The organism is Ottowia sp. SB7-C50 (assembly GCF_033110285.1).
GTDB lineage: Bacteria > Pseudomonadota > Gammaproteobacteria > Burkholderiales > Burkholderiaceae_C > Ottowia.
In genome coordinates, this window is record NZ_CP136995.1 from 1,983,849 (window position 1) to 2,041,519 (window position 57,671).

43 protein-coding genes and 4 pseudogenes (2 of these 47 cut by a window edge) are annotated in these 57,671 nt (G+C 68.2%); 25 read left to right on the forward strand and 22 right to left on the reverse strand.

The features are described 5' to 3' along the window. The 14 genes from R0D99_RS09455 to R0D99_RS09520 all read left to right on the forward strand — a co-directional run. Positions 1-849, forward strand: the 3' portion of a protein-coding gene (locus tag R0D99_RS09455) for a thiolase family protein (RefSeq protein WP_317748007.1). Its footprint begins 399 nt before the window's first position; 849 of the gene's 1,248 nt are visible here — the last part of the coding sequence; its start codon lies beyond the left edge, outside the window; its stop codon occupies positions 847-849. 74 nt (positions 850-923) lie between these two features. Then, complete coding sequence (locus R0D99_RS09460; RefSeq protein WP_317748008.1) at positions 924-1,688, forward strand: SDR family NAD(P)-dependent oxidoreductase; 765 nt, start codon at positions 924-926, stop codon at positions 1,686-1,688. A gap of 156 nt (positions 1,689-1,844) precedes the next feature. Continuing rightward, positions 1,845-2,264, forward strand: coding sequence for an acyl-CoA thioesterase (locus R0D99_RS09465; RefSeq protein WP_317748010.1), 420 nt, complete (start codon positions 1,845-1,847; stop codon positions 2,262-2,264). Between the two features lie 98 nt (positions 2,265-2,362). Then, positions 2,363-3,238 (forward strand): tripartite tricarboxylate transporter substrate-binding protein, encoded by an 876-nt coding sequence (locus R0D99_RS09470; RefSeq protein ID WP_317748011.1) that lies wholly within the window; start codon positions 2,363-2,365, stop codon positions 3,236-3,238. Between the two features lie 46 nt (positions 3,239-3,284). Next, positions 3,285-4,424 (forward strand): ABC transporter substrate-binding protein, encoded by a 1,140-nt coding sequence (locus tag R0D99_RS09475; protein ID WP_317748012.1) that lies wholly within the window; start codon positions 3,285-3,287, stop codon positions 4,422-4,424. Positions 4,425-4,539: 115 nt separating this feature from the next. Further along, positions 4,540-6,213 carry an acyl-CoA dehydrogenase family protein gene (locus R0D99_RS09480; RefSeq protein ID WP_317748013.1) on the forward strand — a complete coding sequence of 558 codons (1,674 nt, stop codon included), beginning with the start codon at positions 4,540-4,542 and terminating at the stop codon, positions 6,211-6,213. A gap of 22 nt (positions 6,214-6,235) precedes the next feature. Further along, entirely contained in the window at positions 6,236-6,805 is a 570-nt protein-coding gene (locus tag R0D99_RS09485) for a DUF3237 domain-containing protein (protein WP_317748014.1), read from the forward strand. A gap of 22 nt (positions 6,806-6,827) precedes the next feature. Then, complete coding sequence (locus R0D99_RS09490; RefSeq protein ID WP_317748015.1) at positions 6,828-7,298, forward strand: MarR family winged helix-turn-helix transcriptional regulator; 471 nt, start codon at positions 6,828-6,830, stop codon at positions 7,296-7,298. A 165-nt stretch (positions 7,299-7,463) separates the two neighbouring features. Beyond that, positions 7,464-7,772 (forward strand): helix-turn-helix domain-containing protein, encoded by a 309-nt coding sequence (locus R0D99_RS09495; protein ID WP_317748016.1) that lies wholly within the window; start codon positions 7,464-7,466, stop codon positions 7,770-7,772. Positions 7,773-7,864: 92 nt separating this feature from the next. Further along, positions 7,865-8,209, forward strand: coding sequence for an FKBP-type peptidyl-prolyl cis-trans isomerase (locus R0D99_RS09500; RefSeq protein ID WP_317748017.1), 345 nt, complete (start codon positions 7,865-7,867; stop codon positions 8,207-8,209). A gap of 175 nt (positions 8,210-8,384) precedes the next feature. Next, positions 8,385-8,954 carry a nucleotide exchange factor GrpE gene (gene grpE / locus R0D99_RS09505; protein WP_317748018.1) on the forward strand — a complete coding sequence of 190 codons (570 nt, stop codon included), beginning with the start codon at positions 8,385-8,387 and terminating at the stop codon, positions 8,952-8,954. A 79-nt stretch (positions 8,955-9,033) separates the two neighbouring features. Continuing rightward, complete coding sequence (gene dnaK / locus R0D99_RS09510; RefSeq protein WP_317748019.1) at positions 9,034-10,965, forward strand: molecular chaperone DnaK; 1,932 nt, start codon at positions 9,034-9,036, stop codon at positions 10,963-10,965. A 107-nt stretch (positions 10,966-11,072) separates the two neighbouring features. Continuing rightward, positions 11,073-12,197 carry a molecular chaperone DnaJ gene (gene dnaJ, locus R0D99_RS09515; RefSeq protein WP_317748020.1) on the forward strand — a complete coding sequence of 375 codons (1,125 nt, stop codon included), beginning with the start codon at positions 11,073-11,075 and terminating at the stop codon, positions 12,195-12,197. A 289-nt stretch (positions 12,198-12,486) separates the two neighbouring features. Beyond that, positions 12,487-14,172 (forward strand): phosphoethanolamine--lipid A transferase, encoded by a 1,686-nt coding sequence (locus tag R0D99_RS09520; protein ID WP_317748021.1) that lies wholly within the window; start codon positions 12,487-12,489, stop codon positions 14,170-14,172. A 31-nt stretch (positions 14,173-14,203) separates the two neighbouring features. Here the strand turns inward: R0D99_RS09520 and R0D99_RS09525 are convergent, their stop codons facing one another. Both R0D99_RS09525 and R0D99_RS09530 read right to left on the reverse strand, forming a co-directional pair. Continuing rightward, the gene (locus tag R0D99_RS09525) at positions 14,204-14,680 is read right to left on the reverse strand and encodes a DUF1854 domain-containing protein (protein ID WP_317748022.1); all 477 of its coding nucleotides are present in this window, start codon (positions 14,678-14,680) and stop codon (positions 14,204-14,206) included. Then, the gene (locus R0D99_RS09530) at positions 14,677-16,968 is read right to left on the reverse strand and encodes an ABC transporter ATP-binding protein (protein ID WP_317751058.1); all 2,292 of its coding nucleotides are present in this window, start codon (positions 16,966-16,968) and stop codon (positions 14,677-14,679) included. Before R0D99_RS09530 ends, R0D99_RS09525 begins: the two co-directional genes overlap by 4 nt. 270 nt (positions 16,969-17,238) lie before the next feature. Between R0D99_RS09530 and cphA (R0D99_RS09535) the strand changes: the two are divergent. After that, positions 17,239-19,396 (forward strand): annotated as a pseudogene (gene cphA / locus R0D99_RS09535) (cyanophycin synthetase). Positions 19,397-19,448: 52 nt separating this feature from the next. Next, entirely contained in the window at positions 19,449-22,121 is a 2,673-nt protein-coding gene (cphA, locus tag R0D99_RS09540; RefSeq protein ID WP_317748023.1) for a cyanophycin synthetase, read from the forward strand. Positions 22,122-22,194: 73 nt separating this feature from the next. On the opposite strand, the gene R0D99_RS09545 is transcribed toward cphA (R0D99_RS09540), so the two are convergent. From R0D99_RS09545 to R0D99_RS09570, 6 genes are all read right to left on the reverse strand, one after another. Beyond that, entirely contained in the window at positions 22,195-23,163 is a 969-nt protein-coding gene (locus R0D99_RS09545; RefSeq protein ID WP_317748024.1) for a nitronate monooxygenase family protein, read from the reverse strand. A 97-nt stretch (positions 23,164-23,260) separates the two neighbouring features. After that, positions 23,261-25,048 carry an acyl-CoA dehydrogenase gene (locus tag R0D99_RS09550; protein ID WP_317748026.1) on the reverse strand — a complete coding sequence of 596 codons (1,788 nt, stop codon included), beginning with the start codon at positions 25,046-25,048 and terminating at the stop codon, positions 23,261-23,263. Positions 25,049-25,143: 95 nt separating this feature from the next. Further along, complete coding sequence (locus R0D99_RS09555) at positions 25,144-26,076, reverse strand: electron transfer flavoprotein subunit alpha/FixB family protein (protein ID WP_317748027.1); 933 nt, start codon at positions 26,074-26,076, stop codon at positions 25,144-25,146. Positions 26,077-26,198: 122 nt separating this feature from the next. Further along, positions 26,199-26,948: an electron transfer flavoprotein subunit beta/FixA family protein gene (locus R0D99_RS09560; RefSeq protein WP_317748028.1), complete on the reverse strand. Its 750-nt coding sequence runs from the start codon at positions 26,946-26,948 to the stop codon at positions 26,199-26,201. A 181-nt stretch (positions 26,949-27,129) separates the two neighbouring features. Next, entirely contained in the window at positions 27,130-27,945 is an 816-nt protein-coding gene (locus R0D99_RS09565; RefSeq protein WP_317748029.1) for an enoyl-CoA hydratase, read from the reverse strand. A 217-nt stretch (positions 27,946-28,162) separates the two neighbouring features. Then, positions 28,163-29,113: a histone deacetylase family protein gene (locus tag R0D99_RS09570; protein WP_317748030.1), complete on the reverse strand. Its 951-nt coding sequence runs from the start codon at positions 29,111-29,113 to the stop codon at positions 28,163-28,165. Between the two features lie 53 nt (positions 29,114-29,166). Here R0D99_RS09570 and R0D99_RS09575 point away from each other — a divergent pair, with 53 nt between their 5' ends. From R0D99_RS09575 to mltB, 5 genes are all read left to right on the forward strand, one after another. Further along, entirely contained in the window at positions 29,167-30,087 is a 921-nt protein-coding gene (locus R0D99_RS09575; RefSeq protein ID WP_317748031.1) for a MoxR family ATPase, read from the forward strand. Between the two features lie 132 nt (positions 30,088-30,219). Further along, positions 30,220-31,191, forward strand: a complete 972-nt coding sequence (locus tag R0D99_RS09580) for a DUF58 domain-containing protein (RefSeq protein ID WP_317748032.1) — start codon at positions 30,220-30,222, stop codon at positions 31,189-31,191. A 157-nt stretch (positions 31,192-31,348) separates the two neighbouring features. After that, a complete protein-coding gene (locus R0D99_RS09585; RefSeq protein ID WP_317748033.1) occupies positions 31,349-32,725 on the forward strand; it encodes a transglutaminaseTgpA domain-containing protein in 1,377 nt (458 codons plus the stop codon). Then, the gene (locus R0D99_RS09590; RefSeq protein ID WP_317748034.1) at positions 32,722-33,393 is read left to right on the forward strand and encodes a transglutaminase-like domain-containing protein; all 672 of its coding nucleotides are present in this window, start codon (positions 32,722-32,724) and stop codon (positions 33,391-33,393) included. Before R0D99_RS09585 ends, R0D99_RS09590 begins: the two co-directional genes overlap by 4 nt. Next, on the forward strand, positions 33,390-34,496 hold the full coding sequence (mltB, locus tag R0D99_RS09595) for a lytic murein transglycosylase B (protein WP_416365860.1): 1,107 nt from the start codon (positions 33,390-33,392) through the stop codon (positions 34,494-34,496). Before R0D99_RS09590 ends, mltB begins: the two co-directional genes overlap by 4 nt. A 44-nt stretch (positions 34,497-34,540) precedes the next feature. Here mltB and R0D99_RS09600 read toward each other — a convergent pair whose 3' ends face one another. The 5 genes from R0D99_RS09600 to R0D99_RS09615 form a co-directional block, all read right to left on the reverse strand. After that, a complete protein-coding gene (locus tag R0D99_RS09600; protein ID WP_317748035.1) occupies positions 34,541-35,500 on the reverse strand; it encodes an alpha-E domain-containing protein in 960 nt (319 codons plus the stop codon). A gap of 3 nt (positions 35,501-35,503) precedes the next feature. Further along, complete coding sequence (locus R0D99_RS09605) at positions 35,504-35,650, reverse strand: alpha-E domain-containing protein (protein ID WP_317748036.1); 147 nt, start codon at positions 35,648-35,650, stop codon at positions 35,504-35,506. Positions 35,651-35,653: 3 nt separating this feature from the next. Next, complete coding sequence (locus tag R0D99_RS17345) at positions 35,654-35,800, reverse strand: alpha-E domain-containing protein (protein WP_416365861.1); 147 nt, start codon at positions 35,798-35,800, stop codon at positions 35,654-35,656. Positions 35,801-35,847: 47 nt separating this feature from the next. Further along, positions 35,848-37,389, reverse strand: coding sequence for a circularly permuted type 2 ATP-grasp protein (locus R0D99_RS09610; protein WP_317751060.1), 1,542 nt, complete (start codon positions 37,387-37,389; stop codon positions 35,848-35,850). 102 nt (positions 37,390-37,491) lie between these two features. Continuing rightward, on the reverse strand, positions 37,492-39,969 hold the full coding sequence (locus R0D99_RS09615) for a DNA internalization-related competence protein ComEC/Rec2 (protein ID WP_317748037.1): 2,478 nt from the start codon (positions 39,967-39,969) through the stop codon (positions 37,492-37,494). A 175-nt stretch (positions 39,970-40,144) separates the two neighbouring features. Between R0D99_RS09615 and R0D99_RS09620 the strand changes: the two are divergent. From R0D99_RS09620 to R0D99_RS09635, 4 genes and pseudogenes are all read left to right on the forward strand, one after another. Next, positions 40,145-43,629, forward strand: a pseudogene (locus R0D99_RS09620) (DUF2126 domain-containing protein). 44 nt (positions 43,630-43,673) lie between these two features. Then, positions 43,674-46,292 (forward strand): circularly permuted type 2 ATP-grasp protein, encoded by a 2,619-nt coding sequence (locus tag R0D99_RS09625; protein ID WP_317748038.1) that lies wholly within the window; start codon positions 43,674-43,676, stop codon positions 46,290-46,292. Between the two features lie 4 nt (positions 46,293-46,296). Continuing rightward, positions 46,297-47,229, forward strand: coding sequence for a transglutaminase family protein (locus R0D99_RS09630; RefSeq protein ID WP_317748039.1), 933 nt, complete (start codon positions 46,297-46,299; stop codon positions 47,227-47,229). A 20-nt stretch (positions 47,230-47,249) separates the two neighbouring features. After that, positions 47,250-47,705 (forward strand): RidA family protein, encoded by a 456-nt coding sequence (locus R0D99_RS09635; protein ID WP_317748040.1) that lies wholly within the window; start codon positions 47,250-47,252, stop codon positions 47,703-47,705. Between the two features lie 47 nt (positions 47,706-47,752). Here the strand turns inward: R0D99_RS09635 and R0D99_RS09640 are convergent, their stop codons facing one another. The 9 genes and pseudogenes from R0D99_RS09640 to R0D99_RS09680 all read right to left on the reverse strand — a co-directional run. After that, the gene (locus R0D99_RS09640; protein WP_317748041.1) at positions 47,753-49,105 is read right to left on the reverse strand and encodes an MFS transporter; all 1,353 of its coding nucleotides are present in this window, start codon (positions 49,103-49,105) and stop codon (positions 47,753-47,755) included. A gap of 309 nt (positions 49,106-49,414) precedes the next feature. After that, complete coding sequence (gene rmuC, locus R0D99_RS09645; RefSeq protein WP_317748042.1) at positions 49,415-50,959, reverse strand: DNA recombination protein RmuC; 1,545 nt, start codon at positions 50,957-50,959, stop codon at positions 49,415-49,417. Positions 50,960-51,028: 69 nt separating this feature from the next. Continuing rightward, positions 51,029-52,025 (reverse strand): annotated as a pseudogene (locus R0D99_RS09650) (2-hydroxyacid dehydrogenase). A gap of 27 nt (positions 52,026-52,052) precedes the next feature. Beyond that, positions 52,053-52,562: an RES family NAD+ phosphorylase gene (locus R0D99_RS09655; protein ID WP_317748043.1), complete on the reverse strand. Its 510-nt coding sequence runs from the start codon at positions 52,560-52,562 to the stop codon at positions 52,053-52,055. A 282-nt stretch (positions 52,563-52,844) separates the two neighbouring features. Next, positions 52,845-53,342, reverse strand: coding sequence for an antitoxin Xre-like helix-turn-helix domain-containing protein (locus tag R0D99_RS09660; protein WP_317748044.1), 498 nt, complete (start codon positions 53,340-53,342; stop codon positions 52,845-52,847). Positions 53,343-53,682: 340 nt separating this feature from the next. Continuing rightward, positions 53,683-54,888 (reverse strand): FAD-dependent monooxygenase, encoded by a 1,206-nt coding sequence (locus tag R0D99_RS09665; RefSeq protein WP_317748045.1) that lies wholly within the window; start codon positions 54,886-54,888, stop codon positions 53,683-53,685. 130 nt (positions 54,889-55,018) lie between these two features. Further along, positions 55,019-55,642, reverse strand: coding sequence for a LysE/ArgO family amino acid transporter (locus R0D99_RS09670; protein ID WP_317748046.1), 624 nt, complete (start codon positions 55,640-55,642; stop codon positions 55,019-55,021). Between the two features lie 102 nt (positions 55,643-55,744). Next, positions 55,745-56,131: a hypothetical protein gene (locus tag R0D99_RS09675; protein WP_317748047.1), complete on the reverse strand. Its 387-nt coding sequence runs from the start codon at positions 56,129-56,131 to the stop codon at positions 55,745-55,747. Between the two features lie 32 nt (positions 56,132-56,163). Next, positions 56,164-57,671, reverse strand: a pseudogene (locus R0D99_RS09680) (aconitate hydratase); it runs 1,407 nt beyond the window's last position.

Sequence of the window (57,671 nt, forward strand, 5' to 3'; positions counted from 1 at the left end):
GCCGCCTTTGACCATCGCACCGGCTTCAAGCTGGGCGCGCCGGTCGGCTTCAAGGACTACATGTGGGAGGCGCTGAAAGACCCCGCCGCCGGCATCAACATGATCCAGACCGCCGAGAACCTAGCGAAGAAGTACGGCATAACGCGCGAGCAGGTCGATGAGTTTGCTGCCGCCTCGTTCGCCAAGGCCGTGGCGGCGCAGCAAAGCGGCTTTCTGGCCGGCGAGATCGTGCCCGTGGTCACCGAGAAGTTCGAGCTGGACGGCTACAAGCCGCGCGGCATCAAGCTGCAAGGCAAGGTGAATGAAGTGGCGCAAGACACGCATCCCCGCCCTTCCCCGCTGGAGGTGCTGGCCAAGCTGCGCCCGGTGTTTGAAGGCGGCGTGCAGACCGGCGGCAACTCGTCGGCGCTGGTGGATGCGGCGGCGGCGGCCGTGGTCGCCTCGGGCGCCTACGCGAAGGCCAACGGCAAGCAGCCGCTGGCGCGCATTGTGGGCGCGGCGGCCGTCGGTGTGCCGCCGGAGATCATGGGCATCGGCCCCGCTCCCGCCATCCGCTTGCTGCTGGAGCGCACCGGCCTGAAGCTGGACGACATCGGCCGTTTCGAAATCAACGAAGCACAGGGCGCGCAGACGCTGGCCGTGGGCAAAGAACTCGGGCTCGACCTGGACAAGCTCAACGTCAACGGCGGCGCCATCGCGCTGGGCCACCCGCTGGCGGCCACCGGCGTGCGCCTGACGATCACGGTGGCGCGCGCCATGCAGCGCGACGGCTTGAAGTACGGCATCAGCTCGGCTTGCGTGGGCGGCGGCCAGGGCATTGCGCTGCTGCTGGAGAACCCGGCGGCCTGACCGTTTCAATATCAAAAAGGCCTCCAGCGCTTGATGGACAAGCGCGAGCAGCTATAAAAACAGGAGTCATCAAGATGCAAATCAACGGACAAGCAGCCCTCGTCACCGGCGGTGGCTCGGGCCTGGGCGAAGCCACGGCGCGTGAACTGGCGCGCCTGGGCGCCAAGGTGGCGGTGCTCGACCTGAACCTGGACAACGCCAAAAAGGTCGCCGCCGATATCAACGGCTTGGCCATCCAATGCGACGTGAGCAATGGCGACAGCATGCAGTCGGCGATCGAGCAGGCCGCCGCCGCGCACGGCCCGGCGCGCATACTGATGCAGATCGCCGGCATCGGCTCGGCCAAGCGCGTGGTGGGCAAGGACGGCAACGCCGCGCCGCTGGAGGATTTCATCAAGGTCGTGAACGTCAACCTGATCGGCACCTATAACGCGGCGCGCCTGTTTGCTGCCGCCTGTGCCAAGCTGGAGCCGATGGAAGACGGCGAGCGCGGCGCCATGGTGTTCACCGCCAGCGTGGCCGCGTTTGACGGCCAGGTCGGCCAGCAGGCGTACAGCGCATCCAAAGGCGGCGTGGTCGGCATGACATTGCCCATGGCGCGCGACTTGGCGCAGCACGGCATCCGCGTTTGCACCATCGCGCCGGGGCTGTTCAGCACGCCGCTGATGCGCACCCTGCCCGAGCCCGTGCAGCAGTCGCTGGCGGCATCGATCCCCTTCCCGGCCCGCCTGGGCAAGCCGGAGGAATTTGCCGAGCTGGCTTGCCACATCGTCACCAACGGGCACCTGAATGGCGAGGTGATTCGCCTGGATGGCGCGCTGCGCATGAGTCCCAGATAACCCCCTGTGGCGCTGACGCGCCTTCCCCCGGCGGGGGACGACGCCAGTGGCCGGGCCCAGCCCGCTCCACGGCGCCCCCCCCGCATGGCCCACCCCACGGCGACTGGTGTTAACACTGAGTCCGTCAAACCGCTTTCAAACGTTGAGTTCCAGACCATGAGCAAGACGACGATTTACGAAGTCAAGGTGATGTTCGGCGACTGCGATCCGGCCGGCATCGTGTTCTTTCCCAATTTCTGCAAGTGGATGGATGCGTCGTCGCTCGACTTCTTCATGCAATGCGGGATTCCGCCCTGGCGCGAGTTGAAGAAAACGCACGGGATCATCGGCACGCCGCTGCTGGAGATCCACACCAAGTTCTTCAAGCCCGCCACCTACGGCGACACGCTGCAGGTGCACACGCATGTGGCCGAATGGCGCGAGAAGGTGATCGTGCAAAAGCACGTCGTCAAGCGCGGCGATCTGGTGCTGTGCGAAGGGCTGGAAACGCGCGCCTTCGTGGTGCACCCCGACGGTGACCCGGATCGGCTGAAGGCCATCGCCGTGCCGGACTTCATCAAGGAGCAGTGCAGTTGAACGCTCTCCATCCGTCTCGTCGCCATGTCCTCGGTTGGATGGGCGCGTCCCTGGCAGCGGCCACGCCCGGCGTGCGTGCGCAATCTGCGGGTCAGCCGTTGAAAATCCTGGTCGGCTTTGCCGCGGGCGGCTCGGCCGACCAGACGGCGCGCCTGGTGGCCGACCAGTTGCGCGTGCAGCTGAAGCGCCCCGTGGTGGTTGAAAACCGCACCGGCGCGGGCGGGCGCCTGGCGGTCGAGGCGGCCAAGGCCGCCAAGCCCGACGGCGACACGCTGGTGTTCGTGCCGCACGGCGCCATGACGCTGTTCCAGCACATCTACCGTGGCCTGCGCTACGACCCGGTGGCCGACTTTGCGCCGGTGGGGCGCGTGGCCACGTTCGACTTTGCGCTGGCCACTGGCCCGGCCACGCCGGCCAAGACCTTCGCCGACTACCTGGAATGGGCGCGCAACCCGGCCAACAAGGCCTCGTTCGGCTCGCCCGGCGCTGGCACGGTGCCGCACTTCATCGGCCAGGGCCTGGGCGAGCGGGCCAAGCTGCAACTCACCCACGTGCCTTACCGCGGCGCCGCGCCCTCGCTGGTCGATCTGATCGGCGGCTCGATTTCGCTCGCCATCGCGCCGCTGGCCGACATGCTGGAACACCACAAGGCCGGCAAGCTGCGCGTGCTGACCACCACAGGGTCGCGCCGCTCTACCCTGCTGAGCGCCGTACCCACGCTCAAGGAATCCGGCGTCGATCTGGTGATCGACGGCTGGTATGGCCTGTACGCCCCGGCCGCCGTGCCGGCCGACACGCTGGCCACCCTGGCACGCGCGGTGCAGGCCGCCGCGCCGGCCCTGGCGCAGCCGCTGGCGCGCAACGGGCTGGTGGCCAGCGCGTCAACGCCGCAGGAACTGGCGCAAGTGCAGAAGTCCGAAACCGCCTTCTGGTCGCAACTGGTCGCGTCTTCCGGCTTCAAGCCCGAAGACTGACGCGTTCACCCTTTTTTCTTTTTCAACCACCCCAAGGAGACGACCCATGACCCGCTTCACCCTCAAGGCCATCGTGGCCGCCACCGCCCTGGCTGCCAGCGGCGCCGTGCTGGCCGACATCACCATCGGCGTGATCGCGCCGCTCACCGGCCCGGCTTCCGGCCTGGGCATCCCGGTGGGCAACCAGGCCAAGCTGTGGCCCAAGACGATTGCCGGCGAAAAGCTGAACGTGATCGTGATGGACGACGCCACCGACCCGAACCAGGGCGTCACGCACGCCAAGCGCTTTGTCACCAACGACAAGGTCGACGTCATCATGGGCTCGGTCGCCACGCCGGTGGCCGCCGCCATCGTGCAGGTGGCCGAAGAATCGGGCACGCCGCAGATTTCGTGGTCGCCCGTGGGCGTGCCGGCTGGCAAGGACAAGTGGCTGTTCCGCCTGCCGCAGTCCAACGCCGTGATGGGCCACGCCGTCATCGAGCACATGAAGAAGCAGGGCATCAAGAGCGTGGGCTTCCTCGGCTACAGCGATGCCTACGGCGAAACCTGGCTCAACGACTTCAAGCCGCAGGCCGAGAAAGCCGGCATCAAGTTCGGGCCCGTGGAGCGCTTTGCCCGCGCCGACACCAGCGTGACCGGCCAGGCGCTCAAGCTCGTGTCGGCCAACCCGGACGCGATCCTGGTCGTCGCCTCGGGCTCGGGCGCGGCCATGCCGCAGATGGCGCTGGCCGACCGCGGCTACAAGGGCAAGGTCTACCAGACCCACGCCGCTGCCACGCGCGACCTGATGCGCGTGGGCGGCAAGGCGGTCGAAGGCGGCTTCGTCGTCAGCGGCCCCGCCGTGCTGGCCGAGCAACTGCCCGATTCGCACCCGTCCAAGGCCGAAGCGATCAAGTTCGTGCAGCAGTACGAAAAAGCCTACGGCCCCGGCTCGCGCAACCAGTTTGCCGGTCACGCCTACGACTCGATCATCGTGATGGAAAAGGCGGTGCCGATCGCACTGAAGAAGGCCAAGCCCGGCACGCCCGAATTCCGCGCCGCCCTGCGCGACGCCTTTGAGCAGATCGGCAAGACCACGCTGGCGCACGGCGTGCTGAACTGGACGCCCGCCGACCACTGGGGCTACACGCAGGACACCGGCGTGATGATGAAAGTCACCGGCGGCGAGTTCAAGGTCGAGAAGTAAGCGGCGCCCGCACCGGCCGTGGCCCGCCGCGCGCGGGCCACGGCCGGCATGCATGCATGAAAATGGCCGCTGGCGCAGATCCAGTCTGCGCTAGCAGCTATATTAAAAATAGCAAATGAACGACTACCGCGTGCCCGCCGAGGACATCGGCTTCGTGCTGTTCGACGTGCTGCAGGCGCCGCGCCAGCTGGCCGACCTGCCCGCCATGGCCGACGCCGACGAGGCGCTGATGCGCCAGCTGCTCGATGAAATGGCCCGGTTCATCGACGGCGAGATCGCGCCGCTCAACCGCGCTGGCGACGAGATCGGCGCGCGCTGGCACGACGGCGCCGTCACCATGCCGCCGGGCTTTCGCGAGGCCTACCAGGCCTTCTGGCAGGCCGGCTGGCCCGCGCTGTCGGCCGACCCGGCAGACGGCGGCCAGGGCCTGCCCGCCGCGCTGGACGCCGCCCTGTACGAATCACTGAGCGCCGCCAACCACGGCTGGACCATGGCGCCGGGCCTGCTGCACGGCGCGTATGAATGCCTCAAGCACCACGGCAGCGAGGCGCTGAAAAGCCAGTACCTCGCCAAGATCGCCACCGGCGAATGGCTGGCCACCATGTGCCTGACCGAGCCGCACGCCGGCAGCGACCTGGGCCTGTGCAGCACGCGCGCCGTGCCGCAGGCCGATGGCACCTTTCAGCTGAATGGCACCAAGATCTTCATCAGCGGCGGCGAGCACGACCTGACCGACAACATCGTGCACCTGGTGCTGGCGCGCCTGCCCGATGCGCCGCCGGGGCCCAAGGGGCTGTCGCTGTTTCTGGTGCCGAAGTTTTATGCCGATGGCGCCCGCTCGGCCGTCGCCTGCGAGCGCATCGAGGAAAAAATGGGCCTGCACGGCTCACCCACCTGCGTGATGCGCTTCGACGATGCGCGCGGCTGGCTGGTCGGGCAGCCCGGCAAGGGCCTGGCCGCCATGTTCGTCATGATGAACGCGGCCCGCCTGCATGTGGCGCTGCAGGGCATCGGCCTGCTGTCCGCCGCCTGGCAGAAGGCCGACGCCTACGCCCACGAGCGGCGCCAGATGCGCGCGCCCGGTGCCAGCCAGACCAGCGCCATCATCGAGCACCCGGCCATGCGCCGCATCCTCGACACCCAGCGCGCCTGGATCGACGGCAGCCGCGTCATCGCCTACCAGACGGCGCTGGAGCTCGACATCGCCCGCCAGCACCCCGATGGCGCGCGCCGCCAGCGCGCCGAGCGCTGGTGCGCACTGGTCACGCCGGTGCTCAAGGCCGCGTGCACGCACCAGGCCTTCCACGGCGGCAGCGACTGCCTGCAGGTGTTTGGCGGCCACGGCTACGTGCGCGAATGGGGCATCGAGCAGCACGTGCGCGACGCGCGCGTGGCCATGATCTACGAAGGCACCAACGAAATCCAGGCCATCGACCTGCTGGTGCGCAAGGTGCTGGCCGATGGCGGCGACGCCTGGTGCGCCCTGCTGGCCGACCTGCAGGCGCAGTCCACGGGCGATGCCGCCCAGGCCCTGCAGGCGCTGCAACAAGCGACCCGCGCCCTGGCGGCACGCTGCGCGGCCGACGCCACGCTGGCCTACCACGTGGCCGACGACTACCTGCGCGCCAGCGCCATCGCGCTGCTGGGCTGGGCCTGGACGCAAATTTCGGCGGCCGCGCCCGCCGCTGCGCGCTGGCAGGCGCCGGCGCGGGCTTTCAGCGACCGGGTGCTGCCCGAATTCGCCATGCGCCTGGCCATCGTCGGGCAAATGCAGCCTGCCAACGCCTGAGTCCACCCTGCCTCCACCCGCCATGACCCTGCACCGCCCGCCCCGCCTCGCCGCCACGCTGATCCGCCTTGTCGCCACGGCCGCGCTGGCGGCCAGCCTGGGCGCCTGCGCCCAGCAAGCGCCCGCGCCGAATCCCGCCGCCGCGCCCGATGTGGCCGCCATCCCCCTGGTGCTGCCGCGCACCGAACTGGTCTACGAAGCCGTGGCCGAACTGGCGCCCACGCTGGACCTGGGCGCCGGCCCGCTCGGTGATCGCCGCATGGTGCCTATCACCGGCGGCACGTTTGAAGGCCCGCGCCTGCGCGGCAAGGTGCTGGCCGGCGGTGCCGACCGCCAGTTGCTGCGCAAGGACGGCGCCCGCATGCTCGACGCGCTGTACGAGATGCAGACCGACGACGGCGCCATCATCACCGTGCACAACCAGGTGCTGACGCGGCCCGACGGCCCCGGCCGCGACTACCGCTTTTCGCACGTCACCCTGACGGCGCCCGAAGGCAAGTATGCGTGGCTGAACCAGTCCGTCCATGTCGGCACGCTGCACAGCCTGCGGCCGCGCCCGGCGGTGCTGATCCGCGTTTACCGGCTCTATTGAGCGCCCCGCAGCCGACCCCGCCGTGAGCACGACCGACCTGCTGCCCGACCGCGAAGCCGCCACGGCCGGCGCGCTGGACAACGACTTCCTGCAGACCATGGTGGGCTACAACGCCCGCATGGCGGCGCTGGCCGTGATTGGCCAGATCATGCCGGGGCTGGCGACCTTCGGGCTGCGCATCGTCGATTTCTCGATCCTGTCGGTGATCCGGCACAACCCGGGCGTCACGTCGCGCCAGTTGTGCGACGCGCTGGCCCTTCTGCCGCCCAACCTGGTCGGCAAGATCGGCGCGCTGGAAAAGCGCGGCGTGCTGGTGCGCCGGCCCCACCCGCAGGACGGCCGGGCGCTGGGCCTGCACCTGACGCCCGCCGGCGAAGCGCTGATGCGGGCGGCCGAAGACACCGTGGCCGAGCAGGAAGCGGCCGCCACCACCGCCCTCAGCACCACCGAGCGGCGCACCCTGATCCGCCTGCTGCAGAAGCTGTATTCCTAGACCCGCGGAAGTGGGGTTTTCCCCTTGCCGGCCCGGACGGGTCAGTAATTTGTAGCGCCAAACCCACGCCCCATAGGCGCAGGGAGCTATGAAACTGGTAGCGTGCTACAAATTTACGATATAGTGACTCATACGCACCTTAGCGAACTTGAGGAGAAGCCTGACATGAGTTCAAAAGAAAATGCCGCCACAGGCCAGTTGCTGGCGCTGCTCGAAGCGCGCTACGCCATTCGCGTGCTGTGGGCCCTGCGCGACGGCCATCCCCAGACGTTCCGCCTGCTGCAAGACAGCGTCGGCGGCATCACCCCCAACACACTCAACACGCGCCTGAAAGAACTGCGCGCCGCCAATCTGGTCACGCACGGTTCCGACGGCTACAGCCTCACCGTCAGCGGCGCCGACCTGGTCAAGCGCCTGTCCGACCTGCAAGCCTTCGCCACCAAGTGGGTCGCCGCCCAGGCCAAGAAGAAGTAAACCGGCCGCCGGCCGCGTCGGCAGGCATTGAAATTCGCCTCTGGCGCTTGCCAGACAAGCGCAGGCAGCTATATTTTTAGAAGCAATTTTCCATGAGCGACGGACTGCAGATCACCGACACCCGCCCCGGCACCGGCCCCGAAGCCCGCAAGGGCCAGAACGTCACCGTCCATTACACCGGCTGGCTCTACAACAACGGCCAACAGGGCGCCAAATTCGATTCCAGCCGCGACCGCAACGATCCCTTCCAGTTTCCGCTGGGCGCAGGCATGGTCATCAAGGGCTGGGACGAAGGCGTAGCCGGCATGAAGGTGGGCGGCCAGCGCACCCTCATCATTCCGCCCGACATGGGCTATGGCGCCCGTGGCGCCGGTGGCGTGATTCCCCCCAACGCCACGCTCAAGTTCGACGTCGAATTGCTGGGCGTGTCGGGCTGATTGCGTGGTCAACCGCCCTGCGGGGCCTGAAAAAGCCGCCTGCGGGCGGTTTTTTCGTTGCTGCGGGGCCAAAAAAGGCAATTGCCATGGGTTTCCAGCCTTGAAAAGCCGGCTGATCGCAACCACATGCAAGCAAACCCCATTTCCACACCGATCGTCATTCAACTGAACCTGCATGCACGACCCCAAAAACCCCTACCCCCACCACTCCTTCGACCCGCCCATGAGTTCCGAGGAACTGGAGGCCGCGGCAGCCGCCGAGGCCGCTGAACTCACCGCGGCGCACGACAACGCGCTGGCCGAGGTGCAGGCGCTGAAGGCCCAGGTCGCCGATCTGACCGACCAGTCGCTGCGCGCCCAGGCCGAGGCGCAGAACGCCCGCCGCCGCGCCGACGACGAAGTGGCCAAGGTCCGCAAGTTCGCCGTCGAATCCTTCGCCGAAAGCCTGCTGCCGGTCATCGACAGCCTGGAAGCGGCACTGAAGATCGACAACGCCAGCGCCGAGCAGTTGCGCGAAGGCACCGAAGCCACGCTGCGCCAGTTGCTGTCGGCGCTGGAGCGCAACAAGGTGGTTGAAGTGAACCCCGCGGCGGGCGCCCGATTCGACCCGACCGACCAGCAGGCCATCAGCATGGTGCCGTCGGAGCAGGAGCCGAACACCGTCGTCCACGTGCTGCAGAAGGGCTACACCATTGCCGACCGCGTGCTGCGCCCGGCGCTGGTCACCGTCGCGGCGCCGAAATAACGCGCCCCGCGCTTGAAAACCCCTCGCGCAACCGCAGCTTCAGGCTATTCCACTTCATTTCAGATTCACGGAGAACAACATGGCAAAGATCATTGGCATTGACTTGGGCACCACCAACAGCTGCGTGGCCATCATGGAAGGCAACTCGACCAAGGTGATCGAGAACGCCGAAGGCGCGCGCACCACGCCGTCCATCGTCGCGTACCAGGAAGACGGCGACATCCTGGTTGGCGCGCCGGCCAAGCGCCAGGCCGTCACCAACCCCAAGAACACCATCTACGCCGTCAAGCGCCTGATCGGCCGCAAGTTCGACGAGAAAGAGGTGCAGAAGGACATCGGCCTGATGCCCTACCAGATTGTCAAGGCCGACAACGGCGACGCCTGGGTCGAGGTGCGCGGCAAGAAGCTGTCGCCGCCGCAGATTAGCGCCGAAATCCTGCGCAAGATGAAGAAAACCGCCGAGGACTACCTGGGCGAGGCCGTGACCGAGGCCGTGATCACCGTGCCGGCCTACTTCAACGACAGCCAGCGCCAGGCCACCAAGGACGCGGGCCGCATCGCCGGCCTGGAAGTCAAGCGCATCATCAACGAGCCGACGGCCGCCGCGCTGGCATTCGGCCTGGACAAGGACGTCAAGGGCGACCGCAAGATCGCCGTCTATGACCTGGGCGGCGGCACGTTCGACGTGTCGATCATCGAGATCGCCGACGTCGATGGCGAAAAGCAGTTCGAGGTGCTGTCCACCAACGGCGACACCTTCCTGGGTGGCGAAGACTTCGACCAGCGCATCATCGACTACGTCATCACCGAGTTCAAGAAGGAAGCCGGCGTTGACCTGAAGAACGACGTGCTGGCCCTGCAGCGCCTGAAGGAAGCGGCCGAAAAGGCCAAGATCGAGCTGTCGTCCGCGCAAGCCACCGACATCAACCTGCCCTACATCACGGCCGACGCCTCGGGCCCCAAGCACCTGAACATCAAGCTCACGCGTGCCAAGTTCGAAAGCCTGGTCGAGGACCTGATCGAGCGCTCCATCGCGCCCTGCCGCACCGCCATCAAGGACGCGGGCGTGTCCGTGGGCGACATCGACGACGTGATCCTGGTCGGCGGCCAGACCCGCATGCCCAAGGTGCAGGACAAGGTGAAGGAGTTCTTCGGCAAGGAGCCGCGCAAGGACGTCAACCCCGACGAGGCGGTGGCCGTGGGCGCCGCCATCCAGGGCCAGGTGCTGTCGGGCGACCGCAAGGACGTGCTGCTGCTCGACGTCACCCCGTTGTCGCTCGGCATCGAGACCCTGGGCGGCGTGATGACGAAGATGATCACCAAGAACACCACCATCCCGACCAAGTTCGCGCAGACCTTCTCGACCGCCGACGATAACCAGCCGGCCGTGACGATCAAGGTCTATCAGGGCGAGCGTGAGCTGGCCAGCGGCAACAAGCTGCTGGGCGAGTTCAACCTGGAAGGCATTGCGCCCGCCCCGCGCGGCATGCCGCAGATCGAGGTGACCTTCGACATCGACGCCAACGGCATCCTGCACGTGTCGGCCAAGGACAAGGCCACCGGCAAGGAGAACAAGATCACCATCAAGGCGAACTCGGGCCTGTCCGAGTCCGAGATCCAGCAGATGGTGAAGGACGCCGAGCTGAACGCTGCCGAAGACCACAAGCGGGTCGAGCTGGTGCAGGCCCGCAACCAGGGCGACGCCATGGTGCACAGCGTGCGCAAGTCGGTCTCCGAGCACGGCGACAAGCTGGATGCCGGCGAAAAGACCCAGATCGAGGATGCGATCAAGGCGCTGGAAGAGGCGATCAAGGGCGACGACAAGGCCGCCATCGACGCCAAGACCGAGGCGCTGATGACCGCCAGCCAGAAGCTGGGCGAGAAGATGTACGCCGACGCAGCCGCGGCCCAGGGCGCGGGCGCAGCGCCGGGTGCCGGTGCACAGGCTTCCTCGGCCGCGGCCGACGACAACGTGGTCGACGCCGAGGTGAAGGAAGTCAAGAAAGACTGACGGGTGCTGCGCGGCCCTGGCCCGCGCGCCCCCGTGCGCCGCGCAGATGAGCACTGGCATCGTCTGCGCGGCTTTGTTATGTCGAGAGTGGAAATCGAGAATCCCTGATGGCCAAGCGCGATTACTACGAAGTTCTGGGCGTGCCCAAGAACGCGTCCGATGACGAGATCAAGAAGGCATACCGCAAGCTGGCGATGAAGTATCACCCGGACCGCAACCAGGGTGACGCGCAAACCGCCGAGCTGAAGTTCAAGGAGGCCAAGGAAGCCTACGAGATGCTGTCGGACCCGCAGAAGAAGGCGGCGTACGACCAGTACGGCCATGCCGGCGTGGACCCCAACATGCGCGGCGGCCCGGACGGTTTTGGCGGTTTTGCCGAGGCCTTCGGCGACATCTTCGGCGACATCTTCGGCCAGCAGCGCGGTGGCCGGGGCGGCCAGCAGATCTACCGCGGCGCCGACCTCAGCTACGCCATGGAAGTGACGCTGGAAGAAGCGGCCGCCGGCAAGGACGCGCAGATTCGCATCCCCAGCTGGGACGAGTGCGAGACCTGCCACGGCAGCGGCGCCAAGGCGGGCACCAGCGCCACCACCTGCGGCACTTGCCACGGCCAGGGCGTGGTGCAGATGCGCCAGGGCTTCTTCAGCGTGCAGCAGACCTGCCCCCATTGCCGCGGCAAGGGCAAGATCATCAAGGACCCCTGCGGCACCTGCCATGGACAGGGCAAGGTCAAGCAGCAGAAGACGCTGGAAGTGAAGATTCCGGCCGGCATCGACGACGGCATGCGCATCCGCTCAGCCGGCAACGGCGAGCCGGGCACCAACGGCGGCCCGCCGGGCGACCTCTTCATAGAGATTCGCCTGAAGAAGCATGACATCTTCGAGCGCGACGGCGACGACCTTCACTGCGTGGTGCCGATCAGCTTTGCCGCAGCCGCGCTGGGCGGCGAAATCGAGGTGCCCACGCTGAACGGCAAGGCCGCCATCGACATTCCCGACGGCACGCAGGCCGGCAAGCAGTTCCGCCTGCGCGGCAAGGGCATCCGGGGCGTTCGTTCGTCGTATCCGGGCGACCTGTACTGCCACATCAGCATCGAGACGCCGGTGAAGCTGACCGAACACCAGCGCAAGCTGCTGAAAGAGTTCGACGAGTCGCTGAAAAAAGGCGGGGCCAAGCATTCGCCCAGCACCGAGAGCTGGACGGATCGGCTCAAGAGCTTCTTTGGAGCGTGAGGCGAGCGACCGAATTTCGGCTGTACCCGGGCCGGTAGTTGTTGCGTGGCATTAGACTGACGGCCGGCTGCATGGGCGGATTCACCCCTTGGCCGTCCTCGCACCTCGCTGTTGACCCGAAAGACATCCACGTGAAGCCGCCCCGCTTCCTCGTCATTCCCGCGAAGGCGGGAATGCACAGTCGCTGCCCTCAGCCTTGCCGGTGGAGCCATGGATTCCCGCCTGCGCGGGAGTGACAGTCTTCCAAGTCGTTTGATTTCGCACGGTGCCTTTCTCCCCTGCCCCCACGTTGCCTGACCGGCGCCGCTCGTTCGGCCGAATGGGCGGTGGGCGGGACGCAGCGTGGTCGATGCGGCCGGCCACGTTGGTGCTCCTGGTCACGCTGTGGATCGCCACCATCGGCAACGTGGCGCTGTGGCGTGCCATGGCCGCCCTGCCGGAACTGGCCGACGGTCGCGGCCTGGCCTTCATGGTCGCTTTTGGCGTGGGCGTGGCCGCGCTGACGGCCCTGCCGCTGGCGCTGCTGGCCTGGCGCTGGACGCTGAAGCCCGTGCTGGTGCTGTTCTTGCTGGCGGCCGCGGGCGGCGCCTTCTTCATGGTCAGCTACGGCATCGTCATCGACCGCACCATGATGATCAACGTGCTGCTGACCGACTCGCGCGAAGCGCGCGACCTGCTCAGCCCGCAGCTGTTCGGGGTGCTGGCCGTGCTCGGCGTGGTGCCTGCACTGGCGGTGTGGCGTGCCCCGGTGCGCTGGGCCACTCCCGGTCGGCAGGCCTTTCACAACCTGGCGCTGGCCTTGCTGGCCGTGGCGGTGGTGGTGGCGTCGGCGGGCCTGTTCTTTCGCGACCTGTCGTCGACCATGCGCAACCACACACAGCTGCGCTTTCTCATCAACCCGCTCAATTCGTTCTACGCGCTGGCCATCATCGGGCAACAGCCGGTCCAACGCAGCGGCGTGGCCGTGCTACCCCTCGGCGAAGATGCGCAGCTGAAGCCACCCGCCACCGGCGCCAAGCCACCGCTGGTGGTCATGGTGCTGGGCGAAACCGCCCGCGCCGACCACCTTGGTCTGAACGGCTACGCGCGTGACACCACGCCGCGCCTGGCGCGTGAAAACGTCGCCAGCCTGCGCAATGTGTGGTCCTGCGGCACCAACACGGCGGCGTCGGTGCCTTGCATGTTCTCTCACCTGGGGCGCGAGGCGTTCGAAAGCCGGGACGCCAACACCGAAGGCCTGGTCGACGTGCTGCAACGCGCCGGCTATGGCGTGCTGTGGCTGGACAACCAGGCGGGCGGTTGCAAGGGCGTGTGCGACCGCGTACCCAAGGTCGATTACAAGCAGCTGCACGCCGCCGCTCCCGACCTGTGCAGCGGGGACGAGTGCTTTGATGAAGTCATGCTGCGCGGTCTGGACGAGCGCATCGCGGCCTTGCCGGCCGAGCGGCGCGCCCGCGGTGTGGTGGTGTTCATGCACCAGATGGGCAGCCACGGCCCGGCCTACTACAAGCGCACACCGGCCGCGCACAAGCGGTTCACGCCCGAGTGCACGACCAATGCCTTGCAGCAGTGCCCGCGCGAGCAGGTGGTCAACGCGTACGACAACACCATCCTGTACACCGACCATTTCCTGGCGCAGGCCATTGACTGGATGCGCACGCACGACGCAGCTTCGGCCACGGCGCTGGTGTATCTGTCCGACCACGGCGAATCGCTGGGTGAGAACAACCTGTACCTGCACGGTCTGCCCTACCGGATGGCGCCCGATGTGCAAAAGCGCGTCCCTTGGGTCACCTGGCTGTCACCGCGGTTCGAGCAGCAAAGTGGTGTCACGGTGGCGTGCCTGAAGGCCAAGGCCGATGAACGAGCGTCGCACGACCATTACTTCCACACCGCGCTGGGCCTGCTGGGCGTGCAGACGCAGGTGTATCGACCCCAGCTTGATCTGAGCGCCAGCTGCCGCGCGGCCGGCTGAACGGGTGGGTTGCGGCCCTGGCGCCGTCGCCCTACAGGAACCGGTCGAGCAGCTTGCGGCTGTGCTTGTCCATCTCCATCAGATCGCGGATCAGGTATTGCACGCCGTGCGCGTCGTTGACGATCAGCAGCCCCGGCCCCAGGCGCCGAATGTCTTCCTCGCCCTTGAGGACGAAGCTGGTCGGCCCACGGTCGGTTTCCACGACCCAGGTGCTGGGCGTGGCAAAGCTGCTGACGGATTTCAGGCTGCGCAGCACGGGCATGAATTCGCGCTGCTCCAGCGCTTCGGACAGCAGCGCCTGCTCCGCTGCGGGCAGCGCGCTCAGCCTTGGGACCCAGGCCAGTTCGTGGCCATCGGTGTCGACCAGGCTGACGCCTTCGTCGGGCGCCGCGATGGGAAAGGCGCGCACCGCCACCACGCCGATGTGCTCGTTGCCCTGCGCATCGGTCAGCACCAGGCGCCCGAACGCGTCACGGCGCAACCCGAAAACGATGCTCGCCGCGCTCATTTGTGCTCCTCCTTCAGCCCGGCCGCGGGGTCGACTTCGGCCTCACGGTCGATGAGCGGCGCGGTCGGCAAGGCCGGCGGGGGCGCGGGCGGATCTTCCGTGACCAGCATGCGGTCGCGTTCGGCCTTTTCCTGCCGCGCCTGCGCTTCGTACAAACGCCAGTACGCGCCGCGGTGGGCCATCAACTGGTCGTGCGTGCCCTCTTCCACCTTGAGTCCCTTGTCCATCACCACCAGCCGGTCGGCCTTGCGCAGGGTGGACAGGCGGTGCGCGATGGCGATGGTGGTGCGCCCGCGCACCAGGTTGTCGAGCGCCTTCTGGATCTCGCGCTCGGTCTCGGTGTCGACCGACGCCGTCGCTTCGTCGAGGATCAGGATGCGCGGGTCGATCAGCAGCGCGCGGGCAATGCTGATGCGCTGGCGCTCGCCGCCCGACAGCCCCTGGCCGCGCTCGCCCACCAGCGAGTCGTAGCCCTGCGGCAACCGCAGGATGAATTCGTGCGCGTGCGCGGCCCGTGCGGCCGCGACGATCTCCTCGCGCGTGGCGTCAGGCTTGCCGTAGGCGATGTTTTCGGCGATGGTGCCGAAAAACAGGAAAGGCTCCTGCAGCACCAGCCCCACGTGGCGCCGATAGTCGGCCACGCGCACCTGCCGCAGGTCGACGCCGTCCACCAGGATGGCGCCCTGCGTCACGTCGTAGAAGCGGCAGATCAGGTTGACCAGCGTGCTCTTGCCCGAGCCCGAATGACCGACCAGGCCAATCATTTCGCCCGGCTCGATGGTCAGGTCCAGCCCCCGGATGACCGAACGGTTGCCGTAGCGCAGCGCCGCGTTGCGCACTTCGATGCGGCCTTCCACCCGATTCAGCGCCACCGGGTTCCTGGGCTCGGGTACGCTGGATTCGTGGTCCAGAATCTCGAAGATGCGCTTGGTCGCCGACGCCGCCTTCTGGGTGACCGACACGATGCGGCTCATCGAATCCAGCCGGCTGTAAAAGCGTCCGATGTAGGCGATGAAGGCGGTCAGCACACCGACCGTGATCTGCCCGCGGCTGACCAGCCAGATGCCGGCCGCCCACACCACCAGCAGCCCGATCTCGGTCAGCAGCGTGACGGTGGGCGAAAACAGCGACCACAGCTTGTTCAGCTTGTCGTTGACCGCTAGGTTGTAGCGGTTGGCCTCTTTGAAACGGCCAGCCTCGCGCTCTTCCTGCGCGAAGGCCTTGACCACGCGGATGCCGGGTATGGTGTCGGCCAGGACGTTGGTCACCTCGCTCCAAACCCGGTCGATCTTCTCAAAGCCGGTACGTAGTCGGTCGCGCACCACGTGGATCAGCCAGGCAATGATCGGCAGCGGCACCAGGGTGACCATGGCCAGCGTCGGGTCGATGGAGAACAGGATCACCGCCGTCATGCCGATCATCAGCACATCGGTCGCAAAGTCGAGCAGATGCAGGGACAGGAAGACGTTGATGCGATCCGTTTCCGATCCAATTCGCGCCATCAGGTCGCCCGTGCGGCGGCCGCCAAAGTATTCCAGTGAAAGATTGAGCAAGTGCTCGTAAGTGCTTGTGCGCAGGTCGGCGCCGATGCGCTCTGACACCAGGGCCAGGATGTAGGTCTTGGCCCAGCTGAGCACCCACGCCAGCAGCGATGCGCCCAGCAGGCCCGACAGCAGCAGCGTCACATAGCCGGTGTCAATCTGCTGCCCGTTCTGGAACGGGATCAGCACCTTGTCCATCAGGGGCATCGTCAGGTACGGGGGCACCAGCGTGGCGGCGGTGGCCGCCAGCGTCAGGCAAAAGGCCACGAACAGGCGCCAGCGGTACGGCCGTGCAAAGCGCCACAGGCGAAACAGCGTCCAGGTGGACGGCGGCTTGTCCTCGGGCAGGTCCTCCGGCTCGTCCGCCTCGGGACCGATGGGCTCGTCCACCGGCACAGCCGCGGCACCCTGGGATGCCGCAAGCGCCCGTTCGAATTGGCCCAGCAGTTGCAGCGCGGCCGGGTTGTGGCCCAGCGTGAAGCGCCAGACAGCCAGTTGCTGCTGCGGATCGCGCAATTCGAGCGTGCCCACGCCGGCATAGTCGTGGTGCGACAGCGACAGTCCGGGGGTCAGATCCCAGCTGCGCCATGCCGTTTCATCCGGAAACCGCGATATAAGCCGTTGATCTGTAATGACGAGCGTGCCGGCCCCGAAGCGAAGCTGCCGATTCAGGTCAACTTCCAGCGTGGCCAGCACGTTTTCAGATGGGCGCAGTGAAACCCCTGCGGTGGCCAGTTCGGAATCCAGCCGAGCAGTCGGGCCGACGACGTGGGGGGGTGGCTGACGACATGAATTCAGAAATACGGCGGGCCGGGAAAATGCCGAGACGGCGGCCCTTCGCAAACAATCATCGAGGAAAGCGAGCGCACTTCCATGAGGCGAATCGACCAGAACCAGCCTGGCTTGTTCGGCGGTGGCGGATTGTATCCCCGCATCCACACGGCCACGGCCGAGCAGACCGAGCCTTCGGCTGAAACCTGCCCGGCGCGCCAGTTTGCGGACATCGTGATCCGCCGCATGTCGCACCTGCAGGGCCCCAATGTCTGGACCTACCGCGCCGTGATCGAGGCCGTGGTCGACATCGGTGAGCTTGAGGACTTCCCCTCCAACACGCTTCCCGGCTTCTACCAGCGGCTGACCGGCTGGCTGCCCGGCCTGATCGAGCACCGCTGCAGCGTCGGCCGGCGCGGCGGCTTCCTGATGCGCCTGCGCGACGGCACCTGGCCCGGCCACATCCTGGAGCATGTGGCGCTGGAGCTGCAGACGCAGGCCGGCATGAAGACCGGTTTTGGCAAGGCGCGCATGACGCACGAACGCGGCGTCTACAAGGTCGTCATCCGCACCCGCAACGAGGCCATCGGCAAGCTGGCGCTGACCTCCGCCCGCGACCTGGTCATGGCCGCCATCAACGACAAGCCCTACGACGTGGCCGCCACCATCGCCAAACTGACCGACATGGTCGACCGCCAGTGCCTGGGCCCCAGCACCGCCTGCATCGTGGACGCCGCCAACGAGCGCGACATCCCCGCCATCCGCCTGAACGACGGCAACCTGGTGCAACTGGGGCACGGCGCGGCCCAACGCCGCATCTGGACGGCCGAGACCGACCGCACCAGCGCCATCGCCGAAGGCATCTCGCGCGACAAGGACCTGACCAAGCAGCTGCTGGCCGCCGCTGGCGTGCCGGTGCCCGAGGGCCGCACCGTCGAATCGGCCGAAGCCGCCTGGGACGCGGCCGAGGACATTGGCTTGCCGGTCGTCGTCAAGCCGTCCGACGGCAACCACGCCCGGGGCGTGTCGCTCAACCTCAAGACACGCGATGAAGTGATCCATGCCTTCGCCGCAGCGGAGCAGGAAGGCTCCGAGGTGATCGTCGAGCGCTTCATCCCCGGCCAGGAGCATCGCCTGCTGGTGGTGGGCGGCAAGGTCGTGGCCGCCACGCGCGGCGAAATCATCCGCGTCGGCGGCGATGGCAAGTCTTCCATCGCCCAGCTGATCGATACCCAGGTCAACACCGACCCGCGCCGCGGCGAGGAAGAGCACCTGCCGCTCGAAACCCTGCGCGCCAACGACCCCGTGCTGCTGTTGCTGCTGCAGCGCCAGGGCCTGACACCCGACAGCGTGCTGCCGCGTGGCGAATCCGCCGTGGTGCAGCGCACCGGCAACATGGCCATCGACGTGACCGGCCAGGTGCACCCCGACATTGCCGAACAGATGGCGCTGGCCGCCCGCGTGGTCGGGCTGGACATTGCCGGCATCGACCTGGTGGTGGAAGACATCGCCCAGCCGCTGGCCCCCCCAGGGCGGCGCCATCGTCGAAGTCAACGCCGGCCCAGGCTTGCTGATGCACCTGAAACCGGCTGTGGGCCGGGCGCAGCCGGTGGGCGAGGCCATCGCCAGCCACCTGTTCCCGCCGGGCGCATCGGGGCGCATCCCCATCGTCGGCATCGTCGGTGACGGGCAAAGCTCGCTGGCGGCGCGGCTGACCGGCACGCTGATCCAGCTGCACGGCCTCAACGCCGCCACGGCCTGCCGTGACGGCCTGTTCCTGGGCAAACGCCAGCTGGCCGCGGCCGACGCGCTGGGCCACGAGGCCTGCGAACGCATGCTGATCAACCGCACGGTGCAGGCGGCGGTGTTCGAGACTTCGCCCCGCCACATCCTGACCGAAGGCCTGCCCTACGACCGCTGCCAGATCGGCGTGGTCATGGCCATGCCCGGCCCGCAGGGGCTGGAAGACCAGTACATCACCGACGCCGAACAGATGCCCAACGTGGTCCGCACCCAGGTCGACGTGGTGCTGCCGCAAGGCGCGTCGGTGCTGAACGCCGACGACGCCCACGTGCTGGAACTGGCCGATTACAGCGACGGCGAGGTGGTGCTCTACAGCCTCGACCCCGCCAGCGAAGCGCTCGCCGCGCACCGCGGCCGCAAGGGGCGCGCCGTATTCGCCCGCGGCGACGCCATCGTGCTGGCCAGCGGCGCCGAAGAAACCCTGCTGCTGCAGTTGCACAGCCCGGATTTCTCTGCCCTGTCGGCCAACCTGCCTGCCGATGTGCGGCCGCATGTGCTGGCTGCGGTGGCCACGGCCTGGGCGCTCGGCATCCCGGCGGATCTGATCCGCGCCGGTTTGTTGCGATTCGGTGAAATTCAGTCGGCCGCGGCTGTCCACTGATTCGCACGCTCGTCCGTTGCATCTCTCAGTTGCACTGTCTTTAGGACATTTCATGGAAGTCACCCGCATTCGCGCCCTGCGCGGTCCCAACCTGTGGAGCCGCCATACAGCCATCGAGGCTGTCGTCACCTGCGACGGCGCCGAGCGCGATCTGCGCACCACGCCCGCCTTCGAAAAGCGGCTGCGTGAGCTGTTTCCCTCCGTGGGCGGGCTGCATGCCAACAAGCCCAGCACCCCCATTTCGATGGCACACGCGCTGGAGCTGACCGCGCTGGCGCTGCAGGCCGAGGCCGGTTGCCCGGTCACCTTCAGCCGCACCACCCCGACCGAGATCGAAGGCACCTTCCAGGTCGCCGTGCAGTACACCGAAGAAGCCGTCGGTCGCCTGGCCTTTGAAAAAGCCCAGCAGCTGTGCCGCGCCGCCGCCGACGGCGGCAGCTTTGACCTGGCCGGCACGCTGGCCGAATTGCGCGAGCTGGACGAAGACGAGCGCCTGGGCCCGTCCACCGGCGCCATCGTCGACGCCGCCGTGCAGCGCGGCATCCCGTTCAAGCGGCTGACCAGCGGCAGCCTGGTGCAGCTGGGCTGGGGCAGCCAGCAGCGCCGCATCCAGGCGGCCGAGGTCGACGGCACCAGCGCCATCGCCGAAGCCATCGCCCAGGACAAGGACCTGACCAAGAAGCTGCTGCACTCCGCCGGCGTGCCGGTGCCGATGGGCCGCCCCGTCACCGACCTGGAAGACGCCTGGGCCGCTGCGCAGGAGATCGGCCTGCCCGTGGTCGTGAAGCCGCAGGACGGCAACCAGGGCAAGGGCGTCACGGTGGGCATCATCGACCGCCAACATTTTGAAATCGGCTACCGCGCCGCGTCGGAATACGGCGCCGTGATGGTCGAGCGCTACCTGCCCGGCCACGACTTCCGCCTGCTGGTGGTGGGCAACAAGCTGGTGGCCGCCGCCCGGCGCGACCCGCCACTGGTCATCGGCGATGGCCAGCACACGGTGCGCGAACTGGTGGCCGAGGTCAACCTAGACCCCCGTCGCGGCGAAGGCCACGGCACCTCGCTGACCAAGATCCGCATCGACGCCATTGCCGAGGCGCGCCTGGCCGCGCAAGGCTTCACGCCCGACAGCGTGCCGGCCAAGGGCCAGCGCGTGGTGCTGCGCAACAACGCCAACCTGTCTACCGGCGGCACCGCCACCGACGTGACCGACAGCGTGCACCCCGAAGTCGCCGCGCGCGCCATCGAGGCCGCGCAGACCGTGGGCCTCGATATCTGCGGCGTCGACGTGGTGTGCGAAACCGTCATCAAGCCGCTGGAAGAACAGAACGGCGGCATCGTCGAAGTCAATGCCGCGCCCGGCCTGCGCATGCACATCAGCCCCTCGTTCGGCAAGGGCCGCGACGTCGGCGGCGCCGTGATGGACCTGATGTACCCCGATGGCGGCAACGGCCGCGTGCCGGTCATCGCCGTCACGGGCACCAATGGCAAGACCACCACGGTCCGCCTCACGGCGCACCTGCTCAAGGCCAACGGCCTGCGCGTGGGCATGACCAACACCGACGGCGTGTACGTCAACGGCCGCCAGATCGATTCGGGCGACTGCTCCGGCCCGCGCAGCGCGCGCAACGTGCTGGCGCACCCCGACGTGGACGCCGCCGTGCTGGAAACCGCGCGCGGCGGCCTGTTGCGCGAAGGCCTGGCGTTCGACCAGTGCGACGTCGCCATCGTCACCAACCTGGGCGGCGGCGACCACCTGGGCCTGAACTACATCACCACGCTGGAAGACCTGAAGGTGCTCAAGCGCGTGATCGTGCTGAATGTGGCGCCCACCGGCACCGCCGTGCTCAACGCCGCCGACCCGGCGGTCGTCGCGATGGCGCCGCACTGCCCCGGCAAGGTCACTTTCTTCGCACAGGACGGCCACCACCCCGTCATTGCCACGCACATGGCGCAGGGCAAGCGCGTGGTGTTCGTCGATCGCGGCGACATCGTCTGCGTCGAGGACGGCTTCATGAAGCGCCTGCCGCTGGCGCGCGTGCCGCTGACGCGCAAGGGCGTGCTCGGCTTCCAGGTTGAGAACTGCATGGCCTCGGTGGCCGCCGCCTGGGCGATTGGCACGCCGTGGGAAGCCATCCAGAAAGGCCTGGCCACGTTCATCAGCGACCTGCACGGCGTGCCCGGGCGCTTCAACGTGTTCGACCACGCGGGCGCCACCGTGATCGCCGACTACGGCCACAACCCGGACGCCATCGCCGCGCTGGTGGCGGGCGTGCAGAACATGCCTGCGCGCCGCCGCTCGGTGGTGATCAGCGGCGCGGGCGACCGGCGCGACGAGGACATTCGCGGCCAGACACGCATCCTGGGCGCGGCTTTCGACGACGTGATCCTGTACCAGGACGCCTGCCAGCGCGGCCGCGCCGACGGCGAAGTGCTGGGCCTGCTGCGCCAGGGGCTGGAAGGCGCCACGCGCACCCGGCACGTCGAAGAAATCCACGGCGAACTCGCCGCGATCGACCGCGCCCTGGGCCAGCTCAAGTCGGGCGACCTGTGCCTCGTGCTGATCGACCAGGTCGAAGAAGCGTTGGCACACATCCAGCAGCGCGTGGATGAAGCCAACCTTGCTCAAGCCAAGCCGGCCAGCCCGCGCAAATCGGCCACGCGCAGCGCGCGGCCCAAGCGCAGCAAGGCGACCACCACCGTGGCGCTGGGCCTGCGCCTCTGACCGGCGCGCTTGTCTGCCACCCGCAAAAAAGCCCGCGCAAGCGGGCTTTTTGCTGGGCAATGCTGCCGCGCGATCAGAGCGCCAGACGCTGCCGCGCTTCGGCGTACTCGCGCTTCAGGCGAGCAATCAGCTCGGCCGCGGGCACCACCTGCTTGATGGCGCCAATGCCCTGCCCGCAACCCCAGATGTCCTTCCACGCCTTGGCGGCGCGCGCGTCGCCACCGGCGGTGCCGAAGTTCATCTTGCTCGGGTCGCTCTGCGGCAGGTTGTCCGGGTCCATGCCGGCGTTGCGGATGCTGCCCTTGAGGTAGTTGCCCAGCACGCCGGTGTAGAAGTTGCTGTAGACGATGTCGTCCGAATCGCTCTCGCAGATCATCCGCTTGTAGTCATCGACGGCGCGCGCCTCGTCGGTGGCGATGAAGGCCGAACCGATGTAGGCCAGGTCGGCCCCACATGCCTGCGCCGCCAGGATGGCGCCGCCCGAGGCGATGGCGCCCGACAGCGCCACCGGGCCATCGAACCATTCACGGATTTCCTGCACCATGGCAAACGGGCTCTTGGCGCTGGCGTGGCCGCCGGCGCCGGCCGCCACGGGGATCAGGCCGTCGGCGCCCTTCTCGATCGCCTTGTGCGCGAACACGTTGTTGATGACGTCGTGCATCACGATGCCGCCCCAGCTGTGCACGGCCTGGTTCACGTCCTCTCGGGCGCCCAGGCTGGTGATGATGATGGGCACCTTGTACTTGGCGCACAGCTGCATGTCGTGCTCGAGCCGGTCGTTGCTCTTGTGCACGATCTGGTTGATGGCAAAGGGCGCGGCGGGGTTGTCGGGGTTCGCCTTGTCCCAGGCGGCCAGCGCCTCGGTGATCTCGGCCAGCCATTCGTCCAGCTGCTCGGCCGGGCGTGCATTGAGCGCGGGCATGGAGCCGACCACGCCGGACGTGCATTGGGCGATCACCAGCTTGGGGTTGCTGATGATGAACAGCGGCGAGCCGATGACGGGAAACTTCAGTTGCTTCAGGACGGGCGGCAGTTTGGACATGGTGGATTTTTCCGTTGCGATCTGGAAAATATTAACGAAAACAGCCTTCTGCGCCTGTCGCGCAAGCGCAGAACGCTATTAAATGAGTAGCAATCGATCAGAAGGCTTCGAGCGCCAGCGCGGTCACGCTGTCCGCGCCGTCGACGATGGCATCGCGCACGCCCGGCACGCGCGTCAGGATGTGGTCGGCGTAGAAGCGCGCGGTGGCGATCTTGGCGGTCATGAAAGCCACGTCCTGCCCGGCGGCCAGCTGCTTTTCGGCCGCCATCAGCGCGCGGCCCAGTTGCCAGCCGGCCACCAGGTTGCCGGTCAGCAGCAGGTAGGGCACGCTGCCCGCATAGGCGGCGTTCGGGTCGGCCTTGGATTGCGCAGCGATGAAATCGACCACGTCGATGAAGGCTTCGCGCGCGGCCTTCAGGCGCTTGGCGACGGCCTTGGCGTTGTCGCTGCCGGCGGCCAGTTCCTTCTCGGTCGCCTCGATCTGGCTGGCGATGGCCTTGGCCGTCTGCCCGCCGTCGCGCGCCGTCTTGCGGCCGACCAGGTCATTGGCCTGGATGGCGGTGGTGCCTTCGTAGATGGTCAGGATCTTGGCGTCGCGGTAGTACTGCGCGGCACCGGTTTCCTCGATGAAGCCCATGCCACCGTGCACCTGCACGCCCAGGTCGGTGGCTTCCAGGCTCATCTCGGTGCTGTAGCCCTTGACCAGCGGCACCATGAATTCGTAGAAGGTCTGGTTCTGGCGGCGCACCTCGGCATCCGGATGGTGGTGCGCGGCGTCGTAGGCCGCCGCCGCGGTGCTGGCCATGGCGCGGCAGCCTTCGGTCAGCGCGCGCATCGTCATCAGCATGCGTCGCACGTCGGGGTGGTGGATGATGGTGGCGGCGCCCTTTACGCTGCCGTCGACCGGGCGGCTCTGCACGCGGTCGTTGGCGTACTGCACCGCCTTCTGGTAAGCGCGCTCGGCAATAGCGATGCCCTGCACGCCGACGGCGTAGCGCGCGGCGTTCATCATGATGAACATGTACTCTAGGCCGCGGTTTTCCTCACCCACCAGATAGCCGATAGCGCCGCCGTGGTCACCATACTGCAGCACGGCCGTGGGGCTGGCCTTGATGCCCATCTTGTGTTCGATGCTGACGCAGTAGACGTCGTTGCGGTCACCCAGGCTGCCGTCTTGGTTGACCATGAACTTGGGCACCACGAACAGGCTGATGCCCTTGACGCCCTCGGGCGCGCCCGACACGCGGGCCAGCACCAGGTGGACAATGTTGTCCGCCATGTCGTGCTCGCCGTAGGTGATGAAGATCTTGGTGCCGAAGACACGATAGGTGCCGTCGGGCTGCGGTTCGGCACGGGTGCGCACGGCCGCCAGATCGCTGCCGGCCTGCGGCTCGGTCAGGTTCATGGTGCCGGTCCATTCGCCGGAAATCAGCTTCTCCAGATAGGTCGACTTGAGCTCGTCGCCGCCCGCCGTCAGCAGTGCCTCGATGGCGCCGTCGGTCAACAGCGGGCACAGCGCGAAGCTGAGGTTGGCCGAATTCAGGATTTCGCCGCAGGCGGCGCCAATGGTCTTGGGCAGGCCCTGGCCACCAAAGTCGGCCGGGTGCTGCAGGCCCTGCCAGCCACCTTCGGTGTATTGCTGATAAGCCTCCTTGAAGCCCTTGCTGGTGGTGACCGAAGTGCCCGAATGGCTGGACGGCGCCTTGTCGGCGTCGGCGTTCAGCGGCGCCACCACTTCCTCGTTGAAGCGCGCGCACTCTTCCAGCACGGCCTGCGCGGTCTCCTGGCCCGCATCCTCGAAGCCCGGGATCTTGGCGATTTCATCGATCCGCGCCAGATGTTCGATGTTGAACATCATGTCCTTGACGGGGGCCTTGTAGCTCATGGTTCGCTCCTCACACAGATTTCTTCAAAAAAGAAAGGGCATCGCACGCGATGCCCTTGCAAGATGGCAGGCTGCGCCAGACGGCGCGCGCCGGATCAAAGGGCCTTGACCAGTTCAGGCACGGCCGTGAACAGATCGGCCTCCAGGCCGTAGTCGGCCACGCTGAAGATCGGCGCCTCGGGGTCCTTGTTGATGGCCACGATGACCTTGCTGTCCTTCATGCCCGCCAGGTGCTGGATGGCGCCCGAAATGCCAGCGGCAATGTACAGCTGCGGCGCCACGATCTTGCCGGTCTGGCCGACCTGCAGGTCGTTGGGCGCGTAGCCGGCGTCCACCGCGGCGCGGCTGGCGCCGATGGCGGCGCCCAGCTTGTCGGCCAGGGGGGTAATGACTTCCGTGAACTTTTCGGCGCTGCCCAGCGCGCGGCCGCCGGACACGACGATCTTGGCCGCCGTCAGTTCGGGCCGGTCGTTCTTGGCGATTTCCTGGCCGACGAAGCTGCTCTTGCCGCTGTCGGCGGTGGCCTGGGCGGTTTCAACCGCCGCGCTGCCGCCGCTGGCGGCTGCCGCGTCGAAACCGGTGGTGCGCACGGTGATGACCTTGGTGGCATCGCCGCTTTGCACCACGGCAATGGCGTTGCCGGCGTAGATGGGGCGCTCGAAGGTATCGGCGCTGTCGACCTTGGTGATGTCGCTGATCTGCGCGACGTCGAGCTTGGCGGCGACGCGCGGAGCGACGTTCTTGCCGCTGGCGGTGGCCGGGAACAGGATGTGGCTGTAGCTGCCGGCCAGGGCCAGCACCTGCGCGGCCACGTTTTCGGCCAGGCCGTGGGCGAAGGCTTCGCCGTCGGCGTGGATCACCTTGCTGACGCCAGCGATCTGGCTGGCGGCCTGCGCGGCGGCGCCGGCGTTGTGGCCGGCCACGAGCACGTGGACATCACCGCCGCAGGCAGCGGCGGCGGTGACGGTGTTGAGGGTGGCGGGCTTGATGCTGGCGTTGTCGTGTTCGGCAATGACGAGTGCGGTCATGGTTTGAATCCTAGGGGGTCAAGGGGGCGCCGGTCCTTTCCAGGGCACCCGCGGAACTGGCTTTGCCAGGCCGCTGGGTGCGTCCCCTTGGGGGAAGGTGGCCGGCAGGCCGACTCAGGGGGTTAGATAACTTTCGCTTCGTTCTTCAGCTTGTCGACCAAGGTCGCCACGTCAGGCACCTTGATGCCAGCGCCGCGCTTGGGCGGCTCCATCACTTTCAGCGTCTTCAGGCGCGGCTTGACGTCGACGCCCAGGTCCTCGGGCTTGACCACGTCGAGCTGCTTCTTCTTGGCCTTCATGATGTTGGGCAGCGTGACGTAGCGCGGCTCGTTCAGGCGCAGGTCGGTGGTGACCACCGCCGGCAGCGTGACGGCGATGGTTTCCAGGCCGCCGTCGACTTCGCGCGTGACCTGGGCCTTGCCGTCGGCCACTTCGACCTTGCTGGCGAAGGTGGCCTGCGGCAGGTCGGCCAGCGCGGCCAGCATCTGGCCGGTCTGGTTGGCGTCGTCGTCAATCGCCTGCTTGCCCAGGATGACCAGCTGCGGCTGCTCCTTGTCGACCAGCGCCTTCAGCAGCTTGGCGACGGCCAGCGGCTGCAGCTCTTCGGCGGTTTCGACCAGGATGCCGCGGTCGGCGCCGATGGCCATGGCGGTGCGCAGCGTTTCCTGCGACTTGGCATCGCCGCAGGAAACGGCGATGATTTCGGAGACAACACCCTTTTCCTTCAGGCGGACAGCTTCCTCGACGGCGATTTCGTCGAACGGATTCATGCTCATCTTGACGTTGGCGATGTCCACGCCGGTCTGGTCGGACTTCACGCGCACTTTCACGTTGTAGTCCACCACGCGCTTGACGGCGACGAGTGCTTTCATTTCTGGGAATCTCCTGGGTTGATGTTCTGGCGTCGCGCCGGTCAGGCCCGGCTCGAAAACCATTCTAGTTCAGCGCATCGGCGTGCCGGCCCATCCGTGTGGCAGGGGGCGCGGCTCAAATCGAACGACCGTGCTTTTTAATTATAGGGTGAGAGGGGGCCTGCGGCGCACACTGTGCAGTTCATTGGCCGCTGCTGCGCCAGGACGGTGGGCGTTTGTCGATGAAGGCCTGCACGCCCTCCTGCGCCACGTCCCACATCATGTTGCACGCCATGGCCTGGCCGGCCAGCTGATAGGCGGCTTCGATGCCCAGTTCGCGCTGCCGATAGAACAGCTCCTTGCCGGCCGCGATGGCTTCGCGCGGCTTGGCCAATATGGCGCGCACCCATTCGTCGACCGCCGCATCCAGCCCATCGGCCGGCACCACGCGGTTGACCAGCCCGCGCGCCCGCGCCTCGTCGGCCGAAATGAAACCGCCCGTCACCAGCATTTCCATGGCTTGCTTGGGCTGCATGTTGCGCACCAGCGGCACACTGGGTGTCGAGCAGAACAAGCCCACGTCGATGCCGTTGACGCCAAAGCGCGCCGAATCCACCGCCACCGCCATGTCGCATTGCGCCACCAGCTGGCAGCCCGCCGCCGTGGCCAGCCCTTGCACCCGCGCAATAACGGGCACCGGCAGTTTCAGGATCGACAGCATGACCTGGCTGCACTGCGCAAACAGCGCCTGGTAATAGTCGAGGCGTGGGCTGGCCTTCATCTGCTTGAGGTCGTGCCCCGCGCAGAAGGCCTTGCCCTCGGCGCCAATCACCAGCACCCGCGCCCCGGCGTCGGCCGCGATGGCGTCGAGCTGGCGCTGCAGATCGGCCAGCACCTCTTCGCTCAGCACGTTGAACGCCCTGGGCTGGTTGAGCGTGATCCAGTGCACGCCGCGCTCGTCACGCCGGTGCAGCACCGGCGCGTCGGCCAAAGGCTCCGCTTGGGCAGTCGCGGTCATCGGGCGTCTCCTTTTTACTATAATAAAAATAGCACTCTACGCTTATTCGACAAGCGCAAGTGCCATATCTTAGTCACGTCCGAGCGGCTGCACAGCAAGCCGCCGCGTATTCAGATGGCCGCGGAGCAGGCCAAGCGCGGACGCCGCGCTCGGGGTCCCCCGAGCGCCAGCGTCGTCCCCCTGGGGGGATGGCGGCCGCAGGCCGACTCAGGGGGGATCAAACATCCGCCAGCACGCGGACGTGGGCCTCCACGCTGCGCGCCAGCGCCGACAGGTTGTAGCCGCCTTCCAGGCAGCTGACGATGCGGCCCTGCGAAAAGCGCTGCGCGACGGACTTGATGCGGTCGGTCATCCAGGCGTAGTCCTGCTCGGTCAGGCCCAGCTGGCCCATGTCGTCCTCGCGGTGCGCGTCGAAGCCGGCGCTGATGAAGATCAGCTCGGGCTGGTGCGCCTCCAGCCGCGGGATCCACATCATCTCGACCAGCTCGCGGATGTCCATGCCCTTGGTGTAGGCCGGCACCGGCAGGTTGACGAGGTTGGGCGCGTCCTTGGCCGTGCCTTCGGGGTAGAACGGGTGCTGGTAGAAGCTGCACATCAGGATGCGCTCGTCGCCCGCCACGATGTCCTCGGTGCCGTTGCCGTGGTGCACGTCGAAGTCGATGATGGCGGTGCGCTTGACGCCGTGGCGCTCGCAGGCGTACTTGGCCGCCACCGCCACGTTGCTGAAAAAGCAGAAGCCCATGGCCTGGTTGCGCGTGGCATGGTGGCCGGGCGGGCGCGTGGCGCAGAAGGCGTTTTCGAGTTCGCCGGTCATCACTGCGTCGACCGCGTCGATGGCGGCGCCGGCCGACAGCAGCGCGGCGCGGTAGGTGTGGCTGTTCATCGACGTGTCGGGGTCGAGCGCGTAATGGTCAGGCCCGCCCGCCAGCATTTCTTCGACCAGGATGTCGTTGAGCCCGCGCAGCGCGGCCACGTGGCGACGGCCGTGCGCCAGCAGCAATTCGCCCATGGCGGCGGGCGTCGCCTCGCGGCGGTCGAGCGCATCGCCCACGCCGGTGATCAGCAACCGGTCCTCGATGGCGTCCAGCCGTTCGGGGCATTCGGGGTGGCCAGCACCCATGTCGTGCTTGCGGCAATCGGGGTGTGTAAAAAACCCGGTTCTACCCATGCCAGTCTCCTTCTTTTCGCGATACAGCGTCAAATATCCGTTACCTTCCTTGCATGGACGTGACACACAAAATACACGCTGTATTGAGTCAGCTTAACACGGTGATGGCGGGCAAACCCGCCCAGGTACGCGACGGCGTGGTGTGCCTGCTGGCCGGCGGCCACCTGCTGATCGAGGACGTGCCCGGCGTCGGCAAGACCACGCTGGCGCACGCGCTGGCGCGCACCTTCGGGCTGCAGTTTTCGCGCGTGCAGTTCACCGCCGACCTGATGCCGAGCGACCTGTCCGGCGTGTCGGTGTACGACCGCGGACGCGAATCGTTCGTATTCCACCCTGGTCCCGTCTTCGCGCAGGTGCTGCTGGCCGACGAGATCAACCGCGCCAGCCCCAAGACGCAAAGCGCGCTGCTCGAAGCCATGGAAGAAAAACAGGTCAGCGTCGAAGGCGAGACGCGCCCCCTGCCCTGGCCGTTTTTCGTCATCGCCACGCAGAACCCGTACGACCAGCTGGGCACCTACGCCCTGCCCGAATCGCAGCTGGACCGCTTTCTGATGCGAATCAGCCTGGGCTACCCCGAGCGCGCCGCCGAGCGCGAATTGCTGTCAGGCAACGGCCGGCGCGAACAGGTGGAGCAATTGCGCGCCGTGCTGAGCGCCGACGACCTGGCTGCACTGCAGCAGGCCGTGGGCCGCGTGCACGTGGCCGAGCCCTTGATGGACTATGTGCAGGACCTGATCGCCGCCACGCGCAGCGGCCGCTGGTTTTTGCAGGGCCTGTCGCCGCGCGCCGGCATTGCACTGATGCGGGCGGCGCGCGCGCAGGCGCTGGCCAGCGGACGCGATTACGTCGCGCCCGACGACGTACAAGCCATCCTGCCGCAGTGCGTGGCGCACCGCATGATGCCGGTCAGCGATGCGGGGCGCGGTGCGGTCGAGCAGGTGCGGGCGATGATTGATGCGGTGCCGCTGCCATGACGGTGCCGATTCAGAAACTACATTTTTGATAGCTGCTCGTGCACGCCAGACAAGCGCTAGCGGCCTTTTTTATTTAAAATTTTCATTGCGCTCACCCGTCCCGCAGGCATGGCGTCACCCACCGCTTCGACAATGCCCGCCCCACCCTGGTGGGCGCTGCGTGCCCGCGCCGGCGCGCGCCTGCGCCGCTGGTGGCATGACCGGCTGCCGCTGTCCGACAGCCTGACGCTGACGCAGCGCAACGTCTACATCGTGCCGACGCGCGCGGGGTGGATGCTGGCGGCCACGCTGGGTGTGCTGCTCATCGCCTCGATCAACTACCAGCTCAACCTGGGCTATCTGCTCACCTTTCTGCTGGCGGGCTGCGCCGCCGCCGGCATGGTGGTGTGCCACCACACGCTGCGCGGGCTGACGCTGCACCTGCTACCGCCGCAGCCGCTGTTCGCGGGCAACCTCGCCACGCTGGACGTGAAGCTGGTCAACGCCCGCCGCGAGGCGCGCCATGCCATCGGCGTGGCCTTGCTCGATACCGACCACTGGTCCTTCGCCGACGTGCCCGCGCAGGGCGACAGCACGGTACAGGTCAGCTTCAAGCCTGCACGGCGCGGCCTGCACCGCGTGCCCACGCTGACCGCCGAAACGCGCTTTCCGCTCGGCACCTTTCGCGTCTGGACGGTGTGGCGCCCCGCCGCGCGGGTACTGGTCTACCCCACGCCCGAAGCGCAGCCGCCCGCGCTGCCGCCGGGCGAGCCGCGCTCGGGCACCGGTGTGGCGGCCGGTGTGCGTGCCAGCGGCGAATTCGACGGCGTGCGCGGCTACCAGCGCGGCGACCCGATGAAGCTGGTGGTGTGGAAGAAGTTCGCCAAGTCGGGCGAGCTTGTCAGCCGCGACACCCTGCACATGCAGCGGCAAGAGTTGTGGCTGGACTTCGCCCGCGCCGGCAGCGTGGACACCGAGGCGCGCCTGTCGCGCCTGACGGCCTGGGTGCTGGCGGCCGACGCGCAGGGACTGGACTACGGCCTGCGCCTGCCGGGGGTCCAGATCAAGCCGGGCAGCGGCGCGGCGCACCGCCTGCGCTGCCTGGAATCCCTGGCAAAAGCATGACATTCCCCCCTGAGTCGCTTCGCGCCTTCCCCCCAGGGGGACGACGCCAGTGGCCGGTACAAGCCCGGCCACGGCGCCCCCGCGTGGCCTGCTCCGCGGCCGCCGGATTTGGCGCGTCTGGGCGCGCGCGCGCCATGCCATGGATGGCGCCAGCACCATGAAATGGGCCACTCTTGCCCACCTGCCGCGCGATGCGCGCGACACGCTGTTCCTGCTGGCCGTCATCGGCTGGGTGATGCTGCCGCAGGTGACGCACCTGCCCGTCTGGGCCAGCGCGCTGGCGGCCGGCGTGCTGGTGTGGCGCGGCTGGCTGGCCATGGCCGCGCGGCCGCTGCCGGGGCGCTGGTGGCTGGTGGCGCTGCTGGCCGTGGCGCTGGCGGGCACCTGGGCCACGCACCGCACGCTGCTGGGGCGCGATGCGGGCGTCACGCTGGTGGTGATGCTGCTGGCGCTGAAGACGCTGGAGCTGCGCGCGCGGCGCGACGCGCTGGTGGTGTTCTTCCTCGGCTTCTTCACGCTGCTGACCAACTTCTTCTATTCGCAGTCGCTGGCGGTGGCGGCGGCCATGCTGGTGGGGCTGCTGGGCCTGCTGACGGCGCTGGTCAACGCGCACCGGCCGGTCGGCCAGCCGCGCCTGCGCGAATCGGCGTGGATGGCCGGAAAGATGGCGTTGGCCGGCGCACCGGTGATGCTGGCGCTGTTCGTGCTGTTTCCGCGCTTCTCGCCGCTTTGGGGCATTCCGAGCGACGCGCTGGCGGGGCGCAGCGGGCTGTCGTCCACCATGACGGTGGGCCACATCGCCCGCCTGGCGCTGGACGACGGCATCGCCATGCGCGTCAAGTTCGACGGCGCGCCGCCGCCGGCCGGCAGCCTGTACTTTCGCGGCCCGGTGCTGAGCCATTTCGACGGCCGCACCTGGACGCCGCGCGGCGGCAGCGACGGCGACGGCTTCGAAACCGCGCTGACGCCCGGCCCCGCCGACCTGCAATTGCTGGGCGAGCCCGTCCGCTACGAAGTCACGCTGGAGCCCAGCAACCGCCCCTGGCTGCTGCCGCTGGACGTGGCCGGCAAGCCGCCCCAGCTGCCGGGCGACCAGCGCGCCCGCATGACGGCAGACATGCAGTGGCTCACCTATCGCCCGGTCACCGAACTGCTGCGTTACCGCGCCGAAAGCCACCTGCGCTTCCGCTACGGCCTGCTGGGCTGGGACCAGCGACCGCGCCGCGATTTTTCGGCCGACCTGAGGCTGCCGCCGACCTACAACCCGCGCACCGTGGCGCTGGCCGAACAGCTGCGCCAGTCGGTGGGCAACGATCCGCAGGCGCTGGTGCAGGCCGCGCTGCAGCGCCTGCGCACCGGCGGCTACGAATACACGCTGGAGCCCGGCACCGCCGGCCAGCACACGGCGGACGAGTTCTGGTTCGACACCAAGGCCGGCTTCTGCGAACACATCAGCTCGGCCTTCGTCGTGCTGCTGCGCGCCGCGGGGGGTGCCGGCGCGCGTCGTCACCGGCTTTCAGGGGGGGCGAATTGAACGGCATCGACGGCTACTGGGTGGTGCGCAACGCCGACGCCCACGCCTGGACCGAAGTCTGGTACCCCACCCAGGGCTGGGTGCGCGTGGACCCGACCGGCGCCGTCTCGCCGGGGCGCATCGGGCAGTTTCAGCGCCTGCGCGCGCCCGACGGCGTGGTGGCTGGCGCCATCGGCACGCTCAGCCCCACGCTGCTGGTGCAGCTGCGCAGCGTGTGGGACGCCGTCAACAACCGCTGGAACCAGTGGGTGCTGAACTACACGCAAGGCCGCCAGCTCGACCTGCTGCGCAGCCTGGGCTTTGACAACCCCAGCTGGCAAGACCTGGGCAAACTGATCGCCTACGTGCTGACGGCGGTGGCCCTGGCCGGCGCCGCGTGGGCCCGCTGGGACCGCGGCCAGCACGACCCCTGGCTGCGCCAGCTGGCCCGCGTGCGCCGGCGGCTGCTGGACGCCGGCATCGACGCCCCGCCCCAGGCACCACCCCGCACGCTGCTGCAACAGGTGGCCGCCAGCGCGCTGCCACCCGAGCTGCGCCAGCCGCTCACCGACTGGCTGCTGGCCTTTGAACGCCTGCGCTACGCCCCCGCTGGCAGCCACGCGGGCCGCAGCCTCGCTACACTGCAGCGCGACTTTCAACGCCTTCCCTGGCCCCGCCGCCGCCCATGACCACCACACCCGACCGACCGCTAGACCGCCGCCGCCTGATTGCTACACTTTGCATAGCTGCTGGCGCTCTATCCACGGGCGCCAACGCGCAAAATCGTTCACAAAACCGGCGCCGCGCCGCCAACCCACCCGAACAGCGCTACGCCGACCGCCCCGACGCCATGCGCTTTGCCGACGACATGGCCGCGCGCCGTGGCCTGTCAGCGGAATGGACGCGCGCCGCCATCGGCCAGGCCCTGTACCTGCCGAACGTGCCGCGCCTGATGCTGCCGCCCGCGCGCGGTACCGCCAAGAACTGGCGCGTGTACCGCAGCCGCTTCATCGACCCGGTGCGCATCCGCGCCGGCGTGCAGTTCTGGCGCCGCAACCGCGCCGCACTGGCGCGCGCCGAAGCCGAATTCGGCGTACCGCCCGAAATCGTCGTCGGCATCATCGGTGTCGAAACCATCTACGGCCAGAACATGGGCAGCTTCCGCGTCATCGACGCGCTGGCCACGCTGACCTTCGACTTTCCCCCGCAGCACCCGCGCGCGCAGGCGCGGCAGGCGTTTTTCCAGGACGAGCTGGAGCAGTTCCTCAGCCTGTGCCAGCGCACCGGGGTAGACCCGCTCACCCCGCTGGGCAGCTACGCCGGCGCCATGGGCATGCCACAGTTCATGCCGTCCAGCTGGGTCAAATACGCCATCGACTTCGACGGCGACGGCCGCGTCGACCTGTGGAACAGCGAAACCGACGTCATCGGCTCGGTCGCCAACTACTTCAAAGGCTACGGCTGGCAGCCCGGCCTACCCACGCACTACCCCGTGCGCCTGACCCCCGAAGCCCAGATGGACGCCCTGCTGGCGCCCGACATCCTGCCCAGCTTCAGCGCCGACAGTTTTGCCGCCAAAGGCGCCCTGCCCCTCAACGGCGGCACCGCCCACCCCGGCAAGCTGGCCCTGATCGAACTGCAGAACGGCGACCCCGCCCTGCCCGGCAACGAGCCGCAATACGTCGCCGGCACCGAGAACTTCTACGTCATCACGCGCTACAACTGGAGCAGTTATTACGCGATGGCGGTGATCGACCTGGGGCAGGAAGTGGCGGCGGTGGTGGGGCGCTGACTTTCGTAGGACGGGCATTCATGCCCGCGATCGCGCCCGCAAAATCACCCGGCGGTCGGCACCAGAAAATCCCGGCTGACATGCGCCCCCAACTGGTTCACCCGATCCAGAAACTGCGTCAGGAACGCATGCAGCCCGGTGGCCAGGATGTCGTCGATGTGGCCGTAGCGCAGTTCGGCGCGCAGGCGGCCGGCGTGGCGCATGGTGGGGCCTTGGGGTTCGGCACCGACCAGCAGCAGGTTGTTGAGCACTTCGCTCATGCAGTGGTGCAATGACCGCGGCATGGCTTCGCGCAGCATCAGCAGTTCGGCCACGCGCTCGGGCTCGATGACGTCGCGGTAGACCTTGCGGTAGATCTCGAAGCCGCTCAGGCTGCGCAGGATCGCGGCCCAGTGGTAGAAGTCGTATTCCAGATCCTTCTCGCTGGCAGCGCCGAAGAATTCGCTTTCGACGGCGTGAAACTTCACGTCGAGGATGCGCGCGGTGTTGTCGGCCCGCTCCAGGAAGGTGCCCAGGCGCAGGAAGTGAAACGCCTCGTCCTGCAGCATGGTGCCCAGCGTGACGCCGCGCGACAGGTGGGAGCGAAATTTCACCCATTCGAAGAACGCGCCGGGGTCGCGGTCGAAGGCGCCTTCATGGCGCATGCGGCCGATTTCCAGCCAGGTCTGGTTCAGCGTTTCCCACACTTCGGTGGTGAGCGTGCCGCGCACGGCGCGGGCGTTTTCGCGCGCTGCCTTCAGGCAGGCAATGATGGAGGCAGGGTTGTCCTCGTCCAGCACCATGAAGTGCATCACGCCCTGCGGCGTGACGTCGCCATGGCGCGCGCTGTAGGCGGGCAGCAGTTCGGACAGCGACAGCACGCCCAGCCAGCCATATTGCGACACCGCCGCCGATTGCGGCAGCAGCGAGGTTTCGTAATGCACGTTGAGCATGCGGGCGGTGTTCTCGGCCCGCTCCGTGTAGCGGGACATCCAGAACAGGTGATCGGCGGTGCGGGAGAGCATGGGTCAGTTCCAGTTAAGCCTCGAACCCCGGCGCGCTGACGCGCGCGGCGGTGTTGTGGTGCTGCGCACCCTGTCCGCTACCGCGGACAGAACGGCCCGCTCGGTGTAGCGGGACATCCAGAACAGGTGATCGGCGGTGCGGGAGAGCATGGGTCAGTTCCAGTTAAGCCTCGAACCCCGGCGCGCTGACGCGCGCGGCGGTGTTGTGGTGCTGCGCACCCTGTCCGCTACCGCGGACAGAACGGCACGCTCCGTGTAGCGGGACATCCAGAACAGGTGATTGGCGGTGCGTGAAAGCATGGGTGAAGTTCCGCATTGGGCGTTGAACGTTGAGCGTGGCGTGCTGTTCAGAACGACTGGCTTTGACTCTGAAAGCCGGACGCCGAGCGCTGCACCTGGCGTTGCGTGCCAAGGGCCGAGCCTTCCTCCAGCACCCACGTGTCCTTGGTGCCCCCACCCTGCGACGAGTTGACCACCAGCGAGCCCTGCTTGAGCGCGACGCGCGTCAGGCCGCCGGGGACCATCTGCACCTCGGTGCCGCTCAGCACGAACGGGCGCAGGTCGATGTGGCGCGGGGCGATGCCGGCGTCGACGTAGGTGGGGCAGCTGGACAGGCTGAGCGTGGGCTGGGCGATGTAGCCGTCGGGCCGGGCCAGCACGGCGCGGCCGAATTCCTCGATCTCGGCGGCGGTGGACGCGGGGCCGACCAGCATGCCGTAGCCGCCGGCGCCGTGCACTTCCTTCACCACCAGGTCCTTCATGTTGGCCATGACGTATTTCAGGTCGTCCGCGTCGCGGCACATGTAGGTGGGCACGTTGTTCAGGATCGGCTTCTCACCCAGGTAGAACTCGATCATCTTGGGCACGTAGGGGTAGATCGACTTGTCGTCGGCCACGCCGGTGCCGACACCATTGCAGATGGTCACATTGCCCGCGCGATACGCCGCCATCAGCCCGGCGCAGCCCAGCGATGAGTCGGCGCGGAACACCTGCGGGTCGAGGAAGTCGTCGTCCACGCGGCGGTAGATCACGTCCACCCGCTGCGGGCCGCGCGTGGTGCGCATGTAGACGAAGCCGTCCTTGACAAACAGGTCCTGCCCCTCTACCAGCTCGACGCCCATCTGCTGCGCCAGGAAGGCGTGCTCAAAGTAGGCGCTGTTGTACATGCCGGGCGTCAGCACCACCACGGTGGGGTCGGCCGACGTGCTGGGGCTGCTGGCGCGCAGGGTTTCGAGCAGCAGGTCGGGGTAATGCGCGACGGGCGCCACGCGGTGCTGGCTGAACAGGTGCGGAAACAGCCGCATCATCATCTTGCGGTCTTCCAGCATGTAGCTGACGCCGCTGGGCACGCGCAGGTTGTCCTCCAGCACGTAATACTCGCCCTGGCCGTCGGCGTTGCCGGCGCGCACGATGTCCACGCCCGAGATGTGCGAATAGATTTGGTTGGGCACCGCCACGCCCTGCATGATGGGGCGGTATTGCGCGTTGTTCATCACCTGCTCGCGCGGCACGATGCCGGCCTTCAGGATTTCCTGCCCGTGGTAGACGTCGTGGATGAAGCGGTTGAGCGCCGTCACGCGCTGCACCAGGCCGCGCTGCAGCATGTCCCACTCGGGGGCGGGGATGATGCGCGGGATCAGGTCGAAGGGAATCAGCCGCTCGGTGCCGGCGCCGTCCTCGTCCTTGGCGCCGTACACGGCAAAGGTGATGCCGACGCGGCGAAAGATGACCTCGGCCTCCTCCCGGCGCGCGCGCATGACGTCGGCGCTCTGGCCCGCCAGCCAGCCGGCGTAGCTGCGGTAATGGCCGCGGATCGCGCTGCCGTGGTAGGCCTGCGGGTCGGCCTGGGTCGAGGCCAGGCTTTCGTACATCTCGTCGAACGGGTGCATGGCCTTCGGGGCTCCTCTGTGTTCCTGGCGGTCGGTCGGCATGTGTGCCGTTTCGTGACTAGCATAGCAAGATGCAAGCCATGTCCGGCGGCGCACCAGCCTTCAGGGCAGCCGGTGGTGCCAGTAGCGCGCCGCGTGCGCGCGCTCGCACCGCAGTGCATCGGGTTGTGCACTGTTCCAGCGCATCGCACCACAACGGGGCGAATCGGCCACCCGCACGCCGCGCGCGGTGTAGCGCGCCAGCACCTCGGGCACCGGGTGGCCAAAGCGGTTGCGATAGCCAGACTGGATCAGCGCCCAGTCGGGGCGCACGGCGGCGACGAAGTCCGGCGTGGACGAGGTGCGGCTGCCGTGGTGCGGCACCAGCAGCACGTTGGCGCGCAGAGCGTTGCCGTGCACAGCCACCAGCGCGCGTTCCTGCTCGGCCTCGATGTCGCCCACCAGCAGCGCCGCGCGGCCGCCGCCCTGCACGCGCAGCACGCAGCTCATGGCGTTCGATTTTCTCGGTGCGCCATAGTCCGCCGCGGCCGGGTGCAGCAATTCGAAGCGCACGCCGTCCCAGTCCCACGCCTGCCCGGCCTGGCAGCGCATGGCGGTGCGCGCGCCTTGCAATTCGTGCCCTTCCTCGATGGACGACAGCAGCGCCGCGCTGCGCTGCATGGCCAGCACGGCCCCGGCGCCGCCGGTGTGGTCGCTGTCGCGGTGGCTCAGCACCAGCGTGTCGACGCGCTCGCCCAGCGCGCGCAGCAGCGGCACCAGCACGCGGTGGCCGGCGTCGCTTTCCAGTGAATAGCGCGGCCCGGCGTCGTACACCAGCGTGTGGGTGGCGGTGCGCACCAGCACCGCGTTGCCCTGCCCCACGTCGGCCGCCAGCAGCTCGAACTGGCCGGGCACGGGCCGCGCCGGCTGCCACAGCAGCAGGGGCAGCACCAGCGGCAGCCCCGCCACGCGCAGCGCCCACGGCCAGCGCAGGGCCAGCAGCAGCGCCCCACCCACCGCCGCCACGCCCAGCGGCAGTGGCGCGCTGGCCAGCGACACACTGGCACCGGGCCAGCTGGCCAGCCACTGCAGCAGCGCGGCCAGCGGCTGCAAGGCCCAGGCCGCCGCCTGCCACAGCGGCGCCCACGCCATGCCCAGCATGGCCAGCGGCGTGACCACCAGCGTCACCCACGGAATCGCCAGCAGGTTGGCCAGCAGGCCCACCACCGAGGCCTGCCCGAACAGGATCAGCGACAGCGGCGTCAGCGCCAGCGTGACCACCCATTGCTCGCGCAAAAGACGCCCAAAATGCCCGCGTGCGCCTGTCTGCAGGGCGGATGCCGCTCCTGAATCGGTAGCAAACAGCACGCCGACGGCGACAAAGCTCAGCCAGAACCCGGCCTGCAGCAGCGCCCATGGGTCGGCCAGCAGCACCACCGCGCAGGCCAGCAGCCAGGTCAGCCACCAGGGCCAGCGCACGCCGGCCAGTTTCAGCAGCGACACCGTGGCCAGCATCAGCACCGTGCGCTGCGCCGGCACGCCCCAGCCGCTGAACAGCGCATATGCGCCCGCCAGCAGCACGCCGCCGATCAGCGCCGCGTGCGGCGCCGGCAGCAGCAGGCAAGGGTCCAGCCGCGCCGGCAGCCCCCAACGGGCCGAACGCCGCCACAGCCCGCCAACCAGCGCCGCGGCCAGCCAGGCAAACATGGTGATGTGCAGGCCCGAGATGCTCATCAGGTGCGCCACGCCGGTGGCGCGAAAGATGTCCCAGTCGGCCCGCTCGATGACCGCCTGGTCGCCCGTCACCAGCGCGGCGACGATGCCGGCAAAGCGCCGCCCTTCATCACCCTGCCCCGCGCCGCCGGCCAGGATGCGGTCGCGCACCGACTGGCGCGCGCGCTCGATCGGGAAGGCCGCGCCTTCTGCCAGCCGCCGTGGCGGCGCATCGCGCGGGCCGGCGCGCACGTAGCCGGTGGCGCGCACGCCCTGCTCCCACAGCCACAGTTCGTAGTCAAAGCCGTGCGGATTCAAGTTGCCGTGCGGTGCCTTCAGGCGTGCGGTGAACTGCCAGCGGTCGCCCGCGCGCAAATCGGCCGCCAGCGGGCGCGCGGCGTCGGTCTCGTCCGCGGTGCTGGCCGAGCCGTACCACGCCAGCTGCACGCGCGGCGGCACCGCCACGGGTTGGCCGTCGATCTGCGCCGCTTCGACGTCAAAGCGAAAGCGCCAGCCCATGTCGCCGCGTTGCGGCATGCGGCTGACAAGGCCGGTGAGCACCACGTCGCGCCCCTCGATGGCGGGGGCGAGCGCCTGCGCCTGCAACGCACCCGCGCGCAGCCCCACGCCTGCGAAGGCCGCCAGCGCCGCGGCCAGCGCGCACAGCGCCATCGGCACGCGGGCGCGGGGCCCAGCGCTGGCGCGCCAGGCCAGCACCAGTCCCACCAGCGCCGCCGCCAGCAGTGCGGCGTAAGCCCCCGGCTGCCACAGCGCGACCTGCTGCAGCTGCGCCGCCGTGCCCGCCACCACGCCCGCCAGCGCCGCCGGCAGCATCAGCCCCACCCGGCGCGCGGCAAGGTCAGCGGGCGGCACGGGGGCGGCGGTCATGTCCACTCACGCGATCAAATTGCTATGGTTTCAGAAGCATGATTTGCAGTCCTGGCAAGCGCACAGGCGATGACGGGACATCAGCCTACTCGGTCAAGGCCGGTTTTCGTCACAGGGCATGGCCCACAGCTTGCTAGCATGCGTAGCGTATCGGATCACCCGATCAGGAAACCCCATGCCCATCCATGCCGCGCTGCACCACGTCACCCACTACCGCTACGACCGGCCCGTGCAACTGGGGCCGCAGGTGGTGCGCCTGCGCCCAGCGCCGCATTGCCGCAGCAAGATCATTTCGTATTCGCTGGCAGTCGAGCCGGCCAGCCACTTCCTCAACTGGCAGCAAGACCCGTTCGCCAACTGGCAGGCGCGCCTGCTCTTCCCGACAAGACCACCGAGTTCAAGGTCACGGTCGACCTGGTGGCCGAGATGGCGGTCTACAACCCGTTCGACTTTTTTCTGGAACCGGAGGCGGAGAACTTCCCTTTCAGCTACGACCCGCTATTGAAAGAAGAGCTGGCGCCGTACCTGGCGCGCGGGCAGAACGGCGATTTGTTTGAAAAATACCTGGCCGGCATCGACCGCCGCCCGCAGCGCACCATCGACTTTCTGGTCGGCCTGAACCAGCGCCTGCAGCACGACATCGGCTACCTGATCCGCATGGAACCCGGCGTGCAGACGCCCGAGCAGACGTTGCAAAAAGCCAGCGGCTCGTGCCGCGATTCGGGCTGGCTGCTGGTGCAGCTGCTGCGCCATTGCGGGCTGGCGGCGCGCTTCGTGTCGGGCTACCTGATCCAGCTGAAGGCCGACCAGAAGTCGCTCGACGGGCCGAGCGGCACCGAGGTGGACTTCACCGACCTGCACGCCTGGTGCGAGGTCTATTTGCCCGGCGCCGGCTGGATCGGGCTGGACCCCACATCGGGCTTGCTGGCCGGCGAAGGCCACATCCCGCTGGCCTGCACGCCGCAGCCCAGCGGTGCCGCGCCCATCGAGGGGCTGGTGGACGAGGCCAAGGTCGAATTCCGCCACGACATGGCCGTCACGCGCATCCACGAATCGCCGCGCGTCACCCTGCCCTACAGCGACGCGCAGTGGGACGCGATCCTGAAGCTCGGCGACGAAGTCGATGTGCAACTGCAGGCCGACGACGTGCGCCTGACCATGGGCGGCGAGCCCACCTTCGTCGGCATCGACGACCGCGACGGGCCGGAGTGGAACACCGCCGCGCTCGGCCCCACCAAGCGCGTGTTCGCGCTCGATTTGCTGCACCGGCTGAAGGCCAAATATGGCCCCAATGGCTTTTTGCACCTGGGCCAGGGCAAGTGGTACCCCGGCGAGCAGCTGCCGCGCTGGGCGCTCAGCCTGTACTGGCGGCCCGACGGCCAGCCGCTGTGGCACAACCCCGCGCTGCTGGCCGACGAGCGCCAGCCACAGCGCGCCCGGCCCGAGGACGCCGAGCGCTTCATCCACGCGCTGGCACGGCGGTTGGGCGTGGGCACGCAGACCATCCGCCCCGGTTACGAAGACCCGTGGCACTTCATCCAGGCCGAGCGGCGCCTGCCGATCAACGTCGACCCTTTCAACAGCCAGCTGGGCGACGAGATGGAGCGTGCGCGCCTGCGCCGCGTCTTCACGCAGGGGCTGGACAAGGTGATCGGCTACCTGCTGCCGCTGCGCGCGGCCTCGCAACTGGCAGAGTCGCCCGACTTCCTGCGCGAAGTCCCGCCCGATCAGCGCCCGCGCTGGCTCACCGGCCGCTGGTGGTTCCGTGACGACCGGCTGTACCTGGTGCCCGGCGATTCGCCCATGGGTTTCAGGCTGCCCCTGAGCAGCCTGCCGTGGGTCAGCGACGACGACCTGCCAAAGTCCTTCCCCAAGGACCCTTATGCGCCCGATGAGTCCGATGCGCTGGATGCAAGCGCGGAGGGTGCTCCTGAAAAAGAAGCAATCGACCCCAACGACCGCGCGCCCGAACGCGGCGAATCGGCCGCCTGGGTGCCGCGCACCGCACTGGTGGTGGAGGTGCGCGACCCGGTGCGTTCGCACACACCCGACACCGACCTGCCCGAGATCGAGGGCGACGACGAGGCCGCCGAAGCCCGCCGCGCCGCGCGCAGCGCACACCAGGCCGCCGTCGCCAAATACGCGCTGAAGGCGGGCAAGTCGAGCCTGCTGTACGTCTTCATGCCGCCGCTGGACCATGTCGAGGACTACCTGGCGCTGGTCGCCGCCATCGAGCAGACCGCCGCCGAGCTGAACTTGCCGGTGGTGATGGAAGGCTACCCCCCACCACGCGACAAGCGGCTGAAGATGCTGCAGATCACGCCCGACCCCGGCGTGATCGAGGCCAACATCCAGCCGGTGACGAACTGGCGCGAGCTGGTGGACAACACCGAGTTCCTGTACAGCCAGGCGTTTGAGAGCCGCCTGTCGGCCGAGAAGTTCATGACCGACGGCCGCCACACCGGCACCGGCGGCGGCAACCACTTTGTGCTGGGCGGCGCCACGCCCGACGACAGCCCGTTTTTGCGCCAGCCCGAGCTGCTGGCCAGCCTGATCCTGTACTGGCACAACCATCCGTCGCTGTCCTACCTGTTCAGCGGCCTGTTCATCGGCCCCACCAGCCAGGCGCCGCGCGTGGACGAGGCGCGCAACGACCAGCTGTACGAGCTGGAGATTGCGCTGCAAGAGATCCACAAGGCCCGCCAGGAACGCGGTGAGGCGATGCCGCCCTGGCTGGTCGATCGATCCTTGCGCAACATCCTGATCGACGTCACCGGCAACACGCACCGCAGTGAGTTCTGCATCGACAAGCTGTATTCGCCCGAAGGCCCCACCGGCCGACTGGGCCTGCTGGAGATGCGCGCCTTCGAGATGCCGCCGCACGCCCGCATGTCGATTGCGCAGCAGTTGCTGATGCGCGCGCTGGTGGCGCGTTTCTGGCGCACGCCCTACACCGGGCCGGCGGCGCGCTGGGGCACGCAGCTGCACGACCGCTTCATGCTGCCGGCCTATATCCACCAGGACTTCGAGGACGTGATGGCCGATATGCGGCGCGTCGGCTACGCCTTTGACAGCGCGTGGTTTGCGCCGCATTTCGAGTTCCGCTTCCCCATCGTCGGCGACGTGAACGTGCTGGGCATGCGGCTGGAGTTGCGCAACGCGCTGGAACCCTGGCACGTGATGGGCGAGGAAAGCAGCGGCGGCGGCACCGCGCGCTACGTTGATTCATCGCTGGAACGGCTGGAGATGCGCGTCGCGGGCTTCAACCCCAGCCGCTACGCCATCACCTGCAACGGCCACGCGCTGCCGCTGCAGGCGCTGGGCGTCGAAGGCGAATACGTCGCCGGCGTGCGCTTCAAGGCGTGGAACCCGTGGTCGTCGCTGCACCCCTCGATCAAGCCGCACGGACCGCTGGTGTTCGACGTGTTCGACACCTGGTCGGGCCGCTCGGTGGGCGGCTGCCAGTACCACGTGGCGCATCCGGGCGGGCGCAATTACGACACCTTCCCCATCAACGCCTACGAAGCCGAAAGCCGCCGGCTGGCGCGCTTCTTCCCCATCGGTCACACGGCGGGGGCGATGGATGTGCCGCCCGCCACGCTGAATGCGCCCGGCTCGCGCGAGTTTCCGTGCACGCTGGACTTGCGACGCACCAATTGAGTGCAAATGCGACAATGACCGCAACGTGACTGCCCCGCCCGAGGATGAACGCACCGGATCTGCCCGCTGCCGCGCCCCTGTCGGCTGACCGCTTCGAGTTTCCGTCGAGCGACGCCGACCACTTCGACGAAATGCACGCCCGGCCCGCGCTGGACCACGCGCCGGCCGGTTCGCCCGAGTCCGCTGCCAGTGGCCCGCTGACGCCGGCGTGGGCCGAATTCTTCCGCCACTGCGGCCCCGCCCATCCGCAAGAACTGAGCCGCCGCGCCGCGCAACTGGCGCGCCAGCTGCGCGACAACGGTGTCACCTACAACGTCTATGCGGACGAGGTCAATCTGCAGCGCCCCTGGCCGCTGGACCTGTTTCCGCTGCTGATTCCGCCCAGCGACTGGGCGCTGATCGAAGCGGGCGTGCTGCAACGCGTGCGGGTGCTCGAAACCGTGATGTCCGACATCTACGGCGAGCGCCGCCTGCTGAAAGACGGCCTGCTGCCCGCCGCGCTGGTGCAGGGCCACCCCGACTACCTGCGCGCCATGCACGGCGTGCCCGCCGTGGGCGGCAACTTCCTGCACGTGGTGGCCTTTGACCTGGCGCGCGGCCCGCGCGGCCACTGGTGGGTGGTGTCGCAGCGCACGCAGGCGCCGTCGGGCCTGGGCTACCTGCTGGAAAACCGCTCGGCCGTGTCCACCCAGTTTCCTGACGCGTTCGAAACCATGAACGTGCGCCGCCTGGCCGACACCTACCGCGGCTTCATCGAAGGCCTGAAAGCCATGGTGCCGGCGGGCGCCGATTCGCACATCGCGCTGCTCACGCCCGGGCCGTACAACGAGACGTACTTCGAACATTCGTACCTGGCGCGCTACCTGGGCGCCACGCTGGTCGAAGGCGGCGACCTGACGGTGCGCAACCAGCGCCTGTACCTGAAGACGCTGCACGGTCTGCGGCCGGTGCACGGGCTGATCAAGCGGGTGGACGACGCCTTTCTCGACCCGCTGGAGATGCGCCCCGAATCGCGCCTGGGCGTGCCCGGCCTGTTGCAGGCGGTGCGCGCCGGCACGGTGCTGGTGGCCAATGCACCAGGCGCGGGCTTTCTCGAATCCAGCGCGCTGCTGGGCTTCTTGCCCGCGCTGGCGCGGCACCTGCTGGGCGAAGAGCTGAAGCTGCCCGCCCTGCACACCTGGTGGTGCGGCGAACCCGCCGCGCTGCGTGCGGTGATGCCGCGGCTGGACCAGTGCGTCATCAAGCCGACCTACCCGTGGTCGACCAGCCGCGGCACCTTCCGGGCCGGCGTGGGGCCGTTGATGAGCCCCGACGTGCTGGCGTCGTGGGCCGACAGCATCCGCCGCGTGCCGGAGGAACACACCGTGCAGGCCTACATGTCGCCGTCGCAGATGCCCACCTGGCGCACCGGCGACCAGGCCGGCATCGTGCCGCGCGCGGCCATCCTGCGCGTGTTCGCGCTGTCCGACGGCGCCGGCTCGTGGCGTGTGCTGCCGGGCGGCATGACGCGCCTGGTGGGCGAAAGCGCCGGCCTGGCCACGATGGCGCTGGGCGGCAGCAGCGCCGACACCTGGGTGCTGGCCGATGCGCCGACGATGGAAACGCCCGAGTTCGACCTGAGCGCGCTGGCCCCCATCACGCCCACCGACACCGCGCTGGTGCAGCGCGAGCGCCTGATCACCAGCCGCTCGGCCGAGAACCTGTTCTGGCTGGGCCGCTACACCGAGCGTGCCGAAAGCAGCGCCCGGCTGGCGCGCATCGCCCTGCACGCCCTGCACGGCGAGGAAGAACCCAGCGTGGCGCAGCTGATGTGGCTGGGCCAGCTGGCCGAAACCGCCGGCCTGGTGCCCGAAGACGCGCCTTCGCCGCTGGACGACCGCGCGGCCTTCGAGCACCTGCTGATCCACGGCCTGGCCGACACCGACGACGTGCCCGGCGTCGGCTACGCGCTGCGCAGCCTGCGCCTGGCCGCCGGCGCGCTGCGCGAACGCCTGTCGCCCGAGCACTGGGGTTTCATCAAGGAAGCCGAGGAGCGCTTTCTGCGTGAAGGCGCGGCGCTGCGCGGCGGCCCGGCGCACGCCGAGGCCGAGGCCCTGCATTCGCTGACGCAGCTGTCGCGCGCGCTGGCCGCCATCACCGGCGCGCAGCAGGACCGCATGTGGCGCGACGACGGCTGGCGCCTGATGACCATCGGCCGGCAGATCGAGCGGCTGACCTGGCTGTCGGTGGCGCTGTCGCGGGGCTTCTACACCAACGCCGTGCACGACGCGGCGGGCCACGGCGTGGTGCTGGACCTGTTCGATTCGACCATCTCCTTCCACGCCCGCTACCAGCGCAGCCGCTCGATGGCCGCGCTGATCGAGCACGTGGTGCTGAACCACCAGAACCCGCGCTCGCTGGGCTGGGTGGTGCAGCGGCTGCGCACGCTGCTGGCGCGCCTGCACGCCAACGACCCGCACCAGCTGGAAGACCTGTCGCTGCGCCTGCGCAACCCCCTGCCCGAAGACCTGCCGATGCTGTGCGAATCCGACCGCATTGGCGACTTCATCCACCTGCAGGCGCTGCTGGCGCACTTCATCGACGTCGGCGCGCACCTGTCCAACGACATCGGGCTGCGCCACTTCACCCACACCGCCGACGCGGCCCGCAGCGTGGGGGCCTGACGCCATGCGCCTGCGCATCACGCACGACACCGCCTACCGCTACGAGCCCGCGGTGCTGACCGCCATGCACATGGTGCACCTGACGCCGCCGCCCACGCGCTGCCAGGACCGGCTGGACGCGCGCCTGCAGGTCAGCCCGCAGCCGACGTCGATCACCGAATCGCTCGACGTCTACCGCAACGTGCGCACCTTCTTCGAGATTGCCGGCTCGCACGACAGCCTGCTGGTGCGCGCCAGCAGCCTGGTCGAAACCTACCCCCCCGAGCCCGCCGGCAGCACCATCAGCTGGGACGCGGTGCGCGACAGCTTCGTCTACCACGTGGGCGCCGAATGGCACCCGGCGGCCGAATTCATCTACCCCTCGACCTACGTCCACCCCGGCGAGGTGTTCGCCGACTACGCGCGCCCGTCCTTCGCGCCCGGCCGGCCGCTGATCGACGCCGCGCGCGAGCTGATGCAGCGCGTGCACGAGGACTTCACCTACGCCAGCCACAGCACCGAGATCAGCACGCCCGCCGCCGAGGCGCTGGCGCAGCGGCGCGGCGTGTGCCAGGACTTCAGCCACGTCATGCTGGCCTGCCTGCGGTCGATGGGCGTGCCGGCGCGCTACGTGTCGGGCTACCTGCTGACGCAGCCGCCGCCCGGCCAGCCCCGGCTGGTGGGCAGCGATGCATCGCACGCCTGGGTGTCGGTGTTTCTGCCCGACCTGGCGGCGCAGGCCGGCGGCCACGGCTGGTACGACCTGGACCCGACCAACCACCGCGACGGCTGGAGCACGCCTGGCGAAGACTTCGTGCGGCTGGCGGTGGGGCGCGACTACGCCGACATCTCGCCCATGCGCGGGGTCATCCACGGCGGCAGCGGCCACCACCTGGACGTCGGGGTTACAGTGGAACCGTGCACCGCCGCCACGCTGGCCGAGGCGCCGCCCCTGTAACCCGACCTACCTTTTTCATCATGAGCGTCTACGACAAACTCCAGCAGCTCGGCATCCAACTGCCGCCCGTGTCCGTCCCGGCCGCCGCCTACGTGCCCTTTGTGCAGACGGGCCAGCTGGTGTTCCTGTCCGGCCACATCGCGCGCCGCGACGGCAAGCCCTGGGTGGGCAAGCTGGGCCAGAACATGACGACCGAAGAAGGCGCCCTGGCCGCGCGCGCCGTCGCCATCGACCTGCTGGGCACGCTGCACGCCGCCGTGGGCGACCTGAACCGCGTGCAGCGCATCGTCAAGGTGATGAGCCTGGTCAACAGCGCGCTCGACTACACCGAGCAGCACCTGGTCACCAACGGCTGCTCGGCCCTGCTGGGCGAAGTGTTCGGCGACAAGGGCGCCCACGCCCGCAGCGCGTTTGGCGTGGCGCAGATTCCGCTGGGCGCGTGCGTCGAGATCGAGATGATTGCGGAAGTGGCCTGACACGGATGCTCTTTATTTGATAGCTGTCCGCGCTTATCTGTCAAGCGCTACCAGCCAAAAACCCTGAAACCGGACGCGAAGGACGCCAAGGGTTCGCGAAGGACGCGAAAGAACAGCCAAAAAAGGCTCGAAAGCTCTCTCTCCCTCTGGGAGAGGGTTGGGGTGAGGGCCAGCGGCGCGTGATCCATCAAGACGCCCCACCCTATACCGCGCCTCCATCCCCCTCGCCCGCCACCGCCCCCCTGCAACGGCGGTATCGCCCGCGCCCCCAGCGCCAGCGCGCTGCACACCAGCCAGAACAGACCCGCCACGCCGATGACGGTGCCGATCGAGCCGAACAGCATGGGCAGCAGAAAGCTGGAAAAGTTGATCGTCATCACCCGCAGCGCCATCGCCTCGCCCTGGCGCTGCGGCGGCGACACCTGGTGCAGCAGGCTCAGCACCATGGGCTGCACCGAGCCCAGCGCCACCCCCAGCACAATGGAGCACAGACCCATCGTCAGCGGGCCGTGCATCAGCGGATAAATCAGCAGCGTGCACGCGGCCGTCAACGTGGCGGCGTACATCACGCGCCATTCGGCCACGCGCTCGGCGACCAGGGGCAGTGCCATGCGCACGCCGGCCGCCGCGATGGCGAACGCGCCCAGCAGCGCGCCGATGGTCGACGCCGACAGGCCGCGCTCATGCCCCAGGATCGGCAGCACGAAGGTGTGCACGTCCCACGCCATGGCCTGCAGCCAGTTGACCACCAGCAGCCGCCGCAGCATCGGCACCGACAGCAGATCCCACACCGACGGCGCGTCGCGCCGCGGCGCGGGCGGCGGCAGCGCCTGTTCGGGCGCGCCGCGCGCCAGCACCCAGCAGGCCAGCGGCAGCAGCGTCAGCAGCCCGAAGGCGGCGCGAAAGCCGGTTTCATGCGCCGGCTGCGGCCCCGCGTGGTCGATCAGCAGCCCCGTGACCAGCGGCCCCAGAAAATTGGCCATGGCCGGCGCGATGGCGATCCAGCTGAACACCGTCTTCAGCTCCGACGGATGCGCCGCCGCCCGCCCCACGTGCCGCTGCAGGCTGATCTGCGCCGTGCCAGCGGCCGCGCCGGTCAGCAGCGCCATGGCGCACAGCACGCCGAAGCGCGGCCACAGCACGGCCAGCCCCGTGCCCAGCATGGCCGCGCCCACCGCCAGCCGCAACGGCAGCTTCAACCCGTGCCGGTCGGCCAGCCGCCCCGCCGGCAGCGCCAGCACCACCGGCGACAGCGCAAACAGCGCCAGCAGTACCCCCACCTGCACCGCGCTGTAACCCAGTTGCAGCGCCAGCAAAGGCGCCGCCAGCCGCGCGCCCGTCATGGCGCTGTGCACGCAGACCTGCGCGGCGACCAGGCGCAGCAGTTCGCGGCTTTTCATGCGGAGGGTTGCGGGGTGGAGACGCTCATTTTTTGAACGCAAAGGGCGCTAAGGTGACGCGGAAGGCGCAAAAGCCTGTCGATGAAATGCGGCTGGACCTGCGAGAGCGACGCACTGCTCTTCCGTCACTCCCGCGAAGGCGGGAATCCAACGGCGTATCGAGGCGTCGCGGCGATAGTGGCATGGATTCCCGCCTTCGCGGGAATGACGGATTTCTTCAAGTCGTTTGCTTTCGAAGCAAGAATTCCTTCTGCGACTTTTGCGTCACCTCTGCGCCCTTTGCGTTCAAAAAATGAGCGCCCCACTCCCTCACCCATCCTGCCCATCCCCCACGCCCGCGTCCGTCACGCCCGGCAGCAGCGCCTGGGCTTCGCCGTCGGGCAGCGCCTCGACCTTCTTGAGCGCGCGGTTCATCATGTTGGTGCGGGTCTGCGCTGTCTCCAGCGTCTTGACCACGGCGTCGGCCTGCGACTTCACCTTGTCCAGCATGCCGCCGAACTTGCCGAACTCGGTCTTCACCGCGCCCAGCACTTGCCACACCTCGCTGCTGCGCTTTTCCAGCGCCAGCGTCCTGAAACCCATTTGCAAACTGTTGAGCATGGCCAGCAGCGTGGTCGGCCCGGCCAGGGTGATGCGGTGGTCGCGCTGCAGCGCCTCCATCAGGCCGGGGCGGCGCAGCACCTCTGCGTACAGCCCCTCGGTCGGCAAAAACAGGATGGCGAAGTCGGTGGTGTGCGGCGGCTCGACGTACTTGTCGGCCATGCCACGCGCCTCCAGCCGGATGCGCGCCTCCAGTGCCTTGGCCGCCGCCTCGGCGCCCAGCGCGTCGGCGCGCTGCTGCGCGTCCAGCAGGCGCTCGTAGTCTTCGTTGGGAAACTTCGCGTCAATCGGCAGCCAGACGGCGCTGGCCGCTCCTGAATCCGAAGCACCGCGGCCCGGCAGCTTGATGGCGAAGTCCACCGCGTTGCGGCTGCCCGGCCGCGTGCAGACCTGCGCCGCGTACTGCTCGGGCGCAAACACCTGTTCCAGCAGCGCGGCCAGTTGCGCCTCGCCGAACATGCCGCGCGTCTTCACGTTGGTCAGCAGGTGCTTCAAATCGCCCACGCCCTGCGCCAGCGTCTGCATCTCGCCCAGGCCCTTGTGCACCTGCTCCAGCCGCTCGGCCACCTGCTTGAACGATTCGCCCAGGCGCGCCTGCAGCGTGGACTGCAGCTTCTCGTCCACCGTCTGTCGCATTTCGTCCAGCTTGGCGGTGTTGGCGGCCTGCAGTTGCGCCAGCTGCTGCTCCAGCGTGCCGCGCACCTCGGTCATGCGGCGAGCGTTGGTTTCACTTAAAGATTGAAGCTGCTGCGTCAACGTCTCCGACAGCGAGCCGCGCAGGTGCGCCAGCTGCTGCGCAAAAGCGTCGATCTGCGCGTTCTGCGTGCGCGTGGCCTCGGCCGCCTGCTGCGCCATACCCAGGCCCAGCGCCTGCAGCTGATTCACCAGCGTGTCGCCCAGCGTGCCGCGCAACTGCGTCAGCTGCGCCGACAGCGCGTCGACCTGCGCGTTCTGCGTGCGCAGGCCTTCCGCGCCCTGGCGCACCACCGCGTCCTGAAACGTTGCCAATGCGTGCGACAGCTCCTGCCGCCCTTCGCGCGCGCTGCCGCCGATCTCTTGCCGCAACTCACGCTCCAGCCGCTCGCTGTGCTGGCCCACGGCGGCGCCTACCAGTTGCTGCACCTCGCCGCGCGACGCCACGTCGTCGGGCCGCCGCGGCCGCTTGAGCAGCAAGGCCAGCACCAGCAAAAGGTTCAGCCCCAGTGCCGCCAATGCCAGCCATAACACCCAGTCGGGCCACGAAGAACTGCTCATCTCACTCCTGATTCAATAGCTGCTGGCGCTGGACTGGCAAGCGCAGGCAGCGGTTTTGATTCAAATCTTCTAGCGCGAACCAATCACTTCGGGATTCAGCGGCGTGACCGGCTTGCCCTGCGTGAGGTAGCCGATCAGGTTGTCGGCCGCCAAATTGGCCATTGCCTTGCGCGTGGGCACGGTGGCGCTGCCGATGTGGGGGGGTGAGCACGACGTTGGGCACGGTGAGCAGGTCGGGGTGGACAGTGGGTTCGCCTTCGAACACGTCAAGGCCGGCGGCGGCGATGCGGTTGTCGCGCAGGGCCTGGGCCAGTGCGGCGTCGTCGACGATGCCGCCGCGCGCGATGTTGACCAGGGTGGCGGTGGGCTTCATCAGCGCCAGTTCGGCGGCGCCGATGGCGTGGTGCGATTCCCTCGAATACGGCAGCACCAGCACCAGGTGGTCGGCGGTCTTGAGCAGCTCATCCTTGCTGACGTAGCGGGCCTTGACTTCGGCCTCGTCGCCTTCAGGCAGGCGCGAGCGGTTGTGGTAGATGACCTTCATGCCAAATCCAAGCGCGCCGCGCCGCGCGATTGCTTGGCCGATGCGGCCCATGCCCAGGATGCCGAGCGTGCTGCCGTGTATGTCCTGGCCGATCATCATGTCGTAGGCCCAGCGGTCCCACTTGCCGGCGCGCAGGAAGTGCTCGGACTCGGCCACGCGGCGCGCGGCGGCCATCAGCAGCGCAAAGCCCATGTCGGCGGTGGTTTCGGTGAGTACTCCGGGGGCGTTGGTGGCCAGCACGCCGGCGGCGGTCATGGCGGGCACGTCGAAGTTGTTGTAGCCGACGGCCATGTTGGCGCAGATTTTCAGGTCGGGGCAGGCCTTGAGCAGGTCGGCGTCAATGCGCTCGCTGCCGGTGGTGAACACGCCGTGCTTGCCTTGCAGGCGGCGGACGAGTTCATCGCGCGGCCACAAGTCGTCGGACGGGTTGGTTTCGACGTCGAAATGCTGGGCCAGCTTGTCGATGATTTCGGGGAAGACGGCGCGGGCGATGAGGATGTGGGGGCGTGCTGCGGTATTCATGAGGCCATTCTAGGGATGGCCCCGCGTTCATGCCGGCGCACGCAGCGCGCGCGGGTCATACAACCAGCGCCGCAGCTTGGTGACGCGCAGCTGGCCCGCATGCGGGTGCGCGGGGTTGATGAGCAGGTTGTGTTCTTCGGGTACGACGACCGAGGGCACCTGCGCCAGCAGGCTGCCGCCCCGGGCGGCCCAGGCGGTGCCCCCGGCGATGCTGACGCGGCCGGCGGGCAAGGCGTCCCAGCCGACGTGCTGGCCACCGTCGAACACGGTGCGCAGGCCCCAGGCGGCGACCGGGATGTCGATGCGCACCAGGTAGCGGTTGAGCGGCAGCGCAATGCTGCCACCCAGGTGCACCACCGTCTCAAGGCAGGCCAGCGCGCGCGAGCTGCTGGCATAGACCAGCGGCGTGCCGCGCGCGTTCCAGCGGCCGCCGGTGGCCCGCGCACCGGCGCCGCTCAGGTCGTCGGCGGTGTAGTCGGGCGTGTCGGTGGCGATGCGCCAGACGCTGATGGTGTCGGCGGCGGCTGCGTCGTCCATCACGCACCGTCCAAACGGCATCCCGTGACCCCAGACGCAAGGCCGTGGTGCAGGCCACTGGCGTTGTTCCCCCTAGGAGTCTGCGCGGCAGAAGGAGCGTCGGCTGCAACGCGCGAGAAAACGGTCCATCGCGGCGCTGCCTCCGGCGCCCATAGCCCGGCTATGGGCTTGTCGGTACACCGAAGCTGTCCTCGTTTTTCGCGCGTTTCGCTTCGACGCCTTCTACCGCGCAGACTCCTAGCGCAGCAGCCGCAGGAAGGCGCGCAGCGGCTCAGAGGGGCGTCACGCATACACGCCGGATTTCATCTGGTACAGCAGCGTGCTGACGGCTTCGCGGCCGTCGGCGGTGTCCAGCAGGTCTTGCGGCGCCAGGCCGCCCAGTGCGGGCACCGGGTCGGCCATCCAGCGGGCGAACCAGCGGGCGGCGTCGAAGTTGTCGGGCGCGCTGCCGGCTTCGCGCACCATGGCGTCGACCTGGCCGATCAGCCTTTCAATGCCGACCAGCTTTTCGCCTTCGAACTGCGACAGCGGGCCGCGCTGGGTGATCTTGCGCTCGACCGTGGAGCGCGCCAGCCCCAGCACGCGCATGAATTGGTCACGCGGCAGGCCCATGGCGTCGGCCAGCGTAACCACTTCGCGTGCGGGCACGCCCTGCTTGACGCGCTGCGAGCGTTCCATGGGCGACAGCCAATAAGCCGCCGTGGCAGCGCCGTGCAGGGCGTAGCTGCCCAGGCGGTCAGACACGGCGGGCGCAGCGGCAGAAGAAAGCGATGCGGACATGGCGGCCTCCATCAATAGAGACAAATTTTATGCCCAAACAAGACAGAACACAAGCCCTGAACCCCATGCCGTGGCTTGACAGGCGGCTTCACTATCGAATCAATAGCTTATTGCGCTGATCAGGCAAGCGCGCAAGCCCGATTTCGCTGGATTGCGCACGGGTTGCAAGTTTGCCCAACCACCCACCCCAAACAGCCGGACGCAGAGGACGCAAAGATTCCGCAGAGGACGCAAAAAAAAACCAAAAACCAGTTTTCTGGCTGTTCCCTTTCGCGTCCTTCGCGAACCCTTTGCGTCCTTCGCGTCGGTATTCAGACAGTCACCGCTGGACGCAATCCACTCACCCCGCGTACAGCCAAGGCACGTCCAGAATCCGCTCGCCCAGCAGGCGGATGGACGCATCGCGCCCCAGGCGCACCAGCCCGGTCGAATGGAAGATGCGGCCGTTGCGGATCGAGCGCGCCTGCACGCGTGCGCAGCGCTGCCAGCGCGCCAGCGCGTAGCGCTTGAGGCGCGTGGGCACGTCCACGGCGTCCATGGCCAGCGCGCGGGCCAGTTCGGCCGCGTCTTCGATGGCCATGCCGGCGCCCTGGGCCAGGTACGGGCGCATGGGGTGGGCGGCGTCGCCCGCCAGCGCCACCAGGCCGCGCGCCATCTGGTCGGCGCCTTCGACCGGCGGCCGGTCGGCCAGCGCCCACAGGCGCCAGGCGTGGTCGTTCACGGTGGCGTCGGGCACGGCAGCGATCAGTTCGCGCAGCGGCGCGCAGATGTCGCCGTGCGCCTGCATGGCGCGCTGCAGGTCGATGGCGTTGGCGCCGTGGTCCCAGCCCTGCGCGTCGGCCGGCGGGTCGCCATGGACGATGGCGACCACGTTCATCCACTCGCCCCGCCGCACGGGGTACTGCACCACGTGCAGGCGCGGGCCGAGCCAGGCGGTGACCTGCGTGGTGCGCAGCGCGGCGGGCAGCGCCGACTGGCGCAGCATGGTCCGGTAGGCCAGGTGGCCGGTCACGCGCGGCGGGCCGTCGTTCAGCAACTGCTGGCGCACACGGCTCCACACGCCGTCCGCGCCCAGCAGCGCGTCGCCTTCGATCTGCTGCCCCGCCACGGTGCTGAGCGTGACAGCCTTGCCGTCGTCGGCGTAGCTGGCCAGCCAATGGTCCAGGTTGAGGTGCACGTTGGGCTGGCTGCCCGCGGCCATGCACAGCACGCGGTGCAGATCGGCGCGGTGCACCGTGGCGTAAGGCGCGCCATAGCGTTGCTGCGCGGTGGCGCCCAGCGCCAGCGCGCCCAGGTCGGCGCCGCTGGTGGCATTGCGCACCTGCAGCCGATCAGGAAACGCGGCCACGGCGCGCAACTCGTCGCCCAGGCCCCAGGCCTGCAGGATGCGCATGACATTGGGGCCCAGCTGCACGCCCGCGCCCACCTCGCTGAATTCGGCCGCGCGCTCGTACAGGCGTACTTCCCACCCCGCGCGCGCCACCGCCAGTGCCGCCGCCAGTCCGCCAATGCCGCCACCGGCAATCAGAAGCTGTTGTGTCGTCATGCGCCGATTGTGCCGCCGCCCGCACCGCGTCTGGCTGACGCAGCGCAAGCGTGTGCGCTGCCTTGAAGTTAAAGACAAAAAAGCGCCGCCAGCGCTTGTCTGGCCGGCGTGGACAGCTATCAAATTTTTATCAAGACAGCTGCCGCGCCAGCAGTTGCCAGGCGATGCCGAACATCAGCGCCGCCACCGCCAGATCCAGCACGCGCCACGCCGCCGGCCGCGCGAACAACGGCGTCAACAGCCGCGCGCCGTAGCCCAGTGCCGCAAACCACAGCGCACTGGCCGCGCCCGCCCCGGCCAGAAACACCGGCCGCAGCGCCGCAGGCTGTCCCGCGCCCACGGCGCCCACCAGCACCACGGTGTCCATGTAGACGTGCGGGTTGAGCAGGCTGATGGCCAGCACCTGCCGCACCACCTGCGCGCGCGACGCGCCCTGCCCCGCACCCGACGCGATCAACCGCCCCGGCACCAGCGCGCGCCGCAAGGCCTGCAGGCCATAGAACGCCAGCGCCGCTGCGCCGGCCCAGGCGATCACGGTCAACGCGCGCGGCGACGACTGCACCAGTGCGCCCAAGCCGAACACGCCACCGGCCATCAGCGCCACATCCAAGCCCGCGCACACCGCCACCACCGCCCCGACATGCTCGCGCCGCAGCCCCTGGCGCAGCACGAAGGCGTTTTGCGCGCCAATGGCGACGATGAGGGAGAGGCTGAGGGTGAAGCCGGTGAGGAAGGGACTGCCGATCGTGAACATCCGAGAGCAAGTTTCAGTGTGCAGATCGGAACAGACCCGCATTTCCGATGGGCGATCACGATGGGTTTGGCGGAATTACCGCGAGTTTCTGGCCTACGCGGGCTACAGGAACGCATCAAGCCACTCTAGAAATTCCTGCCTCCGAGTATCGACAAAGAACACCAAGACCCACACCGGGTAAGTCGCAAAACCCAACCACTGCAGGATGTCGCACAGTCGCAGCGCACCAATGAGATCTCGGGTTTGCGGTATCTTGCGCAATTCCCGAGATGATTTTCCCCATATGTATTCACGCTTGACCGCTTGCACCGTAGCCAAGTGACCGGCGATCCATTCCGACACCAGCATCGAATCCTGATGCTTGATCGCAATAAGTGTCGCCACCAGGCTTTCTCTCACGAGTTGTTTAACCGCCGACGCCAGAACCAATACGACTGCGCCGAGAAGGACAATGACCGGAACGACCATCGTTACCTGCTTGGGCAACATAAGCACCTTACTTCGTTACCGATCCTTCGGCATCACCCCAGCAACTGCCTCAACACATACGGCAAGATCCCCCCCGTTCCGGAAGTAATCCACCTCGATCGGCGTATCGATGCGCAGCGTCAGCGTGGTTTCGTGCTTCGACCCATCGGCGCGGGTGATGACCATGCGGGCGTCGCTCATGGGTGCCAGGTCGTCGGCGGGGGTGATGTCGATCTGCTCGTCGCCCTTCAGGCCCAGCGATTCCCACGATTGGCCGTTCTTGAACTGGAGCGGCAGGACGCCCATGCCGACCAGGTTGCTGCGGTGGATGCGCTCGAAGCTCTTGGCGACCACGGCCTTGATGCCCAGCAGTTGCGTGCCCTTGGCGGCCCAGTCGCGGCTGGAGCCGGTGCCGTATTCCTCGCCGGCAAACACCACCGTGGGCACGCCCGCCGCGCAGTACTTCATGGCGGCGTCGTAGATGAACTGCTTGGTGCCCTGCAACTCGCCCGGCTGTTGGTAGATCGTCAGGCCGCCCTCTTCGCGGCTGCCGTCGGCCAGGGGGGGCAGCATCAGGTTCTTGATGCGCACGTTGGCGAAGGTGCCGCGCATCATCACCTCGTGGTTGCCGCGGCGCGCGCCGTAGCTGTTGAAGTCGGGCCTCTGCACGCCGTTGGCCAGCAGCCACTGGCCGGCGGGCGAGGTGTCCTTGATGCTGCCAGCGGGTGAGATGTGATCGGTGGTGATGCTGTCGCCAAACAGCGCCATGATGCGCGCGTTGCGCACCGTTTCAGCACCAGATGAGCCTTCAGCGCCCGCCCCACCTGCGCCAGAAGCTACGTTATCGATAGCAAAATCGGCAAAGAATGGCGGCTCGGCGATGTAGGTGGACGTCGGCCAGTCGTACACGTCGCCGGTCAGGCCGTTGATGTTTTCCCACAGCTCGCCCGGCTCGGTCTTGACCTTGGCGTAGTTGTCGCGGAAGGCCTTGCCCTTCATGGCGTACTTCAGCAGGCGATGGATTTCGTCGCTGCTGGGCCAGATGTCGCCCAGGTACACGTCCTTGCCGCCGGTGCCCTGCCCCACGGGTTGCGTCATCAGGTCGGTCAGCACGCTGCCGGCGATGGCGTAGGCCACCACCAGCGGCGGGCTGGCGAGAAAGTTGGCCTTCAGGTTGGGGTGGATGCGCGCCTCGAAGTTGCGGTTGCCGGACAGCACGGCCGCGCAGACCAGGTCGTGGCGCGTGATGGCGTCGTTGATTTCGGGCGCCAGGTCGCCCGCGTTGCCGATGCAGGTGGTGCAACCGTAGCCGGCCACGGCAAAGCCCAGCTTTTCGAGGTACGGCAGCAGGCCGGTTTCGGTCAGGTATTCGGTGACGATGCGCGAGCCGGGGGCCAGCGAGGTCTTGATGTGCGGCTGCACCTTCAGGCCCGCCTCGACCGCCTTCTTGGCCAACAGGCCCGCGGCCAGCAGCACACTGGGGTTGCTGGTGTTGGTGCAGCTGGTGATGGCGGCGATCAGCACATCGCCATTGCCCAGCGTGTACTGGTAGGGCGACGCG

What these genes read in the sequence shown, in the direction of transcription:
- R0D99_RS09460 (WP_317748008.1), top strand. Translation starts at nt 924, where the DNA reads ATGCAAATCAACGGACAAGCAGCCCTCGTCACCGGCGGTGGCTCGGGC.
- R0D99_RS09465 (WP_317748010.1), top strand. Translation starts at nt 1,845, where the DNA reads ATGAGCAAGACGACGATTTACGAAGTCAAGGTGATGTTCGGCGACTGC.
- R0D99_RS09475 (WP_317748012.1), top strand. Translation starts at nt 3,285, where the DNA reads ATGACCCGCTTCACCCTCAAGGCCATCGTGGCCGCCACCGCCCTGGCT.
- R0D99_RS09480 (WP_317748013.1), top strand. Translation starts at nt 4,540, where the DNA reads ATGAACGACTACCGCGTGCCCGCCGAGGACATCGGCTTCGTGCTGTTC.
- R0D99_RS09485 (WP_317748014.1), top strand. Translation starts at nt 6,236, where the DNA reads ATGACCCTGCACCGCCCGCCCCGCCTCGCCGCCACGCTGATCCGCCTT.
- R0D99_RS09495 (WP_317748016.1), top strand. Translation starts at nt 7,464, where the DNA reads ATGAGTTCAAAAGAAAATGCCGCCACAGGCCAGTTGCTGGCGCTGCTC.
- R0D99_RS09500 (WP_317748017.1), top strand. Translation starts at nt 7,865, where the DNA reads ATGAGCGACGGACTGCAGATCACCGACACCCGCCCCGGCACCGGCCCC.
- grpE (WP_317748018.1), top strand. Translation starts at nt 8,385, where the DNA reads ATGCACGACCCCAAAAACCCCTACCCCCACCACTCCTTCGACCCGCCC.
- dnaK (WP_317748019.1), top strand. Translation starts at nt 9,034, where the DNA reads ATGGCAAAGATCATTGGCATTGACTTGGGCACCACCAACAGCTGCGTG.
- dnaJ (WP_317748020.1), top strand. Translation starts at nt 11,073, where the DNA reads ATGGCCAAGCGCGATTACTACGAAGTTCTGGGCGTGCCCAAGAACGCG.
- R0D99_RS09525 (WP_317748022.1), bottom strand. Translation starts at nt 14,680, where the DNA reads ATGAGCGCGGCGAGCATCGTTTTCGGGTTGCGCCGTGACGCGTTCGGG.
- cphA (WP_317748023.1), top strand. Translation starts at nt 19,449, where the DNA reads ATGGAAGTCACCCGCATTCGCGCCCTGCGCGGTCCCAACCTGTGGAGC.
- R0D99_RS09545 (WP_317748024.1), bottom strand. Translation starts at nt 23,163, where the DNA reads ATGTCCAAACTGCCGCCCGTCCTGAAGCAACTGAAGTTTCCCGTCATC.
- R0D99_RS09550 (WP_317748026.1), bottom strand. Translation starts at nt 25,048, where the DNA reads ATGAGCTACAAGGCCCCCGTCAAGGACATGATGTTCAACATCGAACAT.
- R0D99_RS09555 (WP_317748027.1), bottom strand. Translation starts at nt 26,076, where the DNA reads ATGACCGCACTCGTCATTGCCGAACACGACAACGCCAGCATCAAGCCC.
- R0D99_RS09560 (WP_317748028.1), bottom strand. Translation starts at nt 26,948, where the DNA reads ATGAAAGCACTCGTCGCCGTCAAGCGCGTGGTGGACTACAACGTGAAA.
- R0D99_RS09565 (WP_317748029.1), bottom strand. Translation starts at nt 27,945, where the DNA reads ATGACCGCGACTGCCCAAGCGGAGCCTTTGGCCGACGCGCCGGTGCTG.
- R0D99_RS09570 (WP_317748030.1), bottom strand. Translation starts at nt 29,113, where the DNA reads ATGGGTAGAACCGGGTTTTTTACACACCCCGATTGCCGCAAGCACGAC.
- R0D99_RS09575 (WP_317748031.1), top strand. Translation starts at nt 29,167, where the DNA reads ATGGACGTGACACACAAAATACACGCTGTATTGAGTCAGCTTAACACG.
- R0D99_RS09580 (WP_317748032.1), top strand. Translation starts at nt 30,220, where the DNA reads ATGCCCGCCCCACCCTGGTGGGCGCTGCGTGCCCGCGCCGGCGCGCGC.
- R0D99_RS09585 (WP_317748033.1), top strand. Translation starts at nt 31,349, where the DNA reads ATGAAATGGGCCACTCTTGCCCACCTGCCGCGCGATGCGCGCGACACG.
- mltB (WP_416365860.1), top strand. Translation starts at nt 33,390, where the DNA reads ATGACCACCACACCCGACCGACCGCTAGACCGCCGCCGCCTGATTGCT.
- R0D99_RS09600 (WP_317748035.1), bottom strand. Translation starts at nt 35,500, where the DNA reads ATGCTCTCCCGCACCGCCGATCACCTGTTCTGGATGTCCCGCTACACG.
- R0D99_RS09605 (WP_317748036.1), bottom strand. Translation starts at nt 35,650, where the DNA reads ATGCTCTCCCGCACCGCCGATCACCTGTTCTGGATGTCCCGCTACACC.
- R0D99_RS17345 (WP_416365861.1), bottom strand. Translation starts at nt 35,800, where the DNA reads ATGCTTTCACGCACCGCCAATCACCTGTTCTGGATGTCCCGCTACACG.
- R0D99_RS09610 (WP_317751060.1), bottom strand. Translation starts at nt 37,389, where the DNA reads ATGCACCCGTTCGACGAGATGTACGAAAGCCTGGCCTCGACCCAGGCC.
- R0D99_RS09615 (WP_317748037.1), bottom strand. Translation starts at nt 39,969, where the DNA reads ATGACCGCCGCCCCCGTGCCGCCCGCTGACCTTGCCGCGCGCCGGGTG.
- R0D99_RS09625 (WP_317748038.1), top strand. Translation starts at nt 43,674, where the DNA reads ATGAACGCACCGGATCTGCCCGCTGCCGCGCCCCTGTCGGCTGACCGC.
- R0D99_RS09630 (WP_317748039.1), top strand. Translation starts at nt 46,297, where the DNA reads ATGCGCCTGCGCATCACGCACGACACCGCCTACCGCTACGAGCCCGCG.
- R0D99_RS09635 (WP_317748040.1), top strand. Translation starts at nt 47,250, where the DNA reads ATGAGCGTCTACGACAAACTCCAGCAGCTCGGCATCCAACTGCCGCCC.
- R0D99_RS09640 (WP_317748041.1), bottom strand. Translation starts at nt 49,105, where the DNA reads ATGAAAAGCCGCGAACTGCTGCGCCTGGTCGCCGCGCAGGTCTGCGTG.
- rmuC (WP_317748042.1), bottom strand. Translation starts at nt 50,959, where the DNA reads ATGAGCAGTTCTTCGTGGCCCGACTGGGTGTTATGGCTGGCATTGGCG.
- R0D99_RS09655 (WP_317748043.1), bottom strand. Translation starts at nt 52,562, where the DNA reads ATGGACGACGCAGCCGCCGCCGACACCATCAGCGTCTGGCGCATCGCC.
- R0D99_RS09660 (WP_317748044.1), bottom strand. Translation starts at nt 53,342, where the DNA reads ATGTCCGCATCGCTTTCTTCTGCCGCTGCGCCCGCCGTGTCTGACCGC.
- R0D99_RS09665 (WP_317748045.1), bottom strand. Translation starts at nt 54,888, where the DNA reads ATGACGACACAACAGCTTCTGATTGCCGGTGGCGGCATTGGCGGACTG.
- R0D99_RS09670 (WP_317748046.1), bottom strand. Translation starts at nt 55,642, where the DNA reads ATGTTCACGATCGGCAGTCCCTTCCTCACCGGCTTCACCCTCAGCCTC.
- R0D99_RS09675 (WP_317748047.1), bottom strand. Translation starts at nt 56,131, where the DNA reads ATGTTGCCCAAGCAGGTAACGATGGTCGTTCCGGTCATTGTCCTTCTC.